52 protein-coding genes and 1 pseudogene are annotated in these 57,671 nt (G+C 44.7%); 23 read left to right on the top strand and 30 right to left on the bottom strand.

Going from position 1 to position 57,671, the window contains the following annotated elements; translation table 11 throughout:
- Positions 1 to 6 precede the first annotated feature (6 nt).
- From AB4167_RS04590 to AB4167_RS04575, 4 genes and pseudogenes are all read right to left on the bottom strand, one after another.
- Positions 7 to 1,245 (bottom strand): extracellular solute-binding protein, encoded by a 1,239-nt coding sequence (locus AB4167_RS04590; RefSeq protein ID WP_136982396.1) that lies wholly within the window; start codon positions 1,243 to 1,245, stop codon positions 7 to 9.
- A 294-nt stretch (positions 1,246 to 1,539) separates the two neighbouring features.
- Positions 1,540 to 2,517 (bottom strand): LacI family DNA-binding transcriptional regulator, encoded by a 978-nt coding sequence (locus tag AB4167_RS04585; protein ID WP_136982397.1) that lies wholly within the window; start codon positions 2,515 to 2,517, stop codon positions 1,540 to 1,542.
- A gap of 234 nt (positions 2,518 to 2,751) precedes the next feature.
- Positions 2,752 to 4,018, bottom strand: a pseudogene (locus AB4167_RS04580) (IS4 family transposase).
- 111 nt (positions 4,019 to 4,129) lie between these two features.
- The gene (locus AB4167_RS04575) at positions 4,130 to 4,996 is read right to left on the bottom strand and encodes a LysR family transcriptional regulator (protein WP_372136202.1); all 867 of its coding nucleotides are present in this window, start codon (positions 4,994 to 4,996) and stop codon (positions 4,130 to 4,132) included.
- A 141-nt stretch (positions 4,997 to 5,137) separates the two neighbouring features.
- Here AB4167_RS04575 and AB4167_RS04570 point away from each other — a divergent pair, with 141 nt between their 5' ends.
- Positions 5,138 to 5,512 carry a nuclear transport factor 2 family protein gene (locus tag AB4167_RS04570; protein WP_372136201.1) on the top strand — a complete coding sequence of 125 codons (375 nt, stop codon included), beginning with the start codon at positions 5,138 to 5,140 and terminating at the stop codon, positions 5,510 to 5,512.
- Positions 5,513 to 5,716: 204 nt separating this feature from the next.
- On the opposite strand, the gene proX is transcribed toward AB4167_RS04570, so the two are convergent.
- Genes proX through proV form a run of 3 tightly spaced genes read right to left on the bottom strand, consistent with a single transcriptional unit; the run spans position 5,717 to position 9,002 of the window.
- A complete protein-coding gene (proX, locus tag AB4167_RS04565; protein ID WP_372136200.1) occupies positions 5,717 to 6,724 on the bottom strand; it encodes a glycine betaine/L-proline ABC transporter substrate-binding protein ProX in 1,008 nt (335 codons plus the stop codon).
- A complete protein-coding gene (proW, locus tag AB4167_RS04560; RefSeq protein WP_372136199.1) occupies positions 6,717 to 7,811 on the bottom strand; it encodes a glycine betaine/L-proline ABC transporter permease ProW in 1,095 nt (364 codons plus the stop codon). The genes proX and proW overlap by 8 nt, the downstream gene beginning before the upstream one ends.
- Before the next feature lie 3 nt (positions 7,812 to 7,814).
- Positions 7,815 to 9,002, bottom strand: coding sequence for a glycine betaine/L-proline ABC transporter ATP-binding protein ProV (gene proV, locus AB4167_RS04555; protein WP_048614446.1), 1,188 nt, complete (start codon positions 9,000 to 9,002; stop codon positions 7,815 to 7,817).
- A gap of 640 nt (positions 9,003 to 9,642) precedes the next feature.
- Between proV and AB4167_RS04550 the strand changes: the two genes are divergently transcribed.
- Positions 9,643 to 10,380, top strand: a complete 738-nt coding sequence (locus AB4167_RS04550) for an HAD-IIB family hydrolase (protein WP_102321519.1) — start codon at positions 9,643 to 9,645, stop codon at positions 10,378 to 10,380.
- A gap of 29 nt (positions 10,381 to 10,409) precedes the next feature.
- Here the strand turns inward: AB4167_RS04550 and AB4167_RS04545 are convergent, their stop codons facing one another.
- The 3 genes from AB4167_RS04545 to AB4167_RS04535 form a co-directional block, all read right to left on the bottom strand.
- Positions 10,410 to 10,622, bottom strand: coding sequence for a TIGR02450 family Trp-rich protein (locus AB4167_RS04545; RefSeq protein ID WP_017071930.1), 213 nt, complete (start codon positions 10,620 to 10,622; stop codon positions 10,410 to 10,412).
- Positions 10,623 to 10,763: 141 nt separating this feature from the next.
- Complete coding sequence (locus AB4167_RS04540) at positions 10,764 to 13,211, bottom strand: molybdopterin guanine dinucleotide-containing S/N-oxide reductase (protein ID WP_372136198.1); 2,448 nt, start codon at positions 13,209 to 13,211, stop codon at positions 10,764 to 10,766.
- Positions 13,212 to 13,233: 22 nt separating this feature from the next.
- The gene (locus AB4167_RS04535; protein WP_017060332.1) at positions 13,234 to 14,328 is read right to left on the bottom strand and encodes a NapC/NirT family cytochrome c; all 1,095 of its coding nucleotides are present in this window, start codon (positions 14,326 to 14,328) and stop codon (positions 13,234 to 13,236) included.
- Positions 14,329 to 14,635: 307 nt separating this feature from the next.
- Between AB4167_RS04535 and AB4167_RS04530 the strand changes: the two genes are divergently transcribed.
- Both AB4167_RS04530 and AB4167_RS04525 read left to right on the top strand, forming a co-directional pair.
- Positions 14,636 to 14,911 carry a nitrogenase-stabilizing/protective protein NifW gene (locus tag AB4167_RS04530; protein WP_102333174.1) on the top strand — a complete coding sequence of 92 codons (276 nt, stop codon included), beginning with the start codon at positions 14,636 to 14,638 and terminating at the stop codon, positions 14,909 to 14,911.
- Between the two features lie 135 nt (positions 14,912 to 15,046).
- Positions 15,047 to 16,171 (top strand): M14-type cytosolic carboxypeptidase, encoded by a 1,125-nt coding sequence (locus tag AB4167_RS04525; protein ID WP_136974637.1) that lies wholly within the window; start codon positions 15,047 to 15,049, stop codon positions 16,169 to 16,171.
- A 143-nt stretch (positions 16,172 to 16,314) separates the two neighbouring features.
- Here the strand turns inward: AB4167_RS04525 and AB4167_RS04520 are convergent, their stop codons facing one another.
- Positions 16,315 to 16,671: a hypothetical protein gene (locus AB4167_RS04520; protein ID WP_017060329.1), complete on the bottom strand. Its 357-nt coding sequence runs from the start codon at positions 16,669 to 16,671 to the stop codon at positions 16,315 to 16,317.
- 267 nt (positions 16,672 to 16,938) lie between these two features.
- On the bottom strand, positions 16,939 to 17,565 hold the full coding sequence (locus AB4167_RS04515; protein ID WP_372136197.1) for a LysE family translocator: 627 nt from the start codon (positions 17,563 to 17,565) through the stop codon (positions 16,939 to 16,941).
- 209 nt (positions 17,566 to 17,774) lie between these two features.
- Between AB4167_RS04515 and AB4167_RS04510 the strand changes: the two genes are divergently transcribed.
- The 3 genes from AB4167_RS04510 (at position 17,775) to AB4167_RS04500 (ending at position 19,918) form a co-directional block, all read left to right on the top strand.
- Positions 17,775 to 19,013: a DEAD/DEAH box helicase gene (locus tag AB4167_RS04510; protein ID WP_372136196.1), complete on the top strand. Its 1,239-nt coding sequence runs from the start codon at positions 17,775 to 17,777 to the stop codon at positions 19,011 to 19,013.
- Between the two features lie 253 nt (positions 19,014 to 19,266).
- Positions 19,267 to 19,488 carry a hypothetical protein gene (locus AB4167_RS04505; protein ID WP_017057116.1) on the top strand — a complete coding sequence of 74 codons (222 nt, stop codon included), beginning with the start codon at positions 19,267 to 19,269 and terminating at the stop codon, positions 19,486 to 19,488.
- 127 nt (positions 19,489 to 19,615) lie between these two features.
- A complete protein-coding gene (locus AB4167_RS04500) occupies positions 19,616 to 19,918 on the top strand; it encodes a thiamine-binding protein (protein ID WP_017065764.1) in 303 nt (100 codons plus the stop codon).
- 57 nt (positions 19,919 to 19,975) lie between these two features.
- On the opposite strand, the gene AB4167_RS04495 is transcribed toward AB4167_RS04500, so the two are convergent.
- Complete coding sequence (locus AB4167_RS04495; protein ID WP_017060325.1) at positions 19,976 to 20,143, bottom strand: hypothetical protein; 168 nt, start codon at positions 20,141 to 20,143, stop codon at positions 19,976 to 19,978.
- Between the two features lie 109 nt (positions 20,144 to 20,252).
- Positions 20,253 to 20,516 (bottom strand): DUF1289 domain-containing protein, encoded by a 264-nt coding sequence (locus AB4167_RS04490; protein WP_017060324.1) that lies wholly within the window; start codon positions 20,514 to 20,516, stop codon positions 20,253 to 20,255.
- A 188-nt stretch (positions 20,517 to 20,704) separates the two neighbouring features.
- Here AB4167_RS04490 and AB4167_RS04485 point away from each other — a divergent pair, with 188 nt between their 5' ends.
- The 5 genes from AB4167_RS04485 (at position 20,705) to AB4167_RS04465 (ending at position 25,675) form a co-directional block, all read left to right on the top strand.
- Complete coding sequence (locus AB4167_RS04485; protein WP_004734625.1) at positions 20,705 to 21,151, top strand: META domain-containing protein; 447 nt, start codon at positions 20,705 to 20,707, stop codon at positions 21,149 to 21,151.
- Between the two features lie 428 nt (positions 21,152 to 21,579).
- On the top strand, positions 21,580 to 22,746 hold the full coding sequence (locus tag AB4167_RS04480) for an ABC transporter substrate-binding protein (protein ID WP_372136195.1): 1,167 nt from the start codon (positions 21,580 to 21,582) through the stop codon (positions 22,744 to 22,746).
- A 5-nt stretch (positions 22,747 to 22,751) separates the two neighbouring features.
- Complete coding sequence (locus tag AB4167_RS04475) at positions 22,752 to 24,452, top strand: ABC transporter permease (protein WP_017065762.1); 1,701 nt, start codon at positions 22,752 to 22,754, stop codon at positions 24,450 to 24,452.
- Positions 24,418 to 25,068 carry an ATP-binding cassette domain-containing protein gene (locus AB4167_RS04470; protein ID WP_017065359.1) on the top strand — a complete coding sequence of 217 codons (651 nt, stop codon included), beginning with the start codon at positions 24,418 to 24,420 and terminating at the stop codon, positions 25,066 to 25,068. The genes AB4167_RS04475 and AB4167_RS04470 overlap by 35 nt, the downstream gene beginning before the upstream one ends.
- The gene (locus AB4167_RS04465; protein ID WP_372089797.1) at positions 25,058 to 25,675 is read left to right on the top strand and encodes a CDP-alcohol phosphatidyltransferase family protein; all 618 of its coding nucleotides are present in this window, start codon (positions 25,058 to 25,060) and stop codon (positions 25,673 to 25,675) included. Before AB4167_RS04470 ends, AB4167_RS04465 begins: the two co-directional genes overlap by 11 nt.
- 93 nt (positions 25,676 to 25,768) lie before the next feature.
- Here the strand turns inward: AB4167_RS04465 and AB4167_RS04460 are convergent, their stop codons facing one another.
- The 4 genes from AB4167_RS04460 to AB4167_RS04445 all read right to left on the bottom strand — a co-directional run bounded on the left by AB4167_RS04460 (position 25,769) and on the right by AB4167_RS04445 (position 30,825).
- Complete coding sequence (locus AB4167_RS04460) at positions 25,769 to 26,722, bottom strand: class I SAM-dependent methyltransferase (RefSeq protein WP_065583884.1); 954 nt, start codon at positions 26,720 to 26,722, stop codon at positions 25,769 to 25,771.
- An 8-nt stretch (positions 26,723 to 26,730) separates the two neighbouring features.
- A complete protein-coding gene (locus AB4167_RS04455; protein WP_372136194.1) occupies positions 26,731 to 27,429 on the bottom strand; it encodes a TIGR01621 family pseudouridine synthase in 699 nt (232 codons plus the stop codon).
- A gap of 179 nt (positions 27,430 to 27,608) precedes the next feature.
- Complete coding sequence (locus AB4167_RS04450) at positions 27,609 to 29,225, bottom strand: methyl-accepting chemotaxis protein (RefSeq protein ID WP_372136193.1); 1,617 nt, start codon at positions 29,223 to 29,225, stop codon at positions 27,609 to 27,611.
- 166 nt (positions 29,226 to 29,391) lie between these two features.
- Positions 29,392 to 30,825 (bottom strand): sodium-dependent transporter, encoded by a 1,434-nt coding sequence (locus tag AB4167_RS04445; RefSeq protein WP_372083374.1) that lies wholly within the window; start codon positions 30,823 to 30,825, stop codon positions 29,392 to 29,394.
- A gap of 366 nt (positions 30,826 to 31,191) precedes the next feature.
- Between AB4167_RS04445 and cls the strand changes: the two genes are divergently transcribed.
- Complete coding sequence (gene cls / locus AB4167_RS04440) at positions 31,192 to 32,646, top strand: cardiolipin synthase (RefSeq protein ID WP_017065339.1); 1,455 nt, start codon at positions 31,192 to 31,194, stop codon at positions 32,644 to 32,646.
- Positions 32,647 to 32,834: 188 nt separating this feature from the next.
- Positions 32,835 to 34,019 (top strand): cystathionine beta-lyase, encoded by a 1,185-nt coding sequence (locus AB4167_RS04435; protein WP_017065338.1) that lies wholly within the window; start codon positions 32,835 to 32,837, stop codon positions 34,017 to 34,019.
- A gap of 244 nt (positions 34,020 to 34,263) precedes the next feature.
- Here AB4167_RS04435 and AB4167_RS04430 read toward each other — a convergent pair whose 3' ends face one another.
- The 7 genes from AB4167_RS04430 to pspA all read right to left on the bottom strand — a co-directional run bounded on the left by AB4167_RS04430 (position 34,264) and on the right by pspA (position 41,588).
- The gene (locus tag AB4167_RS04430) at positions 34,264 to 34,830 is read right to left on the bottom strand and encodes a DNA-3-methyladenine glycosylase I (protein ID WP_017068062.1); all 567 of its coding nucleotides are present in this window, start codon (positions 34,828 to 34,830) and stop codon (positions 34,264 to 34,266) included.
- 76 nt (positions 34,831 to 34,906) lie between these two features.
- Positions 34,907 to 38,017 (bottom strand): efflux RND transporter permease subunit, encoded by a 3,111-nt coding sequence (locus tag AB4167_RS04425; RefSeq protein WP_017065336.1) that lies wholly within the window; start codon positions 38,015 to 38,017, stop codon positions 34,907 to 34,909.
- A complete protein-coding gene (locus AB4167_RS04420; RefSeq protein ID WP_372136192.1) occupies positions 38,010 to 39,095 on the bottom strand; it encodes an efflux RND transporter periplasmic adaptor subunit in 1,086 nt (361 codons plus the stop codon). The genes AB4167_RS04425 and AB4167_RS04420 overlap by 8 nt, the downstream gene beginning before the upstream one ends.
- Position 39,096: 1 nt before the next feature.
- On the bottom strand, positions 39,097 to 40,131 hold the full coding sequence (locus AB4167_RS04415; RefSeq protein ID WP_029236444.1) for an efflux RND transporter periplasmic adaptor subunit: 1,035 nt from the start codon (positions 40,129 to 40,131) through the stop codon (positions 39,097 to 39,099).
- A 158-nt stretch (positions 40,132 to 40,289) separates the two neighbouring features.
- A complete protein-coding gene (gene pspC / locus AB4167_RS04410; protein WP_017065334.1) occupies positions 40,290 to 40,676 on the bottom strand; it encodes an envelope stress response membrane protein PspC in 387 nt (128 codons plus the stop codon).
- Positions 40,669 to 40,902 carry an envelope stress response membrane protein PspB gene (gene pspB, locus AB4167_RS04405; protein WP_004734605.1) on the bottom strand — a complete coding sequence of 78 codons (234 nt, stop codon included), beginning with the start codon at positions 40,900 to 40,902 and terminating at the stop codon, positions 40,669 to 40,671. Before pspB ends, pspC begins: the two co-directional genes overlap by 8 nt.
- A gap of 14 nt (positions 40,903 to 40,916) precedes the next feature.
- Complete coding sequence (gene pspA, locus AB4167_RS04400; RefSeq protein WP_372136191.1) at positions 40,917 to 41,588, bottom strand: phage shock protein PspA; 672 nt, start codon at positions 41,586 to 41,588, stop codon at positions 40,917 to 40,919.
- 273 nt (positions 41,589 to 41,861) lie between these two features.
- On the opposite strand from pspA, the gene pspF reads away from it, so the two are divergent.
- The 7 genes from pspF to AB4167_RS04365 all read left to right on the top strand — a co-directional run bounded on the left by pspF (position 41,862) and on the right by AB4167_RS04365 (position 49,041).
- Positions 41,862 to 42,884, top strand: a complete 1,023-nt coding sequence (pspF, locus tag AB4167_RS04395; RefSeq protein ID WP_017060309.1) for a phage shock protein operon transcriptional activator — start codon at positions 41,862 to 41,864, stop codon at positions 42,882 to 42,884.
- 102 nt (positions 42,885 to 42,986) lie between these two features.
- Positions 42,987 to 44,609, top strand: coding sequence for an ABC transporter substrate-binding protein SapA (gene sapA, locus AB4167_RS04390; RefSeq protein ID WP_372136190.1), 1,623 nt, complete (start codon positions 42,987 to 42,989; stop codon positions 44,607 to 44,609).
- A complete protein-coding gene (locus AB4167_RS04385) occupies positions 44,609 to 45,571 on the top strand; it encodes an ABC transporter permease (RefSeq protein ID WP_372136189.1) in 963 nt (320 codons plus the stop codon). The genes sapA and AB4167_RS04385 overlap by 1 nt, the downstream gene beginning before the upstream one ends.
- Positions 45,558 to 46,445, top strand: a complete 888-nt coding sequence (gene sapC / locus AB4167_RS04380; protein ID WP_372136188.1) for a putrescine export ABC transporter permease SapC — start codon at positions 45,558 to 45,560, stop codon at positions 46,443 to 46,445. Before AB4167_RS04385 ends, sapC begins: the two co-directional genes overlap by 14 nt.
- Positions 46,445 to 47,446: an oligopeptide/dipeptide ABC transporter ATP-binding protein gene (locus AB4167_RS04375; protein ID WP_017060305.1), complete on the top strand. Its 1,002-nt coding sequence runs from the start codon at positions 46,445 to 46,447 to the stop codon at positions 47,444 to 47,446. The genes sapC and AB4167_RS04375 overlap by 1 nt, the downstream gene beginning before the upstream one ends.
- On the top strand, positions 47,443 to 48,225 hold the full coding sequence (locus AB4167_RS04370; protein ID WP_017060304.1) for an ATP-binding cassette domain-containing protein: 783 nt from the start codon (positions 47,443 to 47,445) through the stop codon (positions 48,223 to 48,225). The genes AB4167_RS04375 and AB4167_RS04370 overlap by 4 nt, the downstream gene beginning before the upstream one ends.
- A 36-nt stretch (positions 48,226 to 48,261) precedes the next feature.
- Entirely contained in the window at positions 48,262 to 49,041 is a 780-nt protein-coding gene (locus tag AB4167_RS04365; RefSeq protein ID WP_136979662.1) for a DUF2927 domain-containing protein, read from the top strand.
- 98 nt (positions 49,042 to 49,139) lie between these two features.
- Here AB4167_RS04365 and AB4167_RS04360 read toward each other — a convergent pair whose 3' ends face one another.
- Both AB4167_RS04360 and AB4167_RS04355 read right to left on the bottom strand, forming a co-directional pair.
- A complete protein-coding gene (locus AB4167_RS04360) occupies positions 49,140 to 49,529 on the bottom strand; it encodes a DUF2750 domain-containing protein (protein ID WP_004734596.1) in 390 nt (129 codons plus the stop codon).
- 149 nt (positions 49,530 to 49,678) lie between these two features.
- Positions 49,679 to 50,584 (bottom strand): manganese-dependent inorganic pyrophosphatase, encoded by a 906-nt coding sequence (locus AB4167_RS04355; RefSeq protein WP_017065328.1) that lies wholly within the window; start codon positions 50,582 to 50,584, stop codon positions 49,679 to 49,681.
- 200 nt (positions 50,585 to 50,784) lie between these two features.
- Between AB4167_RS04355 and AB4167_RS04350 the strand changes: the two genes are divergently transcribed.
- Entirely contained in the window at positions 50,785 to 51,999 is a 1,215-nt protein-coding gene (locus tag AB4167_RS04350; RefSeq protein ID WP_372136187.1) for a putative manganese transporter, read from the top strand.
- Between the two features lie 294 nt (positions 52,000 to 52,293).
- Here AB4167_RS04350 and torA read toward each other — a convergent pair whose 3' ends face one another.
- The 3 genes from torA to torE are packed head-to-tail and all read right to left on the bottom strand — an operon-like array spanning position 52,294 to position 56,196.
- Entirely contained in the window at positions 52,294 to 54,756 is a 2,463-nt protein-coding gene (gene torA, locus AB4167_RS04345) for a trimethylamine-N-oxide reductase TorA (RefSeq protein WP_372136186.1), read from the bottom strand.
- Positions 54,757 to 54,780: 24 nt separating this feature from the next.
- Positions 54,781 to 55,962 (bottom strand): pentaheme c-type cytochrome TorC, encoded by a 1,182-nt coding sequence (gene torC / locus AB4167_RS04340; RefSeq protein WP_017060299.1) that lies wholly within the window; start codon positions 55,960 to 55,962, stop codon positions 54,781 to 54,783.
- 51 nt (positions 55,963 to 56,013) lie between these two features.
- Positions 56,014 to 56,196: a trimethylamine N-oxide reductase system protein TorE gene (gene torE, locus AB4167_RS04335; protein ID WP_017060298.1), complete on the bottom strand. Its 183-nt coding sequence runs from the start codon at positions 56,194 to 56,196 to the stop codon at positions 56,014 to 56,016.
- Between the two features lie 438 nt (positions 56,197 to 56,634).
- Between torE and AB4167_RS04330 the strand changes: the two genes are divergently transcribed.
- Positions 56,635 to 57,429, top strand: a complete 795-nt coding sequence (locus tag AB4167_RS04330; protein WP_171732184.1) for an ABC transporter permease — start codon at positions 56,635 to 56,637, stop codon at positions 57,427 to 57,429.
- The last annotated feature ends 242 nt before the right edge of the window (positions 57,430 to 57,671 follow it).

The raw sequence follows: 57,671 nt of genomic DNA, 5'->3' as shown, positions 1-57,671 counted from the left end.
GCCCTACTACTTAGCCGTCAATACATCGTATTTTGCTTGTGCCATTTTGAGCGCTTCTTTTTGCGTCATTTGACCAAGCAGTACAGAGTTCAAGGCTTCATTGATCGGAGTCATCCAAGCCGTGCCGTAATCACCAAACGCAAATGGTTCAACGTTACCTTCTAGAGCACCTTTAAATACTTGTTTCGCCAACTCACTTTCTGAATCTTCAACTTCAAAGAATTTAGCGTCACTTAGAGATTTGCGGCTAGGTAGTGCAAGGCCAGAGTCCAATACCCACTCTTGCGCTTTTTGACTAGTAAGGATCTGAACGGCTTTTTGAGTTGCTTCTACGTTTTTGCCGTCTGCATTTACGCCCCATGCAACAGTAAATAGAAGATTGCCGCGCTTACCGGTTTTCGGATCGGTTGGCATTAGTGTTGTGCCGTAAGGAAGGTTTGGCGCTTTGTCACGTAAGTAACCACTGATCCAGTTACCTTCAAGCGCTACAGCCGTTTCTTCTGTACCAAAACAACCACCACCCCAGCCCTGACCTAAGTCTGTTGCCAAAATGCCAACTTCATCTTCTGATACAAGGCCCGTGTAAAAATTGAATGCACGCTCGAAGTTCTCATCCAGTACGGTTTTGCCTTCTTCATTGAAAGGTTTCCAGCCTGTCGCAAGTGCGAATGGAGCAAAACGCGCGTAATCAGGCATAACACAGATACCTGATACTTCATCACCTAGCTCATCTTTCACCGCGATCAGTTTTTTACGTAAATCTTCCCAAGAATCGCTATTTGTTGGGTAATCAACGCCTGCATCATCGAAAATATCTTTGTTATATTGCAGCGCGATCGTATTGAAATCCTTAGCAATTCCATACTGTTTACCATTTGACGTAAACGCGCTATTTAGGCTTGGAATGACTGCAGAGCTCACATTAGCGAGTGAATCACTGTTTGCTGCTACCTTGCCAGAATTAACGAGGGTATTAGCAAAAACCACGTCAACGTAGAATGCGTCTGGTGCAGTACCAGCCGATAAAGAGTTGGTTATAAACTGAGAGAAGTCACCTTCTACCGCTTGGTATTTAACGCTTAGCCCCGATTTTGCAAAATCGTCAGCTAATACTTCTTTGACCAAGTTATTCAATACAACGACATCATTACCACCCCAGCCAGCAATAGTAATTTCTGTTTTTTCAGTTGCGGTTGCAGACAGGCTTGCAGCAAGTAGGGATGCTGCCAATATTGTTTTTTTCATGTTGCCCTCAGTTCATTAATTTCAAAATCTGAGGGTATTATGCACACTTAACGTAAACGCTTACGTTATTCCGGTCACATTTTCGTTGTTGTTAAGTTACAGTAATCCATTTTAGTGATCTTGCTCTTATTTTGGCCAGATATTGGGCTTCTCCAACAGAAAAAACTATAAAAAAGCCTCTATTTTCTTAATCTCATAACTTAACACATCGCAATAACGTAAAGTTTTCTTTATTGAATAAAAAATGGGTATACCTTTCGATATACCCATGTTAATAAAATTAATATTGTTGGTTTACGTCGATTGCCCGAGCTTCAGAGTTATAGGAACTACAGCTCCTACTGGCTGCTCTCCTAACATAGCAAGCTCAAGCATAGAAGCTGCCTTGGCTGCTATTTTGTCCGTATCTTGAACAATTGTAGTCAGCATTTTTGAAATTCCCGGTAAACCATCATAACCAACGACAGAAAAGTCTTCCGGTATCTTGTAGCCTCGATCCTTTAACGCAGCAATGACCCCCAAAGCCGTCTCATCACTCTCACAAACAAACCCTTGGTGGCGCTCGAGTTGTTGCTTATCCATAGAAACAAAGTAACGATATGCGGCAATCTCTCCCAGTGGATCATGCCCAGTGCGCAATTCACGTATAGGTAGCGCATTACTCGCCATGACCGACATATAACCTTGATGACGAAACTGATAACCATCACCATAAGTTGTTGGTGTTACGAAACAAATGTCGCTTAACCCTTTATCAACTAGGTGTTGCGTCGCTTCCCGACCACCGTTGAAATCATCAGGAGCAACCCAGAAGGACCCTTCGCTCATACCAATACATACGAATGGCAAACCCAGTTCTTTACAGGTTTCAACACGTGGGTCATTGGTAGTCATACCAAGTAAAATCGCACCACCAACTTGCTGTAATTCAACTTCCCCAAAGCTCACAGGTAACAAGTTACGACCAGAGTTACGAATTGCAGCTGATAGTGAAGGCCAAAGCATTCCCAAATAACGAGAAGCGTAGAAGTCTATCGGCCCAAGAGATATAGCAATGGTATTTTTATGATTTCCCATTAACTCTCGCGCAGATGTACTCGGCACGTAACCCAAATCCTTACAGATATCTAAAATTCGTTTACGTGTTTTCTCGCTGATACCAGGTTTATTATTCAAAGCTCGACTAACCGAAGCTATTGATACACCCGCGATTTTTGCGGCTTCATGTATAGTTGTTTTCTTTAAGTCAGTCTCTGTTTTAGATTCGCTCACATTAACACCTTCACCACCTACGTAAACTTTACGTTCATTATGTCCTTATTAGCATAGCTTTCAAGTAAAAAAACGTAAACAGAGACTATCTCTTGAGCACCATCACGGAATAACAATGATAAAGTATAGTTATATCAATTACCTAGCTTCGTAAATGACAATAGTTTGAACTTTAACTCTAAATATTAGTTTATGAATAACTTAAATATCTAAAGCCCCTTCATAGACAGAACCTTAAGCACTAAGCTCAGCGTAAATTCCGTCTAACATAATGTTTTCTTTAGACTTCCTCTGCGCGGACTTTTGAGCGTTCCTTGATATAACTGGTAGCCCATTCGATTTTATTGCTGATTTCTGACCATGCGCCGTGACTGATACATTCAAATATTGGAAACAGCCAGACATCCACATTTTTTGCCGCTTTAAACAATGAGACCGATGGCATTATCTGAAGCGCAATACTACGCCTAATGATCAGCGCAAGTAAACTGGCCCAGATGAGCCCATCAACGATGGCCTTTTGTGCGGTGACAAATCGTTGCCAGTTGGTGTGAGACTTTAACTCTTTAAAAAGCAGTTCCACCTGCCATCGACAGCGGTAGATCGCCATGATGTCATCGGCAGTAAAGGTGTCTGAAGGTAAGTTAGTTATCCAAATGCAGAATCGTTTTTCTTCAGCAAACCATCGTAGCACGACTCTAAACTCTTGTTTACCTCGACGGACTTTTAGGTCAAGGACCTGCGAACGGTTGGTACCTCGAGTAATGTCTTTCAGCTTCTTCCCTTCTAGCTTAGGCAGCAGTCGCCCCTTGCCGTTCCTTGCCTCAATAATCATAGGGTTCAGAGACTTAGCACCTCGGACAATATAGAATCCGCCATGCTGTTCAAGCTCTCGAAAGAAGTGGAAATCAGGATACCCTGCGTCAGCTAACAGCAATTTGTTGTTCATCGTTTTGGGCTCAGGTAAAAAATCTCTTTCTGATGCCGTATCAGCGCTGATGTTCATCGCGACTGGAGAAAAGCTTTTCAATGACATTGTCATATGACATTCAACCGCTGCAGGGTTACGTTTAAATCGACTCGGATAAACATCCGCCAGGTCACGATGGATGTGGAAAGAGCTGCCATCTTGAAGCAGTACATCATCAAAGGTGTCGAGCTTATTTGGTAGACCGACATTCTGCTGGCGAGCAAATTGAGCTATTGCTCGCATAACAAGTTGCCGCATGAAATTAGGAAACTCATTTTTCCTCAACTGGTTATGGTAAGGCTTGTATGCCACGGCACCTTCAGGGCTCAAGCACATCCCATTGAATTGTCGCAGTAAATCCGCAATGGAAGTGCAGTTTCCTTTGCTTAACGCGGCCACTAAGCTAATGACTAGCTGCTCGGGTAATATCGCCCGACACCGTTTCATCAGGCCTGTACTTTTCGCCATTTTTTGGAGGGTGTCAGCATTAAAGAATTGCTTAAATTGCTTCTGTAAGGAGATAATCGTCATCGGCTTCACTATTGATGTAGGTAGTTTGTTTGGCGACGATTATCTGATCATAAATGAAGCCTTTTTTCTATCTAAATAAACAAGTTAGCTCTTAAGATCCTGTCTATGTAGCTATACTAAATTCTGCTTAAGCTTTTCTTCCAACGCATGGATACACAGCTTGATGGCGATAGGCGTATTTGAAGCGAATGGATTTAGCGCATAAACCGTGTTGGTGGGTAATTCAAAGCTTGGCAGCACGTCGACAACATCACCAAATAACTGAGGAATGCAGAAATCTGGAATCACACCGATACCAACACCTGATTTAATCAGTGCAAGGCAACTGTGGAACGAATTGGTGACGCAACTAGCTTGCTGTTGGTAGACAAAGTCCTGCTCAGTTTGAGAACTAAAATGATGAGTCACCTGCTTTCCCTGCCAAGAGTTTGCAATGTAAGGAATCGATTCAAGCTCACGTTCACGCATGCTTTCAACGCCACATAACACATCTTTAAACTCACCTAACCTCTTCTGCTTTAAGTTACTGTCACGAGAAGTTCCTACTCGTACTGCGAGATCAATATCGTGTTCCATGAAGTCTAGATGCTGATCGTCGCTTATCAGTTCTGGCTTTAACTTCGGATATTGCTTCATTAGATCTGCAATGACGGGTACGACGAGCAAGTCCATCAGAGCATTCGACGCCGTAATACGAATCCGACCTTGGGGCTCTTCTAGCTCAGCTTTCGCCATATCCCAAGCCGATTCAGCGATCACGTTGATGTCTTTGCAACTCAAATAAAAACGCTCACCCATACTGGTCAGAGATTGCCTGCGTGTTGTGCGCTTAAGAAGAGAAGCGCCTAGCTCTTGTTCTAAGATTTTGAGGTGCTGACTGACGACAGATTTAGACAACTCAAGCTTTTCAGCCGCAGCTGATACTGAACCCTGCTCTACGATATGAGCGAAAATCGACATCTGCTTTAGCTTACTCATTTTATTGTTCTCTTTTTACAAACAGTATTTTCTATTATCTCTGTTTTTCAAATCAATTTCCAAGACTAAACTCAATTCAACTTATCGAGATACCAAATCAAAAAGACAGTGCTCGAAGCAAGACTGTTATGGAGAAAGACAATGTTAGACAACCAAATTTTAGAAGCATGTAAGCAAGGCATTAACGCGTGGCAAAAAGCTTTCAACAGCCAAGATGCGAAAGGTTGTGCCGATCAATATACTGAAAGCTGTGTAATGGAAGCGCGTCCATTTGGTACTTTTGAAGGTCGAGAAGCGATTCAAGCGTTTTGGCAAGGTATCATAGACCAAGGCTTCAAAGACGTTGATTACACTGACGTGAAATGGGAAGAGCACCCAGAAGGCGGCTACATCCTTACTGCTAGTTGGACAATGAATAAAGCATTTGGTGTTGTACACCGTGAACACTGGGCAGTACAAGAAGATGGTAAAGCTCGTCTTGTCAGCGATGACTTCGAAGTTCAAGGTGAACGCTAGAGCTGTAATTAACAGCTAGAAGCTCAAAAATAGAAACAGAAAACAAAAAGCCAGCAATCCAAATGGACTGCTGGCTTTATAATGTTCACTCTTGTCGCCCTTTCACTTGGTTTGAAGGTGATTGAGTGACTCTACACAATCACTCAACACGCTCATCATTTCAAATCAAAGTGTCTGGTAAGACAGAACAAATACAAGTCAAAGTTACAGTGCTGCTTTCTTCGCTTCTGTAATCCAACCATCGAACGTGCTTTGGTTCGCTTTGATCCAACCATTTACGTGCGCTTCGATATCCGCAGAGCTGTTCTTACCTTTACTCATCATCATGTTCTGAGCACTTACATCATTGATGTTAAGCTTGATTATTTCGAAAAGCTTCGCTGCTGATGGGTTGTTCTTAGCAAACTCTTTATTCGCAATAATGCGCATTGAGTTCATTTCGAAGCCGTAGTTTTTACCATTAGACAAAGTAGTATCAACATTCGCACGCTCACCAGGTAGTGAAGAGAACGGAACTTCTAGCCATACTACATCTTCGTTAGGCACCAATACGCCACTTACCCAGTAAGGTGTCCATGTGTAGTAAAGGATTGATTCACCCTTTTGGTAACGAGAAATCGTGTCTGCGATGATTGCAGCGTAGTTACCTTGGTTGTGAGTCACCGTATCGTCCAGTTTGAACGCTGAAAGTTGATGTTCAATCACCATCTCACAACCCCAACCTGGGTTACAGCCTGTTAGATCTGCTTTACCATCACCGTCCGCATCAAACAGCTTCGCGATTTTTGGATCGGTTAATTGACCAATGTTAGTGATGTTGTACTTTTCAGCCGTTTTCTTATCAATTAGGTAACCTTGAGCAGCGCCGCTTACATATTGGCCTTCACGGTAGAATTTCTCATCACCACCAGCCATTGTGTATTTGTCAGCATGAAGCGGGAACCAACCTACTGTTAGGAACGTTGCATCACCCTTTGCAATTGAAGTGTAACCTACGTTGTAATCCACTTCTTGAGTTGATTTCACGTCATAACCCAGTTCTTCTAGAGCACGGTTAACGATCAATGTTTGGAACGTCTCTTCCGCTACAGACGATTGAACAGGCTGAACTGATACGCCCTCACCCGGTAGGCTTGCTGCCCACACGTTAGTCGATACCGCTAATGTAGAAACGATGCTTACTGCGAGTTTACTCTTCCATGAATTATTCATTAGTGTTTTTCCTTAATTGAAGTTCTGATTTGTTACCGCGATTAAGTACATTCAGTACAAGGGAAACAGGTCCCATGCGATACCAGCGTAATTTTGTATTACCAGCGTTGACACCCAGTACTTGGGTGATGCGGTCTAATAAAATGGCTAAGATAACGATACCTAAGCCACCAACAGCGGCCAGTCCCATATCTAAACGGCCAATACCTCTCAGTACCATTTGACCTAAACCGCCTACCGCAATCATTGATGCGATAACCACCATAGATAGCGACAACATCAGTGTTTGGTTCACGCCCGCCATGATAGTTGGCAATGCAAGTGGCAGTTGAATTCGGTAAAGCATCTGCTTTTTGCTTGCACCGAATGAGTGACCCGCTTCGATCAATTCTTCCGGTACTTGCTGAATACCCAAGATGGTCAAACGCACAACAGGAGGAAGTGCGAATATGATGGTCACTACTACACCCGGAACGTTACCGATACCAAACAACATTACGATCGGTACTAAATAAACGAAGGCTGGTGTGGTTTGCATAGCATCCAAAATTGGGCGCACGAATTTGGCTGCCGTGTTACTTCGGGCGAGCCATATACCCATGGGTAAGCCAATCAATAGACAAAAGAATACGGATGTCATGACCAGTGACAGTGTGGTCATTGCTTCAGACCAAGCACCAATCAGGCCAATGAAAGTCAAAGATACGGCCGTTGCAACGCCAAGCTTCAAGTTTGAAAACTGCCATGCGACTAAAAACAGAATGATCAACATGAATGGGGCTGGCGTAGACACCAACGCCGTTTCAAATGAACTTAGAATAAAATCGATAGGCACACGGATCGCTTGAAATAATGGGCGTCCGTGCTCAACTAACCAATTCAGTCCAAACTCTACCCAAGTGTCGACAGGCAAAACTGCCTCTGCAAAAGGGTTCAGTGGATCAAAAGGTGTCGCTTCAACTGTTTCGCTGCTTAACCAATCTGCTGATGGTGAGGTATCAGCTGCTTGACCCCAAGGATCACTTGCAGGTTGAGCTGCAGGAGCCGATTGAGACCATGGGGCATTATTTGTTTGTTCAGACGACATGATCTACCCCTTATCCAATGTTTGTAACAGTCGTGACTTAGTTACCACGCCAAAGTAATTACCTTGCTCATCCACAACAGGCACTGAGTAAGGCACACCACCAACTAGGCCAAGCACATCATTGATTGGTAAATCAGGGTTCAGCGTTAATCCATCATCGAGCTGCGCGCTGACGAGTGATTTGTTCTCTTTGTGAGCTTTACGAAGCGAGTCAATAGAGACAATGCCGGAGTAACGGCTGCTCTTCTCAACTACGATGCCGTATTCGCGGTCGTTATCCATTAAAATTTGCAGAGCGGACGCCGGGCCATCGTGTTCTGATTTTTTAAATACCGCGGCTGGCTTCTTACGCGCAATGTCTTTCACAGTAAGCACGCTTGCCACGTTCACACCGCGGAAGAAAGCTTCGACATAATCGTTGGCTGGGTTATTAAGAATATCGTCTGGAGTACCTACTTGAACCACTTCGCCATTTTGCATAATCGCAATTCGGTCACCGATACGCATCGCTTCATCCAAATCATGCGAGATAAAAACAATGGTTCGTTTATCGTCATTTTGAAGGCGAATAAGCTCATCTTGCATTTCTGTACGAATCAAAGGATCGAGCGCCGAGAACGCTTCATCCATCAACAAGATATCTGGGTCACATGCTAGTGCACGAGCCAAACCAACACGCTGCTTCATACCACCAGATAGTTCATCTGGGTAAGATTCTGAATATGCGCCAAGGCCAACACGTTCAAGTGCTTCAAGTGCTGACTGCTTTCGTTGCTCAACTTCAACACCCGCAAGCTCTAGACCAAATGCGGCATTCTCGATGACCGTCATATGCGGCATCAAAGCGAAATTTTGGAAAACCATCGAGATGTTGTTGCGGCGAACTTCGCGGAGTTCATCTTCTGAGATGTGGGCAATGTCTTTGCCTCGAAGAAGCACATTGCCTTTGGTTGGTTCGATCAAGCGGTTAAGAAGGCGTACTAGGGTTGATTTGCCAGATCCTGACAGTCCCATTATGACGAAAATCTCGCCTTCTTGGATACTAAGAGAAACATCGTTAACGCCGATCGTTAGCCCTGTTTCTTCGAAAACTTTATCTTTATTTGCGCCTTCATTAATCATTGTAAAAGCACGGTCGGTGTCTTCACCAAACACCTTGTACAGTCCCTTAACTTCCAGTATGGGATCCATGTAATCTAATCCTTTCTCAGTTATTTAAACTTAAATTGGTTATTTAAACCCGAAAAACAATTAGCACTCTAAGTAATTGACACGTGTAAATCAAGGTTCTTCGCTCGGTAAAACAAGGCAACAGACTGAAACCAGACCAGCAACAACAAGACCAAAAAATAAGCAAAAACAAAGCAAGCTACTGATAATAAAAGGGATAAATTAGATAAGCGTACGGCCAATATTATGTATTACGTAGTCGTAGATTATTGAATATTAATTTTACATTAGAGTAATTAATAGGCTGAATGAACCAACAAAAGCCATAATTAGTTCGTGCACAAACAATTCGAATACGAACTATTTATTAAGCTTTCATGATGTTTCCGAGGCGAAAGTTCGCTCGATAAAAAATATAAGATCAACTCTCAATCTCTACCTAAAAACCAAAGGTCAACCGGCTAAAGTCAGCGAGTTGAAATCAACCTTTTCAACCAAGAATTTTAATACGTCACACCAACTGTGATACTTGCTGCAAACTGTCAATTGGTGATTATCTAAGCTGAGCTTCAACTTGTAGAGTGCTCATTGCTGAGCCATTCTTTATAAAAGAAATAAGCATTTTCCCGTGACGAAATAGAGAAAAAGACAAGGAATTCGAATGATAAAAATGTTGGTGTGTGACTTTGACGGTACGCTTGATGGAGGCTCATCTCACGGTGTTAACCAGCTATTTGATTACCTCACAGAACAACCTGATATTCGCTTTATCATCGCGACAGGAAGAACATTACCTTCGATTCGAATGGGTTTAGAATCGGATAACTACCCGAAGCCACACAGTATTATTAGCGATGTGGGCACCAAAATTCATCATGTTCATTCCCAAAAACCAGACCATGTTTGGCATAACCAACTGGAAGCTTCTTGGAACAAATCAAGGGTAGAGACGGCTCTCGCCCCCCTTGATTTTATGGGTGAGCGGATAGAGAACCATCAAGGCGATTACAAGATCACTTTTGAAGGAAAGCTTTCAGAGCCTCAACACGAACTGATTGAATCTAGTTTGGAGATCCACGGATTAGATGTTCACCTTACTTACTCTCATGATTGGTACTTAGATATCACACCAAAAGGCGTTAACAAGGCGACTGCGATTCACCACCTACTCGAACAACACGATTTGAGCGTTGCAGAAGTGTGCGTCGCAGGTGACTCAGCTAACGACACCTCAATGCTCACCATTGAAGGCGTAAACTCGATACTGGTTGCTAACCATTACCCAGAGGTTGCTCACCTATCGGATAGAGACAACGTATACACGAGTAGAGCAACACATGCTGAGGGTGTCTTAGAAGGCCTTAAATACTGGCAAGGACGTGCAGCAGCGGGTAATTAGAAATAAGGACTGCTCCCTACTTGCTATCCTTATTTCCAACCGGGAAGCCAATGATCCTTGTCGGTGAGATCCCGCCAGTTGATGTCTTCCTCACGTTTGGTCATCACCGCTTCTATTAAACAACGAATGACCTCCCCTTCTTCAAACTCGACCTCTGTGACCATGAAGTGTTTTTCTTTCTTTATTGGGCTAACGGCCGTCCATTTACTGCGAAGTAGTTTCTTTGGATTGATTCGATTCATGAGCTTATTTCTCGCTTAGATGTCATTGATTATTATGGGATGTCTAGCCGACATTGAGTAATAGTCTTCATCGCAAGAAAAGGATCAAAAAAAGCCAGCGATTAGGCTGGCTTCATTCAGTTAGCTATTACTTGTTAAAGATTAGCCGTTTTTAGGTGGATCAAATGCCGTGAGTTCTAATACTGGACCTGTGTATTTTTCAATCTTCACAAGCGCAGAGTTTGCAGCACAGCCATTCGCCAAACGAGAAGTCGGGATATCTAACGTAAGCACGTTACAGCCACCGTTTTTACATAGGCCTGTCTCTTTATCTAAATCAGGCCAACCGCCTTCATGGATACATACAGAGCCTTGTTTGATGCCGTCCGTCACTAATGCACCCACCAATACTTGTCCACGACCATTATGTGCACGAACCAAGTCACCCGTTTTAATGCCTCGAGCTTTCGCATCTTCAGGGTGAATTGAAATCGGCTCACGGTCTGCAATCGCATACTCTTCGCGGATCTTCGCGTAGTTGAACTGGCTATGCAGACGGTGCGCGGCGTGCGCTGTCATCAGTTGCAGTTCGCCATCTTTAGCGTTGCCTGTGTACTCTGTTGGTTCTAACCAAGTTGGGTGTGCAGGGCAATCATCTAGTTGGTAACCTTCAATGGTTCTTGAGAATATCTCGAACTTGCCACTTGGTGTACCTAGTGGGTTCATGATTGGGTTCTCACGAAAATCAGCGTAACGAACAAACTGTGCGTTCTTCTCGTTCCACTTCATCTCGATCAACTGATTATCTTCCCAGAACTTGCTGAAGTTAGGCATTACGATACGCTGACCACGACCACCTTGCTGTGCGGTTTTGTAGAAACCATACAGCCATTCCATCTCGGTCTTGCCTTCGGTGTACACATCACGACCACCCGGAGCAAGTAACTCAGACATGTCCGCAAATACATCGAAATCGTTGCGAGCTTCACCTTGTGGCTCAACCACTTTCTTCATTGGCACTAAGTGTTGGTTACTGTAGTCACCCGTCATCGTCATATCATTACGTTCAAACGATGTAGTAATTGGCAGAACAATATCCGCGTGCTTAGCTGCTGCTGTCCAGTAAGGTTCTGAGATAACAATCAGCTCAGGCTTTTGCCAAGCTTTGATCAAGCGGTTGGTATCTTGGTGGTGAGTAAAGTTCGCACCGCCTGCCCACCAGATCATTTTGATCTCTGGGAACGTTAGGTTGTGACCATTGTGATGGTAGATTGAACCCGGGTTTTCTAGCGCTTCAACAATACGCGCTACAGGGAATGCGTTCACAGATCCTGAAACAGCCCAATCGTTACCCGCCGAAGAACCACCGCCAAGTGACGCTGAAATCGCAGGAAGTACGCCTGCATCACGAGCAGGGTTACCACCGTTTGAGTAGTGGTAAGAAAGACCGAAACCACCACCAGGCAAGCCAACTTGACCTAGCATTGTCGCTAGCGTAACCAACATCCAGTGACGTTGTTCACCGTATTGTTGACGCTGCATACCCCAGCCAGACATCAGCATAGTACGGTTCTTACTGAAGATATCCGCAAGTAGCTCAAGCTGCTTCACTGGCACACCACAGATCTCAGACGCCCACTCAGCAGATTTTTCTACGCCGTCTTCCTTACCCATCAAGTAAGCTTCGAATACGTCGTAACCTGTTGTGTATTTACCCAAGAATTCTTTATCGTGCTTGCCCTGTTTCACTAACGTGTGTGCGATACCCATCATCATGGCTACGTCAGTCATTGGGTGAGGAGCAATCCACTCTGCGTTGTCACCAAAAAACTCGATAGTCTCAGAGCGCATTGGGTCAATCGCAATCACTGTCTTGCCCGACTTCTTCAACTGGTGGAAGAACTCAAGACCTGCACAGTCGGTTGAGCTCCAAGCGATCTTCAAGGTGTTAATTGGGTTTAGGCCCCAAAGTACCACCACATCACTGTGCTCAAGGATAACTGGGTAAGTCGTCTGCTGTTCATACACCTCAATCGAACCCACAACGTGCGGCATGATAACTTGCGCAGCACCTGTTGAGTAATCACCTAAGTGACCAGAGTAACCACCAGCCATGCTCATGTAACGTTGTAGAAGCGTTTGCGCTTTGTGCAGAACACCACTTGAACGCCAGCCATAAGAGCCTGCGAATACAGATTCCGCACCGTGCTCTTGACGAATACGTGAGTGTTGTTGGTGAATCAATTTGTACACTTCATCCCAAGAGATACGAACAAATTCATCACTACCACGTACACCTTCAGGTGCAGATGGGTTAGCCAAGTAGCCTTTACGAACCATAGGGTACTTAACACGCGCTTTGGTGTGTACTTGATCAGGGCCTGTGGTCTGCAGGCTATTTGGAACCGTTTGTGCCAGTGCATTCGTCGTCGACACTAACTTGCCATCTTTCACTTCACACAGCATTGGTCCCATACGACCTGATGTTAGAACACCAGAACCACGTTTGTCCGAAGCAATTGCGCTCATCGGCGTCAAAGATGTGAATGCCAACGCACCAGCTGTAATACCTGTGCCTTTCATAAATCCACGACGTGTCATATTAGTCATAATTTTATCCTTCTAATTCTCTTTAGTGACCAACAACGTCTTTCGCGTGGTTTTGGAAGTACTTAGTCAGCAGCTCAAGGTTTTGCTCAGAAATGTCTGTACGGTCGCCCATACTTTTCGCAACAGGCCCCCAAGCATTCACAGTGAAGTGGTTTGAAGGAATTTTCGCGTGACACGTTGCACAGTAAACGTTGTCCAACTCTTCTGCGTAAGACCAGATTGGGTCTAGTTTATCGACAACTGGAGAAGTGATATCACCCGTTAGCGCAACTGAACGCCACTCGTTACCATAAGCATCGGCTTTATAGTCACCAGTAGTCAGTGCTTCTTGACCTTTGTCTGTCAATGTCGCAACGATTGCACGTTGGCCTTCACCGAAGTAAAGCACTTGCTCTGCACCTTTCATTTGGAATGCATTCAAAGTCACAGTACGGTTGTCGCCTTCAGCCTTAACCACTTGCAGTTCTGCTGTTGGGTTTACACTGCCGAAGTCACCCATTGCGATATCGGTTACTGGGTAAACCACTTTCGCATCTGCTGGCGTGTTTTTCGTAAATGCGATCAGGGTATCGAACGCTTTGCTATCTAGCTGAGCTTCAGGAGCAAAATGTGCAACGCCTTTGTGACAATCGATACACGTTTGGTTATTTTCACGACCATAAGCATGCATTTTTGCTGCATCACGAGATTGCTCGAACTCTTCCATTGCATCGAATTCGTGACAAGAGCGACAAGTCGCTGAGTCATTCTCGCGGAATTGAGCCCAAACTGTCTCAGCCATCTCTTCACGGTGTGCTTCATATTTCTCAGGCGTGTCTATCTTACCTGAAATAAATTCGTGGTAGATGTCTTTGGACGCTCTTACTTTGGTGATCACGTAGTCAATCGGATCAGTTGGAATGTGGCAATCGGCACATTCAGCTCGAATGCCTTTTGCGTTACTGAAGTGTACAGAACCTTGGTATTCTTTGTGGGGTGCTTCCATTGTGTGGCAAGAAACACAAAACTCAGTGCTCGATGTATAGTGCATAACGGCTGCAGTTCCCCCTAAGGTTAACCAGCCAATACCTATACCAACCGCCGCTATTAGTGCGATATAACGTTTTTTTATTGTCATAATTCTTAATCATCTTCAACAATTGGTTACAATTAAGATCAGAATAGTACTTTAGGGGTAGATCAGTTTGATTTGGATCATAAATCGCATTCTGAGGAACAAAAATTGAACCTTTATGAGAACCCAAGGTCACTTCACGAAATTATTCCCCACCAGATACAATCACCCACCAAATAAGAGGCAGCGGTTAAATATTCATTATTGATTAATCCAACATCAACGAGACAAAACGGCTTTCTAAGTCAAAGAAGTAAATTGTAAATCTATTACAATATTGGCTATCTATTTTTCATAAACTCCTCACTCAATGAGCCAAACAGAATTCCAACAAAAAATAGCGAGTTTCACTGCCATCGAACAAGCGCTTGATTACTTTGAGATTGGCTTTGATAGCAAGTTCATCGACCAAAATAGAGTCGAGCTTATGAAACGCTTTAATGGTTATCTGATCCTGTCAAAACCCGATGATTGGTTCTCTGGACGAAGAGCGCTGAAAAACGCTTATTGTAAGGTTCAACGCAGCAAGTTAGATCGCCACACACGTTCAGCCTGTCGTGGGTGTACAACTTGTCAGCGTCGATAGATAGGAAGTACTGCTCAAAGTAGAGAACTAAAAAGTAGATAGTTGAAATAACATCTCATTCCGATTTAGTTAGTGGTTTGCTCGAAAAAAAGTGTGCTAGTCTTACGGCAACTCAACTACGAGATAAAAACTACAATGAAAATTTTCAGCAATTTCGAAAGCGGCAACATTCACGTCGTTTCTGCAGATTCACCACAAAACATTCAACTGACTATCCCAGCAGACTACCAAACTGAAATCTCTCAGTGGTTTCACTTCCGCTTAGAAAGTGAAGCTCAACAAGCTCACCACTTTGAAATCGGTCAATTGGCAACATCTGCCTACCCTGAAGGCTGGAAAGATTACGATGTAGTTGCATCGTATGACCGTGAAGAGTGGTTCCGTATCCCATCTCAGTTCGATGGCGATACATTAAGCTTCGATATCATCCCTGAACACGATTCAATGTACTTCGCGTACTTCGCGCCGTACTCATACGATCGTCACCAAGATCTTCTGCACAATGCTCAAACGCACCCTGCTTGTAAGCTTGAAACTCTAGGTCAGACGCTAGACAACAACGACATCACTTTGCTAACCATCGGCGAGCCAAGTGAAGAGAAGAAAAACATCTGGGTTATTGGTCGCCAACACCCTGGCGAGACGATGGCTGAATGGCTGATCGAAGGCCTGCTACAACGCCTACTTGATGAAACAGATACGGTTGGTCGCTCTCTTCTAGACAGCGTTGTGTTCAGAGTTGTACCAAACATGAACCCAGATGGCAGCATCCGCGGTCACCTGCGTACTAACGCGATTGGCGTAAACCTGAACCGTGAATGGCAATCACCTTCTATGGAACGCAGCCCAGAGGTATTCCTTGTTCGCGAGCGTATGCTGGAAACGGGCGTTGACCTGTGTCTAGATATTCACGGCGACGAAGCGATTCCATATAACTTTGTAGCAGGTAGCGAAGGCACACCTTCTTACAACGAGCGCATCGCGAAGCTAGAGAGCCACTTCAAGCAAGCACTGCTCACTATCACGCCAGAGTTCCAAGATGAATTTGGTTACGATAAAGACGAACCAGGCAAAGCAAACATGACAGTTGGCACAAACTGGATTGGTGAGCAATTCAAGTGTTTGGCTTACACCGTCGAGATGCCATTTAAAGATCACATCAGTCACGCTGACGAACTTTACGGCTGGTCTCCAGAACGAAGTGTCGCGTTTGGTCACGATATGCTAGCCGCAGTTTGGGCTACAGTAGACGAGCTATAAGGCGAACTAAGCTCATTAGCTTTACCTGTATCGCCTTTGGTTTATAAGAATCTGGGCTATAGATAGAACAAAGCCCAGCACTTGTGAAAGTGCTGGGCTTTTTAATATCGGCTTGGATGAGTGAATCTAACTTTAAAAGCTTTCTATGCCACTCTGAGGCTAGCAAAAAACACTGGGTATCTTTGCCTAATGTGGCGTTGTTCAGACACCATATCTTTGAAGCTCGGACCTTGTGATAACTGAACGATCACTTCGTCACCTTCTTGTCGCAATACAGCACCGCTAATATCGATACTGTTGTTGTCATGCAACCTCAAGGTGCCGGCCATTGAAAAGCCACGATAAACCGGAATGATGTTACGCATCATCAGGCGTACACCCTTTTCAGAAACTTCGCTGACATGAAAAAGCTCATCCTTAATTCGCATCACCGGACGAGCCTTTTGAGGGTACTTTAAGCGGTAATATTTGCGTTTCTGGGTGAATGAATCTTCACGCATTGGTGACTCCCTGTCTCTGTTATTTCGGTCAAGCAATAGGCTGTAGCTTCAATTGGTCTCAAATAAACACATTCACCAAATTGATAGCTAATAATTATATCGACTTCCCGAGCTAATGCTTTAGAGATTTATACAGAGAAACACTGATTGCTTAGCATTCAGTAAAAAATGAGAACTGAATCGGAAATGAAAACTAAGATGGAAACGAGAACTAAGCCGGAAATGAACTGAACCAATAGCTAAAAACCCAATTCTTCGCATCGCACCCTAAAGCTGAAACAATGCCAACTGAATGCTGAAGCCCACGAATAGAATCCCACACACAATGTTCACCATTTGCGAGGTGCGCTTTTGAACCAACAAGCGCTTAAAGGTATCCGCCATTAAGATCACAACCAAGAACCACATCGACACCACTGACGCTTGAATTGCACCGAGTATCAAACTGTCTGTCACAATCGCATCTGTTGAAACAAATTGAGGGAATATAGAAAGATAAAACAGGACGATTTTAGGATTCAGTAGATTAGTGAGGAGCCCTTTGAAAAATTGGCTGTAAAGCTTACTTCCCGATGCACTGACCACAGAGAGCACACCCTCTTGAGCGCGCAGCGCCGCACGAAAATGGTTATACCCAAGCCAGACAAGATACAAAACCCCAGCCCACTTTAGCCCTTCAAAGGCCATGGGAGTGTTCGACAGTAATAAGCTTATGCCGTTAGCCGAGATAAAGGCATGAAAAAAGAAACCACATGACACGCCCAACACGTTCACAAATGCGAACAGCTTCCTTTGAGTTAAGGCTGTGCTTAATACCAACAGCGCATTTGGGCCCGGGATAATGGCAATAAAAAACACGATAACGATAAACAGCCAGATACTGTCCCAACTCATTTCGATCTCATTTCATGAACATTTTTAGGGCGGACATTGTACGTCCATTCAGTGCCATTACAATATGATAAACGCTTAATTATCGCGTATAGCTAACAGACATAATTCGCGCGTATAATGAATGTGTTTATCGTCTAACATACAAAACTGATTCTCTAACATTTGTAGCCCTGATAGACTCCACCTCCTTTTTGATACTTGGTTCATTTATGTCATTTGATAGCCTCACCCTTAACGCAAAAACCGTCTCCGCGCTCTCATCTCAATTCAATAAGCCGACAGAGATACAGCAAGCGGTAATTCCTACCATTATTGCGGGGAAAGACGTACTCGCATTGGCTCAAACGGGCAGCGGTAAAACATTGGCGTTCGGCTTACCTTTACTGAATAACATCAACCAAGATGTGAATGAACTGCAAGCACTGATCATTGTTCCAACCCGTGAACTTGCATCTCAAGTGACCAAATCTTTAGAACCGATCGCGACAACGCTCAATATCAAATTGGTAACGCTAACGGGCGGCGTAAATACTGATGATCAACAGCAACAATTATCGACTAAACCACAATTAGCCATCGCCACACCGGGCCGCTTATTTGCTTTAATCAAAAGTGGTGAACTGGATGTAGCTCAGTGTTCATCATTGGTTCTTGATGAAGCCGATCGCCTGATCGACATGGGCTTTTGGCCAGATATTCAAGCGATTACTGCAGCACTACCAAGTAAACGTCAGTCACTGTTGTTCTCTGCGACACTTCCGCCCGAATTAGTAGGGCAAGCTGAAGAGCTTCTTTTAAATCCAGTTAAAGTCACGACACATCAAGAAAACAGCGTGGTCGCGACTATTGAAGAAACCCTGTATTTAGTGAACAAAGGCAGTAAAGCTCAAGCGCTCATCGCACTACTCAATCAACATACATGGCCGCAAGTATTGGTATTTATTGGCGCAAAAGACAATGCCGATGCATTAACCAAACGATTGAATAAAGCCAAAATCAGTGTGAGTGCGTTACATGGAAATAAGAGCCAAGAAGAACGAGAGCAAGCATTAGAAAGTTTCAAAAATGGCGAGACTCGTGTGCTTATCGCGACAGACGTGATGGCTAGAGGCATTCATATTGATCAGTTACCTGTCGTAATTAACTTCGAATTACCTTCTCACTCAGCAACTTACGTACACCGCGTTGGTCGTACAGCAAGAGCAGGAAGTACTGGCTGCGCGGTCTCTCTGGTTAGCCACAGCGAAACTGACTACCTCAATGCGATTCGCACCTTGACCAATAAGCCGTTAGTGCTGCAACCATTAGAGGGTTTCCCGGTTACCGACAAACCTGCATCTGAAACGACCGCTCGCAAGCGTCCACCTAAAGATAAAATGGCCAATCGAAGAACAGCTAAAAAGAAAAGCATTAAGCAATTTAAAAGCAAACCAAATAGCTCTAAGTAACCAGAAATAACTCTAAGTAACCAGAAATAGAATGGTCAGCTCAGTTTGTACTGGGCTTTTTTATATGCAACAAAATACAAATTCACACCCAAAAACTTCCCTAAAGTTGCCAACTTAAATGACACTTTTGTGAATTATGATGCCAACGTATTGATTCTTGGTTGCTCAAAAAAAATACTCTTAAATCACGTTGACGCCCCTATATCTAGCAACTAGATTTTTCTATTAGTGTCTACAACAGGAGGTCATTGAAATGAAACGTGCTAGCTCTACATATCGATTACAACTGATTAAGGAAGTGGCAACTCGCCGAGATCGTCAACGTTCCAATGACCCGATGGCAAACTACATACAAACCCTAATAGATAATAAAGATGATTGTGATACTTCGGTTGAACGCAACCAGAGGTTCAGTGGCAGTCATTTTGATGAGCACATAGGTGGTTGGGTAAGTGACCACTGGGGTAACAAGTAGGACAAAGAGAGTAATCCAACCAGCATAATCGCTGTAGAATTCGTCTCCGAATTAACCTATCATCTGCAACAATTCCCTATCCTAGAGTAAGCAGAAAGTGTCTGAGTTAAAAAGAGAAAAAGAAGTGATGGTTGCCTTCCAAGTGATACCTCGCGTTAAAGAAGGCAACAACTTCGAAGTGGTTGATAAAGCCATTGAAGTTGTGAAAGCTGCCGATGTGCCTTTCCAAGTCGGTGCGATGGAAACTACGATGAAAGGTGAACTCAACCAATTACTCGATATCGTTAAAAAAGCAGAACAAGCTTGCTACGATGCAGGGGCGGTAGAAGTGATCACAAACATTAAGATTCACAGTAAAACCACCGAGGCCGATGATACATTTTGCACGTACCATCGTGGTGTAACGAAAGCGAATCACATGTTTGTTTAATCACATTTTTGTTTCTGAAAACTGAGCTTTAAGAAAGGCTCTGAAGAACCAGTGGTGTTATTGGAAAGGCATGTCTGAGAGGTGAGAAAGGATTTCCATTCGTTCTTCTTCTGACATCGAATGCCAATCACGCGGAGTCTCTTCAGGGTCATCTTTTGCCCCGATCGGTTTTCGGTCAAGTGCTTTGACTGGCTCTTTTTTGATTTTTACGTTCTTTTTATTCATACCGACACCACTCCTTCAGGTACAAAGGTACCTACTTTAATATTACACCCCAACCATTATGTAAAGTAATAGTTACTTCGGAGTTAAATAAAATCTAAATACTTCCTCTTTAGCCAAAAAGATCTCTTTGGGGACTGGTATTTCCCTCTTCATCGACCTGCTTACCAATCAAGTTTTTTTGATTCATTATTTTTCTTCTATAGCGCTGACGACACAGCTTTATCACGTGCAATTGTTCTGACGGTGTCATCGACATCCAATTAAAGCGCTCTTCTCTCTTGCGCATACAACCGTTGCAATAGCCTTTGTCATCGCTTGAACAAACCCCAACGCAAGGGCTTGGAACTTGGAAAAACTCTAACTGCTCCACCATGCCTCCTTACACATTCAAAATTACGCTTACTCTCTCAAAAATAAGCGATTAATTTGTCGCCTGGCTCGTGAAATCCATACTAAACTATGACCTTATACTGACACATATAGTGTTTTGTAAACTATACTTTGAACCCATCAAGTTACACTTATCCGGTAACTTCGTTCTTTCCTTTGGAGCCTTATAATATGAAGTTTAGTTCAAAAAAATTACTAGCAGTAGCCGCTTTACCTATGATGCTAGCAGCATGCACAACAACAGGTGACAACGCGATGCAAGTAACACCAACCGATCTACAGCACCATAATTGGGAACTTGCGCAAATTGATGGCAAGGACATTGTGAAAAGCGAAGACCAAGCAGCTCCTCGTCTAGAGATCGGCGAAAAGATGACTGCAAACGGCATGGCTGGTTGTAACAACTTCTTCGGTCAAGGCGAGCTGAAAGACGGTCAATTCCGTATCAAGCAAATGGGCATGACAATGAAAATGTGTCACGGCTCTGCGATGGAAATCGAACAATCGGTTTCTGCTACTCTAAGCGAGTGGAGCGACGTAACGCTAACAAACGATACGCTAGTACTGAAAAACGATGTACACACGCTAACGTACACAATTCGTGACTGGGTAAACTAATCCGTCATCGAAACCAAATACTGATTAAAGGAGCCTGATGGCTCCTTTTTTATTGTCAGCTTGCCCTCACTACTTCTTCAAAATTGACACTCATCGCCGACTTTTCGTACCAGCCTCCAATAAACCTCAAAAATCTCTCATTTAGATGCAATAAATTCAACGGTTCAGCGGTCTGTTGCTAGGATGGCAAAAGCCTAGAGTCTGTCGAGTTTTCGAGATGATTACAGATCGAACAAAACTCAACCGAGAACTCCCTGCTTGTTCTCAAGTAATTGATTGAATTTGCTGTTGAATTAGAATTTATTTCAGAAACAGATAGAATAACTATTAGGGCATGTTGATCTTTCGTTAACCACGAAGGGTCAACACGCCCTAGGGAGTTTGAAAATACAATGCTCTTGCCCGTTCACTACCAAATGGAAAAGTTTATGAACAATATAGTAAGTACGTTAGGAATCATGGCAACCGTTGCATACAGCGCAACCATTTATGCTGATGAAGCAACATCCATCGACAGCTGGAACCAAATAGAACAGCAGGCAGAGGGAGAAACTGTCTACTTTCACGCTTGGGGCGGAAGCCAAGAGATCAATCGTTACCTACAGTGGGCAGGCAAGAAATTACAAAGTGACTACGGTGTCACGTTAAAGCATGTGAAAGTGACCGATATTGCGGAAACCACCACTCGACTGCTTGCTGAAAAAGCGGCAGGAAAGAACAGTGAAGGCAGCGTCGATATCGTCTGGATTAATGGCGAGAACTTCCGTTCGATGAAAGACAACGCGCTATTGTTTGGGCCATTTACGGAATCACTTCCAAATTGGCAGTATGTCGATAAGTCTCTGCCAATTGATGTCGATTTCTCAGAGCCGACAGAAGGCTTAGAAGCACCGTGGGGCGTGGGACAACTGGTGTTCATTCATGACCAAGAAACACTTCACAACCCGCCACAATCATTCTCTGAGATGTTAAGCTACGCTCAGGCTTTCCCGAACCGCTTAAGCTACCCTCGCCCACCAGAGTTTCATGGCACGAGCTTCATTAAGTCACTACTGATTGAACTAACAAACAATAACCCTGCGCTGGCTCAGCCGGTTTCAGAAGACAACTTCCAAGAAGTAACGGCACCACTGTGGGCTTACTTAGATAAATTCCATAAAGTGGCGTGGCGCGGTGGAAAGCAGTTCCCAGCAGGCACATCGGAAAGCATCCAACTTCTGGATGACGGACAGATCGATCTCGCGATTACGTTTAATCCAAACTCTGTTTATTCAGCACAAGCCAGTGGTCGCTTAGCCGAAACCACTAAGGCTTATGCTCTAGAAAGCGGCGCTCTATCTAACATTCACTTCCTTGCGATTCCTTGGAACGCCAATGCAACCGCGGGTGCTCAAGTGACCATTAACTTCTTACTGAGCCCTGAAGCACAGTCTCGCAAGGGGGACCTCAATGTTTGGGGCGATCCTTCGGTTCTGAGCAGCAAGTACCTCACTGGCAGCGCTAAAAACACCAAGCAATTTAAATCGGTTGATGAACCACACCCTAGCTGGCAAAACGCGCTCGAGAAAGAGTGGCTTAAGCGATACGGTAACTAGTCTTCATGCTACGCGCTCTATATTTTGTTGTTATAGCTGTATGCATTATCCCGACCATTCCTGGGGTAGCGGGAGTCGTGGCTTCGTCACTGAGTTTCATCCCGCCCCTTGGTTTAGAGGAGCCGACACTCAACGGTTTTAGCCAAGTCTTTCAATGGGAAGGGGCTTGGCACTCTATTGGCTTAAGCCTAGGTTCAGCAATTGCAAGCAGCTATATAGCCTGCTTCCTGACCTTTTGTATTCTTCAAGCCTCTTGGGGAAACAAGTTTTGGAGAAAGATTGAGTTTACGCTATCGCCAATGCTTGCCATTCCACATGTAGCTTTCGCTATCGGCTTTGCTTTTCTGTTTAGTCCAACGGGGCTTGGCGCAAGAGCGGTACATCACTTGCTCGGCGAATCGGCTACCAGCTCTGAATTGGCGTTATTGGTGAAAGACCCATACGCGTTCGGCTTAATTATTATGCTCGCACTCAAAGAAGTCCCCTTCTTATTGCTGATGAGCATTTCGATACTTCAGCAAATTGATGTAGAGCGTATCACCAAGGTCAGTGCATCGCTCGGTTACAGCCGCGCTCAGATCTGGTGGAAATGTATTTTCCCACAATGGTTTACTAAGCTTCGTTTCCCAATGCTGGCGGTACTCGCTTACAGTGTCTCGGTTGTCGATATTGCTTTGATCATAGGCCCAACCAACCCGCCGACCTTTGCCGTTTTGGTATGGCAATGGTTCAACGATCCGGATCTTAACCTACTTCCGCGAGCTGCTGCTGGTGCCATCGTTTTGTTTGGTTTAGCTTCGTTGATCATCGCCTTGGCGCGTTTAGTTGAATGGGCGGTTCTTAAGTACTTTCGAACTTGGCAGTATTCCGGAAGAACAGGGGCAAACCTTCCGGGGAAAACGGTATTCACTGTCCTTGCTAGCCTTTCACTGCTGATCATTCCTTTAATGGTAATTTGGAGCGTTGCTCAGCGTTGGCGCTTCCCTGATTTACTGCCGAGCCGCTACAGCACGCGCTTCTGGGAGTTCGAGTGGGAAGGCATCATGAGCACCGTTGGTCAAAGCTTATGGATTGGTCTGATTGCTGCTTCAATCGCTTTGTTGCTTGCGCTGGTTGCTCACGAATACAGAATCAAATACAAGTGGCAAGTTCCGGGCTTCATTATCGCTATTCCAATGCTAATACCACAGCTTTCAGTGTTGTTTGGTATGCAAGTCACGACCCTCTACATCGGCAGTAGTGCCTATGAGTTCTGGGTGATTTGGGCGCATGTTTTCTTTGCTTTCCCGTTTGTGTACCTGTCTTTGGATGGCCCGTGGAAAAGCTTCAATGATGGGTTGATTAAAGCCTCGCTGAGCCTAGGTAAATCGCCATTTCAGAGTTGGTATTCGATCAAACTACCAATCTTGCTTCCTGCGATTGCCTTTGCTTGGGCGGTCGGGATCAGCGTGAGTTTGGCCCAATACCTTCCAACATTAATGCTCGGCGCGGGCCGTATTAGCACGATCACCACAGAAGCCGTTGCACTTACCAGTGGTTTCGACCGCAGGGTGACAGCAATCTATGCCATTTGGCAGGCCCTACTGCCTCTGTTCTTTTTCTCTTTAGCGATATTAGTCAGCCGACTTCAACTGAGATATCGCCGTCTTACTTTTAAAGGTTTCCTAAGTAATGAGTCTGTACCTCAACGACCTCGCCATCCGTAAAACCGATGGAGATTCGCTGTTCTCAGCGCTAAACGTCACATTAGAATCTGGCCAAATACTGGCTTTGATGGGGCCGAGTGGCTGCGGAAAGTCGACCTTACTGGATGCGATTGCTGGTCACTTAAGTGAAGAGTTTTCGTACTCTGGCACCGTTGTGTTGAACAATATTCAGCTCGACGAGCTTCCATCACATCAGCGTGAAGTCGGTATTTTGTTTCAAGATGACTTGTTGTTTCCGCACCTCAAAGTATGGGAAAACTTGGCCTTTTCGTTACCGAACTCTGTTAAAGGTTCCGCTCGCCAAAAACAAGCAATGGCTGCACTAAAAGACATAGAGCTAACTCACTTAGCTGAATCTTTCCCGGATCAAATATCCGGCGGTCAACGCGCAAGAATAAGCTTGACTCGTATGTTGTTAGCCAAGCCTAAACTCGCCCTGCTTGACGAACCGTTCAGTAAGTTAGACCAAGAGCTCAGAGCACAATTTCGCGATTGGGTCTTCGAACAGCTGACCAAAGCGAATATCCCTACATTAATGGTCACGCACGACGAAGCCGATGTACCTCAAGGGGCAGAAGTACTGTCTTGGCCATGGAGAAGTAACCATGCTGGATAAGTACTCCATTAAGGTCATTAAGTGGCCATTAAATCAGTCTGCTAAGTTACTAAAACAATTGGGTATCACGGCCAATCAAACCACGTTATTCGGATTTCTGATTGGGTGTTTAGCGTTTCCAGCGTTGGCATTTCAACAATATGAGTGGGCGTTAGGCTTCATTGTGTTTAATAGAGTATGTGATGGGCTTGATGGAGCCTTGGCTCGAATCCAAGGCATTAGTGATGCGGGCGGTTTCCTCGATATCAGCCTAGATTTCCTATTCTACTCGCTGATCCCTTTTGGATTTGTCATTGCCAACCCAGAACACAACGCCATTGCCGGTGCATTTTTGATCTTCTCTTTTATCGGCACAGGCAGCAGCTTTTTAGCGTTTGCGGTTATGGCAGGCAAGCGAGGCATTGAAAACCCAGTCTATAAGCATAAGTCTCTGTACTACATGTCAGGGCTAACCGAAGGCACTGAAACCATCGCTTGTTTCATCGCGTTTTGTATTTGGCCTCAACACTTTGCGGTTATCGCTTACACCTTTGGTGCAGCTTGTTGGCTAACCACGTTCATGCGAATTTATTTTGGGTTCCAGACACTAAAAAACCAAGCTAGTTAATAAATGAGTTAGTTTCTTGCACCTATAAAAACGCCGCTCATTGTGAGCGGCGTTTTCTATATTAGTATGGATAATGCCCGCTAAATCATGACATCAAGCTTCAGCTGAAGCCGTGATTTTAAACCTCAATACCTTTAGGCTTGAATCAAGGTCGACATCGACAAACTCAGGCGGGTTGTCCAGACGCTCAATGAACTCAACGCTTGGTGCTTCTTCTGCCATCGTCTCAATCAGGAAGTTTGGTGATACTGCTGGTGAGTTCACACACGCAATCACTTCACCGCCTTCAGTTAGAAGTTCAGGCAAACGACGTAAGATTTTTTTGTAATCTTTAGTTAGGGCGAAGCTGCCTTTTTGGAACGAAGGTGGATCGATAATCACCAACTCATAAGGACCGCCCTTCTTGATTTTGCCCCACGACTTAAAGATATCGTAGCCAAGGAAGTTAACCGAGCGCATATCGTGATCATTCAGACGGTGGTTATCGCGGCCTTTATTCAACGAGCCACGTGACATATCCACATTCATGCACTGACGAGCGCCACCAGCGATAGCCGCGACAGAGAAACCACAAGTGTATGCAAACAGGTTAAGAACGTTCTTATCCTTGGCATTATCTTGTACCCACTGACGACCATTACGCATGTCTAGGAACAAACCGAAGTTCTGATTACGGCCAATGTCTAATTGGTACTTAAGGCCATGCTCAACCACAACCGGAGAGTCATTCAACTCACCCCATAGAACCTCTGAAGGCGCACCATCGGCATAACGGTGTTGCAGAACAATGCTTGTGCCCTGCTTTGATTGCCAGATATCTTTGTTGGTGAGTTCAACCAATCCAGCTTTAAGAGATGACAAGAATTCATCGTCGACTTCTTTAAACACGTTAACCAGTAGCTGTCCATCAACCCAGTCACATGTCAGTTGCTCTAGACCAGGCCAAAACTTACCGCGCCCGTGGAAAATACGGCGTAGTTCGTTTGGTACTTCATTAAGTTGCTGTTCAATATGACTAAAAAACAGAGGTAAAGCTGATGCTTCCATTATTTCACTCACTTAGTGTTTAGCTTTGGCCAAGTTAATGACCAAGGTTCAAGCCAACTGTCCAAACCGTTCGACACGGTTTCTTGATGCCACTTCTCACCCAAAGAGTTTAAGCTCCTTGGGTCGCAGACATATTCGTAGGCTTGTGATTGATAGGCAAATCGAATCGCGAAGGCATGTAGATAACCTCTGTCAGCCTCACTCGATGGATTATAAATAGGGTCACCAACAATGGCTGAGCCGATCGACTTCATCGCGACACGGATCTGGTGAGTTCGCCCTGTATAGGGTTTGCATAACAGCAGACGCTCACCGGGTTCAGCCGTTACTGATAAAAACTGAGTAATCGCAGGGTTCTCTTTGGATGTCAGAAGTTTCCAACTTGAGCGTCGTGAACGCTCCATGTCTCCTGAGATCAAACCTTGCTTTTTCTTTGGCTTCTTAGAGCCAATCGCAAGGTAGTATTTTTCTACTTCACGCTTTGCAAATAGCTGTGAAAGCTCGCTCGCCGCCGACGCATTTTTTGCCAGCAGCAGAATGCCCGAAGTCATTTTATCTAGTCGATGAACGAGATACAGCTTAGGCTCATTAATTGCCTTAGCAACTTCTTGAAGCAACATGGTATCGCCATCGTCTTTGTGGACGCTGACTCCAGGATGCTTATTGATAAGTAAAAAATCAGAGTGGTTCAGAAGAATATCGAACATGTAAAGGCTAGCTCCATTGTAGAACGTGGAGTATACCGCGTCTGAACCCAGATTCCAGCTACGAAAAAGCCCAACTCACTCAATAAACATTGAATCGTTGGGCTTCTTTTCAGCAAGTAGCGATCAGTGCTTGGTCTTTGTTCTATTAGCATTCGGAAAATAGAACAAAGCCACCCGCCCTACGCGAGTTTGAACTTACCGACTAATGCTTCTAGCTCAGCAACCTTAGCGTTCAAACCTGAGGTATTTTCAGAGCTGCGAGTCGCCAATTGCAAAGACTGCTCAGAAATATCACTGATCGCCGTAATATCTGCTGCAATTTCTTTGGTCACCGCCGTCTGTTCTTCTGCCGCAGTCGCAATAGAGTTAACCATGCTTTGTACATTGCCCGCACCGCTCACAATCGCTTCTAGAGCCGAAACAGCACCTGAGCTTTGCTCAACACCAATCTCAACTAAACGACAGTTATCTTGAGTGTAAGTCACCGCTTCTTGAGTGCCCGATTGAATCGATTGAATGATGCCCGAGACTTCTCGTGTCGCTTTGGTTGTTCTTTCTGCTAGCGCTCGCACTTCATCGGCTACCACAGCAAAACCACGACCAAACTCGCCTGCACGTGCCGCTTCAATTGCAGCGTTAAGAGCTAACAGGTTAGTTTGCTCAGCAATGTCTTCGATTACCTTGATAACGCTACCAATCTGCTCACCGTGAGAACCTAGAGTATTCATTTGCAACGACATATCGCTCATTTGAGTCGACACTTGTTGAATACTCGCCACCATCTCAACAATCACGTTGCGGCCATCTTCTGCAGAGGTTTCTGAGCGACGTGCTTCTTCATAAGTTGAAGTACCTTGCTGCGCCACTTCAGAAATGGTCAAGCTTAGCTCTTCAGCAGCCGTTGCAATCAAGTTAGCTTTGTCTGCTTGAGCTGATGCACCAATAACGATGTCTTGGCTAATAGAAGAGAGCTCCCCTGTCACCGATTGGACTTGGTGAGTCACAGACGAGATTGAACCTAATAGGTCTACTAGTGATTTCTGCATCTGGTTAATCGACTTAGCCAGTTCAGCCAATTCATCACCAGAATCATCAATAATGTCGCCTGCCGTTAGGTCACCATTTGCTACACGTCGTGCTACTTGTTCTACACGAGTAAGACGATTGGTAATAGAGCTAGACAATAGATACGCAATCACACAACCAAAGACAATCGCAATAGCAGACAACACCATGATGGTGCGCTCGATGGTAGTAAACGTGTCGGTTAGTGTCAGTAGTGACTGTTCTGTATCTGCGCGCTCACTTGCTGACGCTTGATCCAGTAAGTTCTCAATAGGGATAAGATTGCTCTCATACAAAGATCGTAGCTGTTGAATATTGGCTAGTAGCGCAGCTTCATCATTGATCTTCGGCACAAGCTTTGATTCAAACTCTTGAGTGAAACGCCCCATCAGGTCTTCAATTCGCTGAATACGGCGGTGGTCTTCCGAACCTCTACTCTCCAAACGCTTAGCCTGCTCGATAGCTTGAGCAAATTCGTTCTTGTTGGTTCGATAATCATTGAGTGCATTATCGACCAGAGTGATTGCACCCAGAGCATCTCGATAGACATCTCCAGCTTCATCGATCAAAACAAGGTAGGTAACGGTACCCGGTACATCATCTAATCTAATCTCATCGGCGCTCTTATGAGCGCCAATAACTTCCATCCATACAATACCGACTAACGTGACAAGCACCGCCAATATAGAGCCAAAACCGGCATACAGTTTCTTTCTCACTGACAATTTCACACAACACCTACCTAAATCAAAATATAGCTCTAACAGCTATTCGTTCCATTTATATCGGCTATCAGACGGATACCTTTAATAATTATTTTTCTTAGATAATTAAGTTCCAGACATAAAAAAACGGGAGCTAATGAGCTCCCGTTTATCAAATTACTTTATCTTGCGATTAGAACTTCTTAGAAATCAGCGCAAAACCAGCAATGATACCAATACCTAGTAGCATGATTGCACCTTTACCGCTATCGAAGCCAGAAGAGATACCCATGAACGCAACGATTGCGATAGCTACAGGGATGATGTACTTAACTAGTGTGTACCATAGACCAAATAGTGGGAAAGAGACTTCACCGTCGTTAGTGATTTCTTTCTCTAGGTCTGCACGGTTTAGTCTCCAACCAGCGAAGATACATACCAACATACCGCCAACCGCTAGGAAAATCTTATCCGTTAGTAGGTCGAAAATGTCGAACGCGCCAGTATCAAACAGTGTTGGACCGAAGCCGCCAAGTGATAGAGAAGCGAAGATACATAGAATCGCCATTACAACACTTGCAGACAGTACCGCTGTTACACGCTTCATGCCTTTCTCATCGATTAGGTAAGAAACCACAACTTCAAGTAGAGATACTGAAGATGTTAGTGCCGCAACACTCAAACCAACGAAGAACATAAAAGCAAATAGAAGACCAACTACGCCGCCCATTTCAGCGAACAGCTGAGGAACAACAACGAATACTAAACCAGGGCCCGCTGCAGGTTCCATACCGAACGCGAACATTGCAGGGAACATTGCAACACCAGCTAGAATAGCAACACCAGTATCCATTGCGGTTACCATTGCTGTTGTCTGAACTAGGTTCTCTTTCTTCTTAAGGTAAGAACCGTATGTCATCATACAACCCATACCAAGACTTAGAGAGAAGAATGCTTGACCTAGAGCGGCTAGAATTACATTGCTGTCTACTTTAGAGAAGTCAGGACTGAATAGGAACTCAAGACCAGCCATCGCGCCCGGAAGCATAATGCCTTTGATTGATACTACAATAAGGATAATGAAAAGAAGCGGCATCAGGATCTTACCTGCTTTCTCAATACCACCAGAGATACCTTTCATAACGATAACAACGTTAAGTAGTAGGTATAAGCCCATCCACATTAGTGGTTGAACTGGGTTTGAGATAAAGCCACCAAAGCTATCACCAATTGCTTCTGGTGCGTCTAGAAGACCACCTGCAATTTTACCGATGTATGCGATTGACCAACCGCCTACTACTGGGTAGAAACCCATGATAAGTAGACCACTGAATACGCCGATAACGCCAGCGAACGTCCAACGACGGTCAGTTGTTTTAAATGCACCTACTGCTGATTTTTGCGTATGACGGCCAATCGCAAATTCAGTCAGCATGACACTGAAACCAATAAAAATTACAAAAAACAGGTAAATGGCAACGAATGCACCACCGCCACTTTCGCCTGCTGTGTATGGGAATTTCCAAATGTTACCTAAGCCAACAGCAGAACCTGCTGCAGCCATTACGAATCCTAACTTCGAACCCCAGGTATCGCGGGGTGTTGTGGTTGTATTACTAGTAGCCACGTGTACTCCAAACTTTTGTGTTATGTGATGTTGTGTTTTGCTTTGGGTGGCGTCTTTAAAAGGAAGGTGTATAAATAAATTTACACACCTAAAAGATTTGATTGACGCTCGTTGTCTAGCAAGTAAACCAGTTTAAGAATAAAATTGGAAGAGCATACCGTACAAATTTCGTTAAAGATGTAAATTTTTATGGTTAAATGCCGACTTTTCATACAAAACAATCGTTTTCTTCTTAAATTGACCAAAACCTAACAACTTTAGCCTATTTACATCTTTTGCTCTATTTTGTAAATAGTTGAATCCTTAAATTCCCATATCCGTTAAATAGCATTACTATCTAAGTGTCTCTTTTTTCGAGTATTCAATGTGGATAAGCTTTATCATTTTTTAACTTTGGCCTCTGTTGTTTTGTACTGGGTTCTCGTAGCCGGTGTGACGTTTCGTGTTGTACTAAAACGACGCTCTGTCAGCGTTTCTCTTGCTTGGCTAATGGTTATCTACATTATCCCGATTGTTGGTGTAGCTTGTTACTTCCTTTTTGGTGAGCTAAACCTAGGCAGAAAAAGGGCTGAACGCGCTCATCGTATGTTTACCCCTTTCGGCGACTGGTTCCGTCAATTGAATGATTGCCAACTTCACCAACCAGGGAAAGTCGGCTCCCCTATCCATAAGATTGACGAGCTTTGTAACAATCGAATGGGCATCCCTGCACTCAGTGGAAACACTCTATCGCTGCAATCTTCACCAAACGAGATCCTACACGCAATTATCGAAGATATAGAAAATGCACAAACCAGTATCAAGATGGTTTTCTATATTTGGCATCCAGGTGGCCTGACCGATTCGGTTGCCTCTGCGCTGATTCGCGCTGCAAAACGTGGCGTAGATGTTAAAGTTTTGCTCGATTCAGCCGGTAGCCCTCGCTTTTTCAAAAGCCACTGGCAGTCAATGATGAAGGACGCAGGCGTTCAAGTCGTACAAGCACTAGAAGTGAGCCCATGGCGTATTTTTTTACGTCGCCTAGATTTAAGACAACACCGCAAAATCATTGTGATTGACGAGACTATCGCCTATACGGGTTCAATGAACATGGTCGATCCTGCTCACTTCAAACAAAGTTCCGGCGTTGGTCAGTGGATTGATGTAATGGTCAGAGTGACTGGGCCAACCGTTAATGTGTTATCCGCTATTCACGGCTGGGATTGGGAAGTTGAGACTGGTGAACGCATTCTCCCTGATATACCTGAATGCCCAGTTGAAGAAATCATGACACATCATCCGGTTCAAGTCGTGCCGTCTGGCCCTGGCATGCCGGAATATTTGATCTTACAAGTACTGACCATCGCCATCAATCAAGCGAATCATTCTGTACGTATTACTACACCTTATTTTGTGCCAAGTGCTGACTTACTCGAAACACTTAAGATGACAGCTCAACGCGGCGTAACTGTAGAACTGATCATTCCACACAATAACGATTCACTAATGGTTAAATGGGCTTCTCGTGCGTTTTATACCGAGTTGCTTGAAGCTGGCGTGAAGATCTATGAATTTTACGGTGGCCTTCTTCATACCAAATCGGTAGTGATCGATGAAGAGTTTTGCTTGATCGGAACCGTCAATATCGACATGCGCAGTTTGTGGCTCAACTTTGAAGTGACTCTGGCTGTGGATGATGTGCATTTCACGCAAAAACTGTCTGAGCTGCAGAAATCTTATATCGCTTCATCCCACTCTGTAGAGTTAGAACAGTGGGAGCAAAGAAACCTTAGTAATCGCTTCTTTGAGAGACTGTTCTATTTATTCAACCCGTTGCTCTAATACTCCTCGCTCGCCGACCACCATTGGCAACGAATAGTATCTTTGCGATCGCTTTTTAACTTTTCATCACAAATCGAGGAAAAGTTAAAAACCAAAAGAAAACGTTAAAAACTCTCTCTTCCCTCTTGCTTTGATGGCTACTCGCATGTTTTAAATAGGACATAACCGATTGATAAGGAATTCACAGCATGTCCGAGAACAAAACCACTAAACTTATCACTGCCGGTCGTGATAAGAAGTGGACCAATGGTGTTGTTAACCCACCAGTACAACGCGCTTCAACTGTCGTATTTAACTCAGTAGAAGAGAAACGTAAAGCTACGATTAACCGCGCTAACAAGACCCTTTTTTACGGACGTCGTGGAACCAACACTCATTTTGCCTTCCAAGATGCGATGGTTGAAGTAGAAGGCGGCGCGGGTTGTGCACTGTACCCGTGTGGTACGGCCGCCATTTCTAATGCCATTCTCTCTTTTGTAGAAACAGGTGATCATATTTTAATGGTTGACACCTGCTACGAACCTACTCGTGATTTCTGTGACACCATCATGAAAAAGATGGGGGTAGAGACAACTTACTACGAGCCAACGATTGGTGAAGGTATCCAAGACCTTATCAAGCCAAACACTAAGGTGCTGTTTACTGAGTCTCCAGGCTCTGTCACCATGGAAGTGCAGGATATTCCAACACTAGCGCGTATCGCTCATGAACATGACATCATCGTTATGCTAGACAATACTTGGGCGGCTGGCGTGAACTTCTCACCGTTTGATTTTGGTGTTGATATCTCGATTCAAGCAGCGACCAAATACATCGTGGGTCACTCTGATGTGATGCTAGGTACGGCAGTCGCCAATGAGAAATGCTGGGATCAACTAAGAGAGCAAAGTTACTTGATGGGGCAATGTGTCTCACCTGATGATGCTTATTTAGGGCTTCGCGGCATTCGTACTCTTGATGTGCGTCTACGCCAACACGCAGAAAGCAGCTTGAAGGTCGCAAAATGGTTAGAGACTCGTCCTGAAGTTAACCACGTTCGTCACCCTGCTCTTGAGTCTTGCCCAGGCCATGAATTCTTCAAACGAGATTTTACTGGCGGTAATGGCTTGTTCTCTTTTGTACTAAACAACTCTAATATCAAAGCGACGACAGCGTTACTTGATGGAATGACACATTTTAGTATGGGTTACTCTTGGGGTGGATTTGAAAGTTTGATTCTAGCTAACGAACCAAGCAGTTTTGACAGCTTGAGAACTGTTGCCAATCCTAATTTCGAAGGTACCTTGATACGTGTTCATATTGGGTTAGAAGATGTTGATGACCTGATTGCTGATCTAGAGGCGGGATTAGAACGTTATAGCGCTCTGATTTAATCTGAGACGATAGGTCTAATATGCAAAAAAGGCAGGATATTCCTGCCTTTTTCTGTTTAAAGCATAACTCAAAATACTCATATTCAGATACTTCAGCTCATAATACAAACCGCTCATAGTCCAGAAGCTTTCAAAGCCAATATTGAACCTTAAAGCACATCCACTTAAAGATCTCAGAGCGATGAAAAAATGGCTATGAATTTTTCAATTTCTAAGTGATTGTTCCGCTGAAATAAATAACACTTTATTTGTGTGGGCAACCGACTAAATGATCATTGACCATACCTGTTGCTTGCATAAATGCGTAACAGATTGTTTCCCCTACAAACTTAAAGCCTCTCTTCTTCAAAAACTTACTCATCGCTTTAGATTGCTCGGTAGAAGCGGGAACTTGAGACATCTCGGTCCATTGATTCACGATCACCTCATTATCAACAAATTGCCATAAGGCATTAGAAAGAGAGCCGAACTCTTTCTGTAATTCAAGCGTTGCTCGTGCATTGTTGTATACCGAAGCAATCTTACCCTTGTGCTTAACCACATCGAAGTTTTCAATGATGTGCGGCACGTTGTCTTCATTCAACTCAGCTAGCTTGTTTAGATCGTAATCATCGAACGCGGCACGATAGCCTTCACGCTTTTTAAGGATCGTAATCCAACTCAGACCGGCTTGAGCACCTTCTAAAGTAATGAACTCAAACAGAACTTGGTCATCATAAACAGGCACGCCCCACTCTGCATCGTGGTACTCCCTTTCAAGCTCATGTTTAAGCGCCCATGCACACGTTCTATCCACTGTATTAGCTTCCATTTCGATGGTCTCTTTTAGTAATCATACATAAAAATAATGCCCCAATTAGGGGCATTATTTCAAAGGTCAGTTGACGTTAAGCCACTTCAATTTTATGGAACAAACGATACAGCACAGGCACTACGATTAGCGTGAGTACAGTCGCAAAGCCTAAACCAAACATGATGGTTACTGCCATTGGTTTGAAGAAGATATCCGGTAGTAGAGGGATCATACCTAGAATGGTGGTAATCGCCGCCATACATACCGGGCGAACACGACTCAGAGCCGCATCAACAACCGCTACATACGGATCTTTACCAGATTTCATCTCAATCTCAATTTGATCAAGTAGTACGATACCGTTCTTCAGAAGCATCCCAGATAGACTCAAGAAGCCCAACAGCGCCATAAAGCCGAATGGTGTATTCAAGGCTAGCAAGCCTGTCGTCACCCCTATCAACGCCAATGGAACCGTTAACCAAACGATCAGAGGCTCTTTCACCGAGTTAAACAAGAACACAGTGATTAAGAACATGAACAAGTAACCCAGAGGCATGGTTGTGAACAGTGACGCCTGTGCATCTGCTGACGACTCATATTCACCCCCCCATTCCAATGAGTAACCCGGAGGCATCTCAATCGCTTCAATCTGTGGTTGTAAGCGTTTCTGTAGAGTTGAGGCCGTCTCTTCACCCAATAGATCAGGATCCGCCATTACCGTTAGCATACGCTTACGGTTCTTACGGATGATCAGTGGATCTTCCCATTCTAGCTCGTAACCTAACGTTACTTGTTGAAGTGGGATGTACTCACTTAATGCTGGGCTCCAGATCTTCATGCCTTCGATGTTACGAATATCGACACGCTCGTCTTCAGGCAAACGAGCCACAATCGGCATTAACGTTGTACCATCACGATACACACCAATCGACTTACCAGAAAAAGACATTGCTAGGAAATCATCAACGTCAGATTTAGTAATACCATAACGACGCGCTTGGCTTTCATTGAACTGAGGCTCTAATACCTTAGTTCTTTCACGCCAATCGTGACGAACGTTAAATGCGCCTTCATCAGCACGCATGATATCCATCACTTGTGCAGCGATTGAACGTAAAACCGTTGGATCAGAACCCACAATTCGCGCTTCAATTTTCGCACCGCCACCAGGACCTAATTCGATCTGTTTAAGCTTGTAGTCAATCTCTGGGAACTGACCATTTACATGTTCACGGAAGCGTTTCATTAGCCCTTCAAGTACTTCATAACTTTTCACACGAACCGTTATCTCACCGTAAGCGCTATAACTTTTCTCTGGCGCATAAGTCAGCATGAAACGTTGCAGGCCTTTACCCGCGGTTGTCGTGATATGTTCAACTTCGTCCTGCTCAGCTAGCCAACTCTCAAGCACTTTAAGCTTGGTATTGGTCGCTCGAATATCGGTACCTTCTGGCATCCACACATCCACTTGGAACATAGGTGTGGTTGAAGACGGGAAGAAGGCTTGCTTAACGAAACCAAAACCGTACACACTCGCGCCTAAACCAATAATCAGAACAAACATGGTTAACCAAGCACGCTTCATACAGAACTCAAGGAAGTTTTTGTAGATAACAAAAACCATCCCGTTGTATGGGTCCTTACCTTCGTTATCTGGATCGACCTTCTGACCTTTAAAGAACATGTCGGCAAAGAACGGCGTGAGCGAGATGGCAGTAAACCAACTCAGCATCAAGGAGATCAGTAGCACCGTGAACAAGGTGCCACAGTATTCGCCTGTTGAGTCTTCAGATAAACCAATTGGAGCAAACGCAGTCACCGCAATAACCGTCGCACCAAGCAGCGGCCATTTGGTTTGGGTTACGATATCGGTGGCTGCCTGCATCCGGGTTCGCCCCTTCTGCGTGCCGATCAATATCCCTTCCACCACCACAATGGCATTATCCACCAGCATCCCCAAGGCGATAACCAACGCGCCCAGTGAAATACGTTGTAGGTCGATCTTGAAGTACTGCATGAAAATGAATGTACCGAATACGGTCAATAGCAGTATCAAACCAATCAATAGGCCCGATCTTAGTCCCATGAAGAACAGTAACACCACGATTACGATCGCAACCGCCTGCCCTAAACTCACCACAAATCCGCTTACCGACTTGTCTACCTCTTTAGGTTGGTTATAAACCTCGGAGATGTCGATGCCGACGGGTTGTTGATACTTTAGCTCGGCCAATCTTCGATCAAACGCTTCACCAACCGCTACTACGTTCACGCCTTGCGCAAAAGAGACACCAAGGTTAAGTGCGAGCTTGCCGTTATAGCCAATGATGTTACTTGGCACTTCAACATAACCACGAGTTACATTCGCCACATCTTTTAAATAGATGAGACCTTGAGCACCACCTTCTGTCAGAATTAAATCGCCAAGCTGCTCAACATTCTGGAACTCACCCGTTGGATGAATTCGAATGTATTCGTCGCCAATTCTTACCGCACCCGCACTTGATACAATATTTTGAGTCGATAAAAGATTAAATACCGTGCTTGGAGACAGACCTAAGGAGCTTATCCGCTTCATCGATATCTCAATGAATACTTGCTCTTGTTGTTGACCAGAAACAGAGACCTTACTGACCCCATCAACCAACTCCAGCTCTCGCCTTAGATAATCAATGTAATCCAGCAGCTCTTTGTAGCTATAACCATCACCCGTCACCGCAAGCAAGATCCCGTAAACGTCACCGAAGTCATCAATGACTTGAGGATCATTGACCCCAGGTGGCAGTTCAACCTTAAGATCATTCACTTTTCGGCGAAGTTCATCCCAAATTTGCGGAAGATCGTCCGGACCATAGTTATTCTTCATCGTTACCGTTACCTGAGACAGGCCACGGCTTGAAATAGAGTTCACTTCGTCCACATAGGTAAGTTGTTGAATCGCTTTTTCTAGTGGGTAAGTAACTTCTTCTTCAACTTGTTGAGGTGTGGCCCCTGGGTAAGAGGTCACAACCATCGCATCTTTGATAGTAAAGGCAGGATCTTCTAAACGACCCAAGCCGAAAAAGGCAGAGACACCACCAATAAGAAAGATCAGAGATAGCATCCAGCTAATGACTTTGTTACGTATAAAGTAAGAAGCAACACCTGTGATCTGATCATCACCCTGTTGATCGTCATTTTGGGGCTTGTTATTTACTTCACTCATTGTTCGTCTCCTGAGACAATACTTCCACTGTCATCCCATCTCGCAATCGCGATACGCCTGCAACAACGACATGCTGCCCCATTTCCAATCCTTTCACTACCTGCAATGTTTCCTGGTTTGCTTTTCCTAACACGACTTGTTGTTTCGAGACTGTCTTGTCGTCGTTAAGAACCCACACATAAGAGTTTTTACGATCCAGTTCATCACCGTCTGCATTGAATACCGCTTCGATCGGAATAAGTACACCAGCTTTTAGCTCCAAACCGATATCTCGCCCATTTGACGTCACCTCAACGGCCATACCATCCAGAATCAAATCATCTTCCGGCATAGGTAGAGCAAGCGTCACCGTGAACGTGCCCGTGCTTGGGTCAGGTTCAGTGGTGAACTCCTTAATAGCCGCTGTGTATTCATTGCCACTGGGCACTCTTACCACAGCCTCAACATTCGATAACAGCTGTTCGCTAGGCTGATTCACGTAAATCTGGTCAGGCAGTTGGATAACAACCTCAACATCCTCAACACTGTGAATGTTCACAATCTGTTGGCCTACCTGAATATTTTCATATTGGTCGACACTGACTCGAGAAATAATCCCATCAACAGGCGCACGAAGCATAGTGAACGATAAGCGCAGTTTCGCCAGTTCCAACTCGGCATAAGCAATCTGGCGTTGAGCGGCAATTTCATCGAATTGCGACTTAGCCAATAAGCCTTTCTTCACTAGCGGACTCGAACGTCGGTATTGACTATTGATTACCGTGTAACGAGCTTGAGCATTGTCCACATCCAATTGATAATCGGTTGGGTCAAGCTCGGCAATGATGTCCCCTTTGGCAACTCGTTCACCTTCCTTCACATCTAGCTTGAAGATTTCACCCGCAACTCGGAAACTAAGGTGAGCCTTCTCAGCAGCGTTTGCTACCGCAGGGAAATAGAGTTTGTCGCTAAAATCGATGACTGAAATCTCGATAGCTTTAACCAAGGGCGTGTTATTCACTTCTACAGCTTGCTTATCTTCACAAGCCGTCAGTAAGGCTAAACACGACAGGCCAGCAGCCACTTTAAGTGTTTTCATGTTATAGCCCCCTTTCCTTGATCCACTCTCGAACTTTAATGCCCGACTCAAGACCATTGACGCCAGAAGTCACAATGCGATCGCCATCGTTCAATCCAGAGACGATATGGCGTTTTTCATCGATGACAATGGCAACATTTTCAACAATGCCGTCGCTATTCACACGCCATACAGAGACATCATCCCCATCGGTCATCATTGCTGACGTTGGTATTTTGGTGGCCGCCGCTAACGATGAAACGAGATTTACCGAGCCAGACATACCGGGCAAAATACCCACATCGGTTGGTCTTTCCATTACCATGGTGACTTTGTACGAACCTGTTTTCGGGTCAGCTTCGGTATCCACTTCTTGGAAGGTTAAAACGTAAGAGTTTTCAGGAAACGCATCAAAAACCATGGTTGCATCCATCTCGAACCCTGATGAAAAGCGCGTAATAAGTTGGTCGGGTAATAAGAAGACGACTTTAAGAATTTGATTGGTTTGAATATTCATCACGCCTTGTTTAGCCGCAATGTATTCATGGTTTTCAGCAGGAATGATGGAAATGGTTCCGTCATACGGCGCAACCAAAGTGGTGTAGCGAAGATTCGCGTTAGCTTGATTAAGCACCGCGCGAGCTGAATTGTGGTTCGCTTTCGCTTGGTCGAAATCTTGCTCTGATACCACACGATCTTTACGAAGTTTGATCGCACGTTGATATTGAACATCGGCTAGCTGAAAATTCGCTTTTGCTTGCTTCTCGAGTAGTTGATATTCATCGGGATTTAACTTAGCAAGCTCGTCGCCTTTAGACACGTGCTGCCCAGCGGTCACATCGATGCTCTGCAATAACCCAGGAACACGGAATGCGAGTACCGCTCTGTCACCAGCTTCTGTGGTAGCAGGGAAATTACGCTCAAAGGCATTATTACCGACGGAGACAGTGAAGAGTTTGGCGGGTCTGGACTCAGGTTCAGGCACGGGAGGAAGCTCCTTACCACACCCAGACAACCCAGCTAAGGCAGTCAATAGGACAAGGGAGGCTCTATACATTGGTGATCATCCATATCTATAAATATTTTTATAACATAGATTAATCACATGTAACTTACCAGTCAGCGTAAGATTTATTTAGAGAAAATTATTAAAAAAAATAACGGCTTGGAATAAATTTTCCTAAACCGTTATCTAATCCTTTTTAGGTTTTACCACTACATGTTCTTAAATTCACGATTCACTTTAAACGTATCTGAGGTGACATAAGCTTCCATGTTGCGGACACTGGTCTCTAACTTCTGGAAATCACCCTCTAAAGTGTTCAATAGCGACTCTGCAGTTTGCCCTTTTTCCCAAGGCTTTTGCTTCAGCGTATGCTCTTGTTTCGCCTTCATTTGGTCGACATACTGAGGTGGTTGTTTTTCAAGCATAAATGTCAAAGCTAAATACGCTAATAACACCAGAAAACTACCACCAAGCAGTGCTGCTGAGATAACTAAGATGCGAACCAACCACACTTCAAGGCCAAAATAGTTCGCTAACCCTGCACACACACCAGACAATTTGCCGTTAATCGTGTCGCGATACAGTTCTCTACTCATAGTTTCGTCTCCAGTTAGGCGACTCCGCATCCAGTATTTTTTCTAGCGTTTTCACTCGGTCTTGCATGGATTCGGCTTGCGCAGAAAGCTTATGCAGACGTTGAAGATCCGTTTCAGAAAGACCATTGCTGGATTTCTTCTTGCTACGGTAATGTAAGAATAACCATAGCGGTGCCACGAAGATTAAAAAGACAATCAGTGGACCTGCAATTAGAAATGTTGACATAGACAACTCCTAGATTATTGATCGCGGTTTTCAACTTGTTGCTTCAGTTTCGCTAGCTCTTTTTCGATTTCATCTTGAGCTTGTAGCTCGGCAAACTCTTGGTCTAAAGATTTTGCGTTGCCAGTCTTAGCGTAAACGTCCGCTTCAGCTTCTAATTCATCCACTTTACGCGAGAATTGCTCAAACTTCGCCATTGCTTCGTTGGTTTTGCTTGAGTGCAGGTGTTTTTGAACATCACGACGGTTGCTTGCCGCATTGTTACGAATCATTAATGCTTGTTGCTTTGCACGAGTTTCTGCGATCTTTGTTTCAAGTTTACCAATTTCACTCGTCAATTTTTCGATGGTTTCATGAACCAAGGTTTGTTCGGTGTGAAGGCTCTTGATGATGTCTTCCAGTTTTTGCTTTTCGATTAGCGCCGCTCTCGCCAAATCTTCGCGTTGTTTGGTCAGGGCAAGTGTCGCTTTATTTTGCCAATCTAGAATCTGTGTTTCGATAGCTTCTACTTTACGCGCTAGCTCTTTCTTGTCAGCAATTGCTTTTGCTGAGTTGGTACGAACTTCAACTAAGGTGTCTTCCATTTCTTGGATAATAAGACGAATCATCTTTTCTGGATCTTCAGCCTTATCTAATAGTGCACTGATGTTTGAATTTACAATGTCTGCAAAGCGAGAAAAAATACCCATGAGGAACTCCTTAATTACAATGATGGTAAATGCGTTTCAAATCGTTGTGCGACTTTATCAATCCACTTGCTCAAAAATTTACGTTTGTTGTTAAACCTACCATAAATAATCCAAGTAGCGTGCCAACTTTTAAGCCATTTATTATCAGTTACTTACAATAAAATGGTGATTAACTCGAACCATGCTATGATGAATTTAGCCAAGTATTGGTATTTTTCACCACTATGGCTCTTACATGACCTCTCCAGCGATTAATTCATACAAGGACCCGCTATGCAGCAGAACCTCATTGGTGAATCACCTAGCTTTCTCTCTGTGTTAGATAAAGTTTCCCAACTCGCACCAATAGAAAGACCCATTCTGATCATTGGCGAACGTGGCACAGGTAAAGAGTTGATCGCACAAAGACTGCATTACCTTTCAAGACGTTGGGATCAACCTTTGATCTCATTGAACTGCTCAACCTTAAGTGAAGGTTTGATTGATTCAGAACTGTTTGGTCATGAATCGGGATCCTTTACGGGTTCGAAAGGGCGTCATCAAGGTCGTTTTGAAAGAGCAGAAGGCGGAACGCTGTTTCTGGATGAGCTGGCGACCACTCCCCTTGCGGTTCAAGAGAAACTACTGCGCGTTATTGAATACGGGCAATATGAACGTGTCGGTGGGCAAAAGGCGCTAAGTGCCAATGTCAGACTGGTGTGTGCAACCAATGCCGACTTACCAGACATGGCATTAAAGGGCGAATTCCGAGCAGACCTATTAGATAGACTGGCGTTTGACGTCATTACTATCCCTCCTTTGCGTGAGCGAAAAGAAGACATCATGCTACTGGCAGAATATTACGCCATTAAGATGTGTCGTGAATTGGAATTGGAGTTGTTTGTTGGCTTTGCCCCCTCTGCAGTTGAATCGCTTTTGGATTATTCTTGGCCAGGGAATGTACGAGAACTCAAAAACGTCATTGAGCGAGCTATCTATCAGCACGGAAAAGATCCATATCCTATTGAATATTTGGTGTTTAACCCATTTAAACCCGCATGGAAAACAGAGCAAGATTCCTCTCCGGAAACTGGCAATGAGCCGTCTAACAGCCATACTTCATCAGAGAGCTTGTTTTCTTTGCCGCTTGATTACAAAGCATGGCAAGAACAACAAGACATCAAGCTACTCAACCAAGCCCTCAAACAGAGCAAATATAACCAGAAACAAGCCGCAGAATTACTTGGGTTAACCTACAACCAATTACGTGGAATGGTGAGGAAGTACGCGATTGTCGGACAAGCTAACGATAAATAGCTGTCCACGCTTGATTATTATTTGGAGCCGAATAAATAAAATGTTAAATTGTCCGGATCTTGAGGCTCCTCTAACGCCTCGTTTCGAAAAGTATTTCTTTTTATGAAAGCACTAATAAGACTATCACTGAGCATCTGCACGTTGAGCTTTCTCGCTGGATGTGGTGAGAGTGTGAATCACGAGCAAATCCGTGAAAAAGGCTTCATTTATTGCGGCCAAGGTAATCCTAGTACCTTCAATCCACAGCTAGTTGATAGTGGCATTACCGCAGAATCGCTGAGTCCTCAAATCTTCGATACACTGCTCACTCTTGATCCGATGACGTACCGACCAAAACAGAACTTGGCGACAAGTTGGTCTGTTGATAAATCAGGTACAGAGTACACGTTCAAACTGCGCCCAAATGTTGCGTTCCAAACGACAGACTGGTTCACCCCTACTCGTAGCATGAATGCACAAGATGTGGTGTTTAGCTTTGAACGTGTCATTGATAGTTCAAACCCATTTCATTATGTGGGTGGCGGCCTATACCCGTGGTTTGCCGGAATCGACTTCAAGACCCTGATTGTCGATATCACCGCGGTTGACGACCTAACAGTGAAATTCCAATTAAGTCGCCCAGACAATTCATTTCTCAATAACATCGCCACCAGCTATGCGGTCATTCACTCTAAAGAGTATGCCAATCAGCTCATTGCAGCGGATGAGAAAAATCGAATCGATTCCAATCCAGTCGGCACTGGCCCTTTCTACTTGGATGAATACCAAATCAACGACCTAGTGCGCTTGAAAAAGAACAAGCACTACTGGAAGGGTGAAGTACAAATGGACCAAGTTGTGTTCGATACTTCGCAACGTGGAACAGGCACACTTGCCAAGCTTCTGCGTAGTGAGTGTGACGTGCTCAACTCACCAATTTCTAGCCAAATCCCTATTATTCAGGCTCATGAAGAGTTGAAGATTTCTGCTACTCCGGCGGTTAATGTCTCTTTCATCGCGCTGAATACTGAGCACCCTGCACTGCGTGACTCTCGAGTTCGTAAAGCGCTCAACTTAGCCATCAATCGTCAGAACATTCTTGATTCTGTGTATTACGGTACAGGAACCAAAGCCTACACCTTACTTCCCCCTACTTCTTGGGCTTATCAAAAAGACAGTGTTCAAGTTCGCTATGACCGCAACTACGCACTTGCGCTTCTTAAAGAAGCTGGGGTAGAACCTGGGCTAGAGCTTTCAATGTGGGTGCCATTAGAGCCAAGAGCCTACAACCCAAGCCCAAGGAAAACGGCAGAACTTATCCAAGCAAATTTAGCTGATATTGGTATCGAACTTAAGCTCTATACCGACGACCGATTTGATCGTACGCAGCTGTCATCCATTTCCTCAACAGACTTGTTGCTCACAGGTTGGATCGGCAATACCGGTGACCCAGACAACTTCTTGCGCCCGCTTCTTTCATGTAGCTCAGAGCGCGCAGGATTAAACGTCTCTATGTGGTGTAACTCTGACTTTGATTTCCTTCTCGATTTAGCATTAGAGATCAATCAACAAAGGCACCGCGTGAACTTGTATCGACAAGCCCAAAACATTCTCAATGAAGAAGTTCCTGTGATTCCTCTCGCTCATGGCGTGCAATTCCGCGTGCACGATCGTTCGCTAAGTGGCTTTAAGCAGAGCCCGTTCAATGCTCAACCTTTTGATCAAGTCAGAAGAGAGGTGCAGTGATGTTTTGGTATACATTAAGACGTGTAAACTTATTCATTATCACACTGGGGATCCTGACGTTAGTGGGGTTCGCTCTGCTTCGACTAGACCAAACCTCACCTTGGGCGATTCAAGACTTTTGGCCCGGTTGGCTTAGCTATATCACAGAATTATCGACACTGAACTTTGGCTTGAGCAAGCACGGAGCGCCTATCATCGATGAGTTGGTCCTGGTGTTCCCTGCAACGCTAGAGCTGTGCTTCTTTGCCTTTGTGTTGGCACTCATCATCGGTATCCCTTTCGGCACCATTGCTGGTATGAGACAAGGTAAATTTGTTGATACCACCATATCGTTCACCTCAATGGCCGGTTACTCTGCGCCTATATTTTGGGTCGCGTTGCTGATGATCATGGTGTTTTCACTGCACTTTGAAATGTTCCCAGTTGGTGGCCGATACGACCTACTTTACGAGATTGAACACGTGACTGGATTCGCGATGATTGACGCCTTTTTTGCCGAGGGTCGCTACCGTGCGCACGCACTACAAAGTGTTATCGAGCACATGGCGTTGCCTTGTCTTGTTTTAGCACTGGCGCCAACGACTCAGGTCATCCGATTGATGAGAGCGTCAGTGGCTGAAGTAATGACGCAAAACTACATCCGCGCTGCGCGAATTAAAGGTCTTTCCACTAGAGAGATCATCACGCAGCACGTGCTAAGAAACGCGATACCTCCGATTATTCCTAAGGTCGGTGTTCAGCTATCGAGTATGTTAACGCTTGCTATTGTTACCGAGTCTATCTTTAACTGGCCGGGCATTGGCCGCTGGTTATTGGATGCCTTATCGAATCAAGATTACGTTTCAATTCAAGCTGGTGTAATTGTGGTGGCTACCTTAGTTTTGACCGCTAATATTCTGTCCGATCTACTGGGCGCGATGATCAATCCACTGGTAAGGAAGGAATGGTATGCTAACAAATAACGTCTACCAAGAAGAAAAGATTCCAACCCAGTTCGAACGTTTCTGGCGCAGCTTCCGCAGCAATAATCTAGCTATGTTTGGCTTGTGGTGTTTGGTGCTTATCATTCTGGTCACCGTCACTTCACCGTGGCTAGCCCCGCATGATGCACAAGAACAAACCGGTCACCTATTAACGCCGCCCTCTTGGGATCCTGCGGGAACGGTAGAATACTTTTTGGGTACGGATGACTTAGGCAGAGATATTCTCTCTCGCCTAATAATTGGCTCTCAGTTAACCTTCGGCGCCGCGGTGGTGATTACCTTTATCGCAGCCGTCATTGGTTGTCTGATTGGCGTACTTGCTGGTATGACGCGCGGTTTACTATCAAGCACGCTAAACCACCTGCTTGATACTGTTATGTCGATTCCATCTCTTCTGCTGGCGATTATCTTCGTGGCATTCCTTGGCTTTGGGGAGTTTAATATCTTGCTCGCCTTGTGCTTGGCACTGATCCCGCGCTTTATACGCTCGGTGTACATTGCCGTGCATGCTGAAGTAGAAAAAGACTATATTCTGGCTTCTCGCCTTGATGGTGCGAACGATTTTTACCTGCTATGGAACTCAATCCTTCCGAACATCCTTACCGTGATCGCTCTTGAAGTTACGCTGGCACTGTCAGTCGCAATTCTTGATATCACGGCTTTAGGTTTCCTAGGGCTTGGCGCTCAAGCACCGAGTACCGAATGGGGCTCCATCTTGGGTGATTCGGTCGAGTTGATTTACCTTGCGCCATGGACAGTTACCCTACCCGGCTTAGCTATTATGTTTACAGTTATCGTGATTAACCTCGTCGGTGAAGGTGTTCGCCAAGCGCTAAATGCAGGAATCGAATAATGCCGTTACTTGATATTCGACATCTAACCATCGAGATTGAGACCCCTCAAGGGATGGTTAAAGCCGTAGATCGAATGAGTATTACCCTCAATGAAGGGGAAATTCGTGGCTTAGTAGGTGAATCAGGCTCAGGTAAGAGTTTGGTTGCAAAAGCGATCGTCGGAGTATGTAAAGAAAACTGGAAGGTTTCTGCAGACCGAATGCGCTTAGGTAATATCGACCTACTGCAACTGACGCCGAAAGAAAGACGCCGAGTGATCGCCCGCGATATCGCAATGATCTTCCAAGAGCCATCAACGTGTCTTGACCCTTCTGAAAAAGTAGGTAACCAGCTCGTTGAAGCGATCCCTTCCCATTCGTTTGAAGGTCGTTGGTGGCAACGATTTAAGTGGCGTAAGAAGCAAGCGATCGCATTACTACACAAAGTCGGCATCAAAGACCACTCTCGCCTAATGGACAGTTACTCTTATGAGCTGACAGATGGTGAGTGTCAAAAAGTCATGATCGCAATGGCGATCGCTGCCAAGCCAAAAGTCTTGATTGCTGACGAGCCAACCAACGATTTAGACCCAATTACACAGTCTCAAATATTGCGTCTTTTGAGTCGTATGAACCAGATCAATAACACCACCATCGTGTTGATCGGCCATGACTTAACCACCATTACCCAATGGGCGACTCGCATTACCGTGATGTACTGTGGTCAATCGGTAGAATCCGCTGATACACCGAAGCTGTTGGATGCACCAAAGCACCCGTACACCGTTGCTTTGTTAAAAGCGATGCCAGACTTTAACGACTGGATTCCCCACAAGGAGAAGCTCCAGTCTTTGCCGGGGTCAATTCCACCGCTGCAACATCTTCCTATTGGTTGTCGATTAGGGCCTCGCTGCCCATACGCACAAAGGCAGTGTGTCGAGATCCCACATACGAAACGTATCAAGAACCATAAGTTCAACTGTCATTTCCCTCTGAATATGGAGAAGAAAAAGAAATCATGAGTGCATTATTAGAAGTCAGTGATTTGTCTAAAGACTTTACGACTCGCTCTGGTCTTTTCCGTAAAAAGATTCATCAGGCGGTGAAGCCAGTTAGCTTTTCTCTTGAAGCAGGCCAGACAATTGGTTTTATCGGTCAGAATGGTTCAGGAAAGTCGACATTAGCAAGAATGCTAGCGGGCATGGTAGAGCCAACTGCGGGCGAGATTCGTGTGAACGGTGAAAAGCTAGAGCACAAGGACTACTCGACTCGCTGTAAGCTGATTCGAATGATCTTCCAAGATCCAAATACCTCGCTAAACCCACGCATTCAGATCGGTCGAATTCTTGAAGGTCCATTAAAGCGAAACACCAACATGCCTCCAGAAGCTCGTATGCGTCGTGTGAAAGACACACTACTGCGCGTAGGCCTTCTACCGGAACATGCGTATTTCTACCCTCAGATGCTTGCTGCAGGCCAGAAACAAAGGGTTTGTTTGGCTCGTGCCTTAATACTTCAGCCATCCATCATTGTTGCTGATGAAGCTTTAAATGGTTTGGACATGGCAATGCGCTCGCAAATCATCAATCTGTTCTTAGAGTTACAAGAAGAGATGGGCGTATCGTTCGTTTATGTATCTCAACACCTCGGTATTGTTAAGCACATTACCGACAAGATTATTGTCATGCATGAAGGCAATGTGGTTGAGAGTGGGGAAACAGATCAAGTGCTAACCAATCCAACTCACCAAATCACCCAAAGATTGGTTGAGAGCCATTTCTCCAAAGCGCCGAACCACTAACCTGGAATCACGCTACATTTAGCAGAGGGGAAAAGTATGTATCGAACAGCTTCAATGCTTCCCCTCTTGTTGGTGCTGTTGTCCTTTAACGCGACAAGCACACCGCTCACATGGCTAGATAGAAGCTTCGTCGAAACTGCCTTTTATAACGTCGCGCTTCAACACGAATACTCCCAAGGCAACAAACCGCTCGCCAAGTGGAAACAACCGATCAAGATTTGGATCGATCATCGAGTGGGCGATGAGGAACTGCATCAAGAGATCACAGATCTTCATATCAAACACTTATCTGAAGTCACCCAACATCCAATAACAATCGTCAGTAAAGAGTCCGAAGCGAACGTTAAATGGATATACACAAGGCAGAGCCAGTGGGTATCTGAGGCGAAATCGGTGCTCAAGCTCAAATCAACTCAACATTTAAATAGCGCCATCTGCACGGCGGGCTATAGAACCAATTCTAAAGGCGAGATTGTATACGCTGGGATTGTAATCCCGGTTGATCAGGCAAGATCGCGAGGTAAGCTGGTCGCCTGTATCGTGGAAGAGATCACACAAGTTCTAGGCCTGCCGAATGATTCAGATAAAGCCTATCCTTCTATTTTCAACGACCACACGCCAGAAGACTTATTATCGCCGTTAGACGTAGTGCTACTGCAATTGCTGTATGAACCAGAATTGAAAGCTGGAATGACAAAATCTGAAGTAAAACCTATCGTTCGAAAGATACTCAAGAGATACAGCAAAACAGGTGTGCTTCAGCAAGCTTCTAAAGCCGCACAGCAAGCGCCTTTGTATCAGTTGATTGGGTATTGACGAATATACGTTGGAAGTAACTTAGATGGGATAATTGAATGATAGCGCTGCCTAAGAAAGGCAACGCTGACTTACGATGTTACTGTATTACGAAAGAACTAGCGCTTAGCTGCCTGCTTTTTCAATTCGAAGTCGAACTCATCCGGGAACAAGATAACGCCTTCTTCTTGCTCGTTCGGGAATACTACAACAGCAAGTTCGTCGTCTTCTAGACCGTTCGTCCAGCGACTGTGCCATTTGTTCAACGAAATAGACTCAGCTTTACACTCAGACCAATCACCCGTTGCCCATGATTCTGCGAACTCTTGGTTTGGCCATACTGGAACACAATCTTCATCTTCTGTGTTCAGCATTACACAACCGTGTTCATCGGTTAAGATCCATACTTCACGGTTTGCTACGATTTCTTTCACACAGTATTTCAGGCGTTGCTCACCCGTATACTTGTTGATTTCAGCGATTTTTTTATCGTCTAGCTGTGTAGTCATCTTAATTTCCTACTTTAGTCAGTAACTTTGCTCTTAAAGCTATTTTATGCCGAGTGTTGTTAACTTCAAACATTATCGATGAAGAAGAAAGTCTACTTCAAAGAAAAACGCCTGCTAAATAAGCAGGCGTTTAATATTAAGCGACTTGATTAAACAAGCTCACCTTGTAACCAAGGCCAGCCTTGCTTCTTACGGCTTAGTGTATTTTCCATCATTAATACGCCGCCTTTCTCGTGCTTAACCAATTTCTCAGCCCACTCACCTTTGTATAGAAGACGAGTTTGAGCAGTAGTGATATCTGTTAGCATTACCGCAGCGAACGCTAGACCGTCTTTCTCACAACGCTCTTCAAGATCAGCTTCTAGCGCTTCGATCATGCCGTCTACTTGCTCAAGAGTCGCAAGTTCAACTTGACCAACAACAACATCACGACCGTTGAATGGGTAGCCTTTAAGGTCTTTTTCTACTAGCTGTGCAGCAGATAGGCCTTCGATGTTTGTTTTTGCGATTAGAAGCGCTTTGATGAATGCATCAACGTCAGTTACGCCAGCAATTTCAGCAAGCTCAGCAACCGCGTCTTTGTCTTTTTGAGTACATGTTGGAGAAGCGAAACCAACTGTGTCTGAAAGAATTGCAGACATCATTAGTTTAGCGATTTGTTGAGAGATTGCGTGACCTTCAATCTTGAACATGTTGAAAAGTACAGTGTTTGTACAACCAACAGGCCAGATCCAAGCTTCCATTGGGTTTACTGTCATCACGTCGCCTAGACGGTGGTGATCAACAATACCTACGATCTCTGCATCAGCAACATCATCTGGTGCTTGTGCTAGATCTGAGTAGTCTACTAGCCAGATTTTCTCACCAGCAACAGAAGTACGAAGCTCTGGCTTTTCAGCACCAGCGACTTCTAGAATGTGTTGAGTTTCGCGGTTGATCTCGCCTTGGCGAATTGGTGTCGCTTCCTCGCCACGAGCCTTAAGAAGCTCAGTTGCAACTAACGCACTACAAATACTGTCACTATCAGGGTTTTTGTGACCAACAACTAAAATCATGTTTCTTCCTATTACACTAACAATTATGACTCTACCTTTAGAGCCTCTCTTTATTAGCCATACTTTACCTCATTTTTTTAGATTGGTCATGTTTCGTGGGTTTAGCCAACAGTAACAATAGATAAAAAACAACAAATGCAATTGATAATTATTATCATTCGTATATATTTATCTTAAGCCACTAATTTTGAGTAACACCTATGGATCGACTAATCTCTTTTTTGCCAAGCAGTAGTGCTGCGAAAACAACTCAGTTTTCACTGTCATTTAAGCGCCTGCTTTTGCCTGTCTCACTTGCAGCTTTGGTTGCAGCCCCAGCTACACGAGAGCTGACGGTGACTACTTTGTCAGACGCGTTTTGGGCAGTGTCTTGTTATGTTGCTTTAACCTTGGCTATTTACCACTGGTTAAGTCTGTACATAAACAAAGATAACGTCTTCAATAAGCTCGTCCATCAATCTCGTTCAAACCAAGTGGTATTCGCGGCTCTCATGGGCGCGTTGCCCGGCTGTGGCGGTGCGATAGTGGTAACCACACAATTTATCTCGGGAAAACTCGGATTTGGTGCGGTAGTTGCGGTGCTCGTCTCAACCATGGGTGACGCGGCGTTCCTGCTCATAGCGAGCGAGCCTAAGACAGGTTTAGCCATGATGGCGATGGGCGTGATCGTGGGTACTGCGTCAGGCCGAATCATTAACTTGTTTCACGCAGACGACTTCTTACGCCCAAAAAAAGCAGAGAAAAATGAAGTGGTGAGCAGCTGTGCTTCTCAATCTCAAGACAAAGAATCGGTCTCTAAAAAAGCGATAAACCTACAAGGCTATCTATGGTCTGTACTCATTATTCCAGGTGCTGCGGTTGCCCTACTTGGCTCTTTTCAAGTGGATGTGAATGAGTTGCTCGCTTTGCCCGAAATGTCGATGGAATGGGCAGGCACTATTTTGCTGATTAGCTCGATGTTTCTATGGGGTCTCACCCGTGAAATTGAAGATTACAAATCAGCCGTAAGTGAAGACGAGAAATGTGTAGGCTCTCATCCACTACAAAAAACGGCTCAAGATACTAACTTCGTGACAGCGTGGGTGGTGGTTGCTTTTCTTTTCTTCGAATTTGGCTCTGTGATAGCAAATGTCGATTTTGCGACGCTATTCTCAAGCTGGGGCATGATGCTCCCCCTGGCGGGAGTATTGATGGGCTTGCTACCGGGGTGTGGTCCGCAGTTGCTGGTCACTAGCCTGTACCTTTCTGGTGCACTGCCACTGTCAGCTCAAGTAGGTAACGCAATTTCGAATGATGGTGACGCGCTATTCCCTGCGATTGCGATGGCTCCCAAAGCGGCACTGGTCGCGACCTTATACTCTAGTGTGCCCGCACTAATCTGTGCTTGTAGCTACTGGTTTATATTTGAGATCTAACTTGAGTAGAGTTAACTCCATAGGCTTCTGTAAGGTCGGTACTTTGTATCGGCCTTTTTGTTTCCGCCTGCTTAAGTCTTTCCACAGGTTCTTTTTACATTCCCTTCCTGCTTCACTGCTTCTACCACCTCTCTCAAACAGCGCGTTACAGCCTGTCTCAAAAACGCCCTCTATTAGCCCTGTATAATGCTTATTTAGAAACACCAACACTGATATCAAAAATACAAAAAGCCCCTGTAAGAGTGCTTACAGGGGCTTTAATTCAAGCTTTAATCTTGGTTCTTAAGGCAAGACTTAAGAAACTTCGATTGGACCACCGAATGAAGTTACTGGAGGCAGTTTGCCTTGGAACTTCTCGAAATCAACCAAACATGTGTTTGCTGACGTTGCTTGAGCAAGTTCAGACGTACCGATATCTTGAGTCAGTGTGTTTGGATCGCCGTATGTATCTAGCGCGCCCACTTTCTCGTTGATCGGACCGTACCAAGCACCTTCTTCGATACGAACAACACCAGGAGCGTAGCTATCCATTAGAACAGCACCTGCTAGTAGTTGACCACGGTCGTTAAACACACGTACTACATCGCCATCTTTGATGCCTTTCTTCTTAGCATCTACTGGGTTGATGTAGATTGGCTCACGGCCTTGTACCGCGTAAGTCGCACGCCACTCTTCAGATTCACACATCTGAGAGTGAAGACGCTTGTCTGGGTGACAAGATTGTAGCCAGTACGGGTGCTTGTCAGAGCCTGGACCACCGTGTGAACGTTCAGATTTCTCGAACCACATTGGGTGTTCTTGACAGTGCTCGTAACCCATGTTGCCAACAGTACGGCTTGTGATTTCGATGAAACCAGAAGGCGTGCCTAGTGCGTTGATCTCTGGATCTTCACGGAATGAAGCGTGACGAGTCCATGGCTTACCTTTGCCGAAGTCTAGGAAACCTTTCTCCCAGAACTCAGCAAACTCAGGCATTTCGAAGCTACCTTCGTTTGATGCGCGACATTCGTCGTACAGAGATTTAACCCACTGCATTTCGTCCATACCACGCGTGTAATCGTCGTAACGACCCCAACGCTTAGTTAGGCTAGACATGATCTCGAAGTCAGTCTTAGACTGGAACAGAGGATCCACTAGCTTGTGCATTGCGATCAAACCACGGCCAGAGTATGCGCCATAACCATCAATATCGTTTCGTTCCCACTGAGTACATGCAGGAAGCACGATGTCAGAGTGACGACAAGTTGCAGTCCAAGCAAAATCAACAGCCACTACAGTTTGTAGGCTCTTGAATGCTTTACGCATCTTGTTGCGATCTTGGTGGTGGTGCCACGGGTTGTTACCACTGAATACCATCATCTTGATGTCAGGCAGTGTCACTGTTGCGCCGTTTGCTTTGATCTTCTTACCTGGCTCTAACAGGCTATCTACCCAACGAGCAACAGGGATTACGCGGCTGTAACCGTTGTAATCAGTGTTAGTGTGCTTAGGCGATTGACCGTTGTCGATGTTCAGCGGGAATGAACCCGGAGCAGCGAAGCCAGTTGAAGATACACCGATACCAGAGTAGTGGTGACCGTAAGAGATACCACCGCCCGGAAGACCAATTTGGCCAACCATTGCTGCGATAACTGCACACATCCAGTAAGGCTGTTCACCGTGCTCTTGACGTTGGATACTCCAACCAACAAGAATCTGTGTACGACCGTTAACCAGCATCTTAGCGAAGTCACGAATAGAGTCCGCGCTTGCGCCACAGATAGCAGAAGCCCATTCTGGCGTCTTCTCAACTCTGTCTTTCGTTTCACCTTGAACGTACTTGATGAAATCTTCAAAACCTAGACAGTAAGTTTCGATGAACTTCTTGTCGTATAGGCCTTCGTTGTAAAGAACGTGAGCAACACCAAGCATGAACGCCACATCAGTTTGTGGGTTGATGTACATTTGCTCGTTTTCTAGGTAACGACCTGTTTTGTTTTTAACAGGGTCAACAGAAACAACGTTGATCTCTTTCTTAGCAACTTTTTCTTTCAGCTGTTCTAGGTATGCGAACGACTCGTGAGTCTCACATGTCCAACCTACTTGAAGGTTTTTAACTGGATCGTTACCCCAAAGAACAATGTTGTCACTGTTTTCTAGGATAAGTTCCCAAGATGTACCTTGTGCGTAAACTTCAGTAGAACCTAGCACGTAAGGCATGATCGTTTGACCAGCACCTGTTGAGTAGTCACCGATTTTCTTCACAGAGTAACCGTGAAGTGCCATTGCACGTTGCATGTGGTTAGTACAGCTATGGAACTGACCTGTTTGTCTCCAACCAGTTTGACCTGTGTGAAGCGCCCATGGACCGTAATCTTTCTGTACGCGCTCTAGCTCGCGGTAAACAAGGTCTAGTGCCTCATCCCAAGTCACACGAATAAAGCGGTTGTTACCACGCGTGTCTGCGCTGTACTTATGCTTCTTCAACCAATCTAGGCGAACCATTGGGTAACGCACACGTGATGGGCTGTAGATAATACCTTTAATACCTTTCAGCATCTCTGTTGGGTGCTGATCGATTTCTAGAGGTTTAATTTCTTGTACTTTACCCGCGTAAACGCGAGCTCGGAATGCACCCCAGTGAGAACCAGAGACTTTCCACGCGCCGTCTGTTTCTGCAGCAGATGCTGAAGCCGACGCCAATAAGCTTGGACCGATAACCGATGCCGCACTTGTCGTCGCGACACCTTTCAGAAAACTTCTTCTTGTAATTGCCATTGTGTTACTCCAATTGACGTCTTATTAGTGATGGCCTTCAGAAAAATCTGATGAGTGCTTCTGTAGATACTTAAGAACAAGTGCTTCTGTATCTGTATCGAAGTTAACGAATGCAATCATACCATCTAGCATGCCTACCCAACCGTTAGCGCTGAAGTGAGCTTCATCTGGCTGTGAGTGACACGTTGAACAGTTAGATTGGTACGCTTGACCAGCTGCGTTCCAGATTGGATCGAAGTTATCAACCATAGACTCTTTCTTCATCCAAAGTGCTAGGTTAACTTCTTCCCAAGGAAGGCCAGTTAGCTCATCTTCTTTCTTCTCACCAACAGTGATTACGTCGCTTTGAGATACTTCTTTCGTCAAGATTGCAGTCGAGATGTTCATACCGAAGTCTTCTTGGATTACACGTCCGAAGCCTTTCGCTTTACGCCAACCGTCGATTTGAATCTTGATCATGTCGCCTTTTTCGTCGATCACAGCAACTTTACTTGCAGGGCTTAATAGACCCGCTTCAACTTCAGCTGTTTCATCTGTGTACATTGGCAGGTGACGAATAGAGATCACGTCTGAACCATTTGCGTAAGATGTGCTGCTTGCTACGTTTTCTAGCTCGCCAACAATACCGCTCGCTGATGCCATATCTAATGGAAGGTTGTGAGCAATACCTTTGTGACAGTCAACACAGCTTTGATCACGCTCTGCCGCGTTCTTCATCTGGATACGCGCTGTTGGGCGCATGTTTTCGAAATCCATTGAATCGTAGTTGTGGCAGTTTTTACACTCTAGAGATTTGTTCGAAGAGAAGCGATCCCATTCGTGTTTAGCCAGTTCGATACGACGAGCTTCGAATTTCTCAGGCGTATCTAGGTCACCAAATACTTGAGCGAATACTTCTTTAGAAGCTTGCATCTTACGAGCGATTTTTGCTGTCCATTCATGTGGAACGTGACAGTCAGGACAAGTAGCACGTACACCAGAAGTGTTTTTCCAGTGAACCGTTTCTTGTAGTTCTACGTATACGTTGTCACGCATGGTGTGACAGCTTACACAGAATTCTTCTGTATTTGTGTGCTCTAGAGCTGTGTTAAAACCGCCCCAGAAAATAACACCGGCGATAAAGCCACCCATAGTTAGTACACCAAGACTGATGTGTACTGCTGGGCGAGTCATTGTGCGCCATAATTTAACTAAAAATGATTTCATGTTTAGCTCTCTTAAATATTGATTTTAAAAAATGTTGTTACTTAGAGGGCATTACATGCCGCCGTGAGCACCAGGAGGTCCGAATACAAACACTTGCAGTGCCCAAACTAGGAAGCCGTAACCGCCTACAAAAGCCACACTTAATATTGGGAAGAGAACCACCGCGATGAAGAGGAAAGACTTCCACTCCAGCGAATGTTTTTCGCTAGTTTCAATTTTATTAACATCACTCATACATTTTGCCTATTTTGTATTTAGTAATTTCGAGTAACCCATTCTATGGGGCTAAAGTTCTTAAGTATCTAACGACAAATTTTAGACCATACTCAAAGTAGGGTTCAATCAAATCTCCCGTTATAACCCTTGCTAATCAATACTTTTTTGAGCTCATCCAAACTTGTTTTTAGTTAAACAAAGTTATTAAAAAGTATTAACAAATGTGAAGAATTAAGTATATTTCACAAATGTTAAAAACCAACATTTGCGCAACCACATTGTAACCAATTTTAACGTTTTACCTACTAAGTAGTAGCCAAAAAACCCTCAAATAACCATTATTTTGTACTTTGAATGTTAAATAATTGAGCCTTTTTTGAGTTCGACAGGTATGACTCTGAAATGCATCATTTGGCACTTTCAGATATGATAGAAGCCTTATTAAAAGGAAGCATTATGCAAGACGTTATTGATATATCTTGGTGGCAATTATTGTTTTTCAGTTCACTTCTCTTGCTACCAATTGTAATCAACCACAAGCTAAAACTTGGCCTTGGAAAAGAGGCTTCTATCAGCATCATTCGCATGACTGTTCAGCTATTTCTGGTTGGCCTCTACCTAGAATACCTGTTCACTTTGAATAGCTTGTGGGTCAATTTACTGTGGTTATTTACGATGATTATCGTTGGGGCAAGCTCGATTGTTGAAAAGTCCAAGTTACCCCGAAACCTCTTGTTAGTGCCTGTCGCTGTGAGCCTAGCGGTAACCTGTGTACCCATTGTCTTGTTCATCTGCTTATTTATCATTAAACCAACACCGGTTTTTAACGCTCAGTACCTTATCCCGATCGCAGGGATGTTATTGGGTAATAGCTTAAGCAGTAATATCGTGGCATTGCAGAACCTGTTTGGTGCCTTTGAAACACAGAAATCAGAATATGAAGCAGCAATCGCGTTAGGCGCGTCTCCTACTTATGCTGCTGCGCCTTTTGTACGTAATGCAATACAGAAAGCGATGTCCCCTATCATGGCCTCTATGGCAACCACAGGCTTAGTAACGCTGCCGGGAATGATGACTGGACAGATCTTAGGTGGTGCTTCACCGATGATCGCGATTAAGTATCAACTGATGATCATGCTGGCGATTTTCGTGATGATGAGCTGCTCTCTAGCCCTTGTACTTCACCTCTCATTGAAGACATCTCTGACCAAAGAAGGGCGAGTTCTCGCTCAAATACAGCCTTCGAAATAACCTCCCTACTCCACTTAGATCTGGTTACTCACTGAATTTGAGACAGGTTATCCACAGAAACTGTGGATAACCAAATCAATATAGATCCTTTTTTGTCCATTTCGACCCAAGGAAAGATCATCGCCTTCGATCTTTGGGTGATTTCAAAGACATATACACACATGGTAATCAGCGCTGTTGAATTTTCAGATGATCATTAGAGAGATGAAGAAGTAGGTTTTCCAATCGAGTAGGAGGAGGCC

Source organism: Vibrio sp. 10N.286.49.E11 (genome assembly GCF_041469505.1).
GTDB classification, from domain to species: Bacteria; Pseudomonadota; Gammaproteobacteria; order Enterobacterales; family Vibrionaceae; genus Vibrio; species Vibrio crassostreae_C.
The sequence above is the reverse complement of the archived record's forward strand: the minus strand, read 5'-3'. Positions and strand labels throughout refer to the sequence as shown.

Coding starts and splice junctions, on each gene's coding strand:
- AB4167_RS04590 (WP_136982396.1), bottom strand. CDS start 1,245: ATGAAAAAAACAATATTGGCAGCATCCCTACTTGCTGCAAGCCTGTCT.
- AB4167_RS04575 (WP_372136202.1), bottom strand. CDS start 4,996: ATGAGTAAGCTAAAGCAGATGTCGATTTTCGCTCATATCGTAGAGCAG.
- AB4167_RS04570 (WP_372136201.1), top strand. CDS start 5,138: ATGTTAGACAACCAAATTTTAGAAGCATGTAAGCAAGGCATTAACGCG.
- proX (WP_372136200.1), bottom strand. CDS start 6,724: ATGAATAATTCATGGAAGAGTAAACTCGCAGTAAGCATCGTTTCTACA.
- proW (WP_372136199.1), bottom strand. CDS start 7,811: ATGTCGTCTGAACAAACAAATAATGCCCCATGGTCTCAATCGGCTCCT.
- proV (WP_048614446.1), bottom strand. CDS start 9,002: ATGGATCCCATACTGGAAGTTAAGGGACTGTACAAGGTGTTTGGTGAA.
- AB4167_RS04550 (WP_102321519.1), top strand. CDS start 9,643: ATGATAAAAATGTTGGTGTGTGACTTTGACGGTACGCTTGATGGAGGC.
- AB4167_RS04545 (WP_017071930.1), bottom strand. CDS start 10,622: ATGAATCGAATCAATCCAAAGAAACTACTTCGCAGTAAATGGACGGCC.
- AB4167_RS04540 (WP_372136198.1), bottom strand. CDS start 13,211: ATGACTAATATGACACGTCGTGGATTTATGAAAGGCACAGGTATTACA.
- AB4167_RS04535 (WP_017060332.1), bottom strand. CDS start 14,328: ATGACAATAAAAAAACGTTATATCGCACTAATAGCGGCGGTTGGTATA.
- AB4167_RS04530 (WP_102333174.1), top strand. CDS start 14,636: ATGAGCCAAACAGAATTCCAACAAAAAATAGCGAGTTTCACTGCCATC.
- AB4167_RS04525 (WP_136974637.1), top strand. CDS start 15,047: ATGAAAATTTTCAGCAATTTCGAAAGCGGCAACATTCACGTCGTTTCT.
- AB4167_RS04520 (WP_017060329.1), bottom strand. CDS start 16,671: ATGCGTGAAGATTCATTCACCCAGAAACGCAAATATTACCGCTTAAAG.
- AB4167_RS04515 (WP_372136197.1), bottom strand. CDS start 17,565: ATGAGTTGGGACAGTATCTGGCTGTTTATCGTTATCGTGTTTTTTATT.
- AB4167_RS04510 (WP_372136196.1), top strand. CDS start 17,775: ATGTCATTTGATAGCCTCACCCTTAACGCAAAAACCGTCTCCGCGCTC.
- AB4167_RS04505 (WP_017057116.1), top strand. CDS start 19,267: ATGAAACGTGCTAGCTCTACATATCGATTACAACTGATTAAGGAAGTG.
- AB4167_RS04500 (WP_017065764.1), top strand. CDS start 19,616: ATGGTTGCCTTCCAAGTGATACCTCGCGTTAAAGAAGGCAACAACTTC.
- AB4167_RS04495 (WP_017060325.1), bottom strand. CDS start 20,143: ATGAATAAAAAGAACGTAAAAATCAAAAAAGAGCCAGTCAAAGCACTT.
- AB4167_RS04490 (WP_017060324.1), bottom strand. CDS start 20,516: ATGGTGGAGCAGTTAGAGTTTTTCCAAGTTCCAAGCCCTTGCGTTGGG.
- AB4167_RS04485 (WP_004734625.1), top strand. CDS start 20,705: ATGAAGTTTAGTTCAAAAAAATTACTAGCAGTAGCCGCTTTACCTATG.
- AB4167_RS04480 (WP_372136195.1), top strand. CDS start 21,580: ATGAACAATATAGTAAGTACGTTAGGAATCATGGCAACCGTTGCATAC.
- AB4167_RS04475 (WP_017065762.1), top strand. CDS start 22,752: ATGCTACGCGCTCTATATTTTGTTGTTATAGCTGTATGCATTATCCCG.
- AB4167_RS04470 (WP_017065359.1), top strand. CDS start 24,418: ATGAGTCTGTACCTCAACGACCTCGCCATCCGTAAAACCGATGGAGAT.
- AB4167_RS04465 (WP_372089797.1), top strand. CDS start 25,058: ATGCTGGATAAGTACTCCATTAAGGTCATTAAGTGGCCATTAAATCAG.
- AB4167_RS04460 (WP_065583884.1), bottom strand. CDS start 26,722: ATGGAAGCATCAGCTTTACCTCTGTTTTTTAGTCATATTGAACAGCAA.
- AB4167_RS04455 (WP_372136194.1), bottom strand. CDS start 27,429: ATGTTCGATATTCTTCTGAACCACTCTGATTTTTTACTTATCAATAAG.
- AB4167_RS04435 (WP_017065338.1), top strand. CDS start 32,835: ATGTCCGAGAACAAAACCACTAAACTTATCACTGCCGGTCGTGATAAG.
- AB4167_RS04430 (WP_017068062.1), bottom strand. CDS start 34,830: ATGGAAGCTAATACAGTGGATAGAACGTGTGCATGGGCGCTTAAACAT.
- AB4167_RS04425 (WP_017065336.1), bottom strand. CDS start 38,017: ATGAGTGAAGTAAATAACAAGCCCCAAAATGACGATCAACAGGGTGAT.
- AB4167_RS04420 (WP_372136192.1), bottom strand. CDS start 39,095: ATGAAAACACTTAAAGTGGCTGCTGGCCTGTCGTGTTTAGCCTTACTG.
- AB4167_RS04415 (WP_029236444.1), bottom strand. CDS start 40,131: ATGTATAGAGCCTCCCTTGTCCTATTGACTGCCTTAGCTGGGTTGTCT.
- pspC (WP_017065334.1), bottom strand. CDS start 40,676: ATGAGTAGAGAACTGTATCGCGACACGATTAACGGCAAATTGTCTGGT.
- pspB (WP_004734605.1), bottom strand. CDS start 40,902: ATGTCAACATTTCTAATTGCAGGTCCACTGATTGTCTTTTTAATCTTC.
- pspA (WP_372136191.1), bottom strand. CDS start 41,588: ATGGGTATTTTTTCTCGCTTTGCAGACATTGTAAATTCAAACATCAGT.
- pspF (WP_017060309.1), top strand. CDS start 41,862: ATGCAGCAGAACCTCATTGGTGAATCACCTAGCTTTCTCTCTGTGTTA.
- sapA (WP_372136190.1), top strand. CDS start 42,987: ATGAAAGCACTAATAAGACTATCACTGAGCATCTGCACGTTGAGCTTT.
- AB4167_RS04385 (WP_372136189.1), top strand. CDS start 44,609: ATGTTTTGGTATACATTAAGACGTGTAAACTTATTCATTATCACACTG.
- sapC (WP_372136188.1), top strand. CDS start 45,558: ATGCTAACAAATAACGTCTACCAAGAAGAAAAGATTCCAACCCAGTTC.
- AB4167_RS04375 (WP_017060305.1), top strand. CDS start 46,445: ATGCCGTTACTTGATATTCGACATCTAACCATCGAGATTGAGACCCCT.
- AB4167_RS04370 (WP_017060304.1), top strand. CDS start 47,443: ATGAGTGCATTATTAGAAGTCAGTGATTTGTCTAAAGACTTTACGACT.
- AB4167_RS04365 (WP_136979662.1), top strand. CDS start 48,262: ATGTATCGAACAGCTTCAATGCTTCCCCTCTTGTTGGTGCTGTTGTCC.
- AB4167_RS04360 (WP_004734596.1), bottom strand. CDS start 49,529: ATGACTACACAGCTAGACGATAAAAAAATCGCTGAAATCAACAAGTAT.
- AB4167_RS04355 (WP_017065328.1), bottom strand. CDS start 50,584: ATGATTTTAGTTGTTGGTCACAAAAACCCTGATAGTGACAGTATTTGT.
- AB4167_RS04350 (WP_372136187.1), top strand. CDS start 50,785: ATGGATCGACTAATCTCTTTTTTGCCAAGCAGTAGTGCTGCGAAAACA.
- torA (WP_372136186.1), bottom strand. CDS start 54,756: ATGGCAATTACAAGAAGAAGTTTTCTGAAAGGTGTCGCGACGACAAGT.
- torC (WP_017060299.1), bottom strand. CDS start 55,962: ATGAAATCATTTTTAGTTAAATTATGGCGCACAATGACTCGCCCAGCA.
- torE (WP_017060298.1), bottom strand. CDS start 56,196: ATGAGTGATGTTAATAAAATTGAAACTAGCGAAAAACATTCGCTGGAG.
- AB4167_RS04330 (WP_171732184.1), top strand. CDS start 56,635: ATGCAAGACGTTATTGATATATCTTGGTGGCAATTATTGTTTTTCAGT.